Source organism: Campylobacter sp. CNRCH_2013_0855, from assembly GCF_025773025.1.
GTDB classification, from domain to species: Bacteria; Campylobacterota; Campylobacteria; order Campylobacterales; family Campylobacteraceae; genus Campylobacter_D; species Campylobacter_D jejuni_C.
The window spans coordinates 1-57,671 of record NZ_JAKMTE010000007.1; the positions used below are offsets into that span (position 1 = coordinate 1).

64 protein-coding genes, 1 tRNA gene, 1 other RNA gene and 1 pseudogene (1 of these 67 running past the window's edge) are annotated in these 57,671 nt (G+C 29.5%); 36 read left to right on the forward strand and 31 right to left on the reverse strand.

What is annotated here, in order from left to right; all coding sequences use genetic code 11:
• From L8X40_RS04970 to msrA, 12 genes are all read left to right on the forward strand, one after another.
• On the forward strand, window positions 1-505 hold a 505-nt coding region (locus L8X40_RS04970), incomplete at its 5' end, for a DUF2920 family protein (RefSeq protein WP_263667458.1).
• A 71-nt stretch (window positions 506-576) separates the two neighbouring features.
• Entirely contained in the window at window positions 577-1,893 is a 1,317-nt protein-coding gene (locus L8X40_RS04975) for an MATE family efflux transporter (RefSeq protein ID WP_263667459.1), read from the forward strand.
• The gene (locus tag L8X40_RS04980; protein WP_263667460.1) at window positions 1,869-2,534 is read left to right on the forward strand and encodes a M48 family metallopeptidase; all 666 of its coding nucleotides are present in this window, start codon (window positions 1,869-1,871) and stop codon (window positions 2,532-2,534) included. Before L8X40_RS04975 ends, L8X40_RS04980 begins: the two co-directional genes overlap by 25 nt.
• Window positions 2,535-2,607: 73 nt before the next feature.
• Complete coding sequence (pepE, locus tag L8X40_RS04985; protein WP_263667461.1) at window positions 2,608-3,429, forward strand: dipeptidase PepE; 822 nt, start codon at window positions 2,608-2,610, stop codon at window positions 3,427-3,429.
• A gap of 101 nt (window positions 3,430-3,530) precedes the next feature.
• Complete coding sequence (locus L8X40_RS04990) at window positions 3,531-5,045, forward strand: hypothetical protein (protein WP_263667462.1); 1,515 nt, start codon at window positions 3,531-3,533, stop codon at window positions 5,043-5,045.
• Complete coding sequence (gene hypF / locus L8X40_RS04995; protein WP_263667463.1) at window positions 5,026-7,224, forward strand: carbamoyltransferase HypF; 2,199 nt, start codon at window positions 5,026-5,028, stop codon at window positions 7,222-7,224. Before L8X40_RS04990 ends, hypF begins: the two co-directional genes overlap by 20 nt.
• A gap of 63 nt (window positions 7,225-7,287) precedes the next feature.
• The gene (hypB, locus tag L8X40_RS05000; protein ID WP_039628341.1) at window positions 7,288-8,022 is read left to right on the forward strand and encodes a hydrogenase nickel incorporation protein HypB; all 735 of its coding nucleotides are present in this window, start codon (window positions 7,288-7,290) and stop codon (window positions 8,020-8,022) included.
• On the forward strand, window positions 8,022-8,303 hold the full coding sequence (locus L8X40_RS05005; protein ID WP_039618343.1) for a HypC/HybG/HupF family hydrogenase formation chaperone: 282 nt from the start codon (window positions 8,022-8,024) through the stop codon (window positions 8,301-8,303). Before hypB ends, L8X40_RS05005 begins: the two co-directional genes overlap by 1 nt.
• On the forward strand, window positions 8,290-9,381 hold the full coding sequence (hypD, locus tag L8X40_RS05010; RefSeq protein WP_263667464.1) for a hydrogenase formation protein HypD: 1,092 nt from the start codon (window positions 8,290-8,292) through the stop codon (window positions 9,379-9,381). The genes L8X40_RS05005 and hypD overlap by 14 nt, the downstream gene beginning before the upstream one ends.
• 1 nt (window position 9,382) lies before the next feature.
• A complete protein-coding gene (gene hypE, locus L8X40_RS05015) occupies window positions 9,383-10,354 on the forward strand; it encodes a hydrogenase expression/formation protein HypE (RefSeq protein ID WP_263667465.1) in 972 nt (323 codons plus the stop codon).
• Window positions 10,354-10,719, forward strand: coding sequence for a hydrogenase maturation nickel metallochaperone HypA (locus L8X40_RS05020; RefSeq protein ID WP_263667466.1), 366 nt, complete (start codon window positions 10,354-10,356; stop codon window positions 10,717-10,719). Before hypE ends, L8X40_RS05020 begins: the two co-directional genes overlap by 1 nt.
• The gene (msrA, locus tag L8X40_RS05025) at window positions 10,709-11,215 is read left to right on the forward strand and encodes a peptide-methionine (S)-S-oxide reductase MsrA (RefSeq protein WP_263667467.1); all 507 of its coding nucleotides are present in this window, start codon (window positions 10,709-10,711) and stop codon (window positions 11,213-11,215) included. Before L8X40_RS05020 ends, msrA begins: the two co-directional genes overlap by 11 nt.
• Here msrA and L8X40_RS05030 read toward each other — a convergent pair.
• From L8X40_RS05030 to L8X40_RS05060, 7 genes are read right to left on the reverse strand one after another with little or no spacing between them, the layout of a single operon-like run.
• On the reverse strand, window positions 11,212-11,412 hold the full coding sequence (locus tag L8X40_RS05030; RefSeq protein WP_039668411.1) for a DUF2892 domain-containing protein: 201 nt from the start codon (window positions 11,410-11,412) through the stop codon (window positions 11,212-11,214). The genes msrA and L8X40_RS05030 overlap by 4 nt on opposite strands.
• Before the next feature lie 59 nt (window positions 11,413-11,471).
• Window positions 11,472-12,077 carry a Crp/Fnr family transcriptional regulator gene (locus L8X40_RS05035; protein WP_263667468.1) on the reverse strand — a complete coding sequence of 202 codons (606 nt, stop codon included), beginning with the start codon at window positions 12,075-12,077 and terminating at the stop codon, window positions 11,472-11,474.
• Window positions 12,078-12,116: 39 nt separating this feature from the next.
• Window positions 12,117-12,641 carry a thiol peroxidase gene (gene tpx / locus L8X40_RS05040; protein WP_012661493.1) on the reverse strand — a complete coding sequence of 175 codons (525 nt, stop codon included), beginning with the start codon at window positions 12,639-12,641 and terminating at the stop codon, window positions 12,117-12,119.
• A 60-nt stretch (window positions 12,642-12,701) separates the two neighbouring features.
• The gene (locus L8X40_RS05045; protein ID WP_087700578.1) at window positions 12,702-14,723 is read right to left on the reverse strand and encodes an ATP-dependent helicase; all 2,022 of its coding nucleotides are present in this window, start codon (window positions 14,721-14,723) and stop codon (window positions 12,702-12,704) included.
• 7 nt (window positions 14,724-14,730) lie between these two features.
• Window positions 14,731-15,972: an ArsS family sensor histidine kinase gene (locus L8X40_RS05050; protein WP_039618326.1), complete on the reverse strand. Its 1,242-nt coding sequence runs from the start codon at window positions 15,970-15,972 to the stop codon at window positions 14,731-14,733.
• Window positions 15,969-16,643 carry a response regulator transcription factor gene (locus L8X40_RS05055; RefSeq protein ID WP_039618324.1) on the reverse strand — a complete coding sequence of 225 codons (675 nt, stop codon included), beginning with the start codon at window positions 16,641-16,643 and terminating at the stop codon, window positions 15,969-15,971. Before L8X40_RS05055 ends, L8X40_RS05050 begins: the two co-directional genes overlap by 4 nt.
• A 12-nt stretch (window positions 16,644-16,655) precedes the next feature.
• Window positions 16,656-18,074, reverse strand: coding sequence for a DegQ family serine endoprotease (locus tag L8X40_RS05060; RefSeq protein WP_263667470.1), 1,419 nt, complete (start codon window positions 18,072-18,074; stop codon window positions 16,656-16,658).
• Window positions 18,075-18,225: 151 nt separating this feature from the next.
• On the opposite strand from L8X40_RS05060, the gene L8X40_RS05065 reads away from it, so the two are divergent.
• From L8X40_RS05065 to L8X40_RS05145, 17 genes are all read left to right on the forward strand, one after another.
• The gene (locus tag L8X40_RS05065; protein ID WP_214135968.1) at window positions 18,226-19,098 is read left to right on the forward strand and encodes a DnaJ C-terminal domain-containing protein; all 873 of its coding nucleotides are present in this window, start codon (window positions 18,226-18,228) and stop codon (window positions 19,096-19,098) included.
• 12 nt (window positions 19,099-19,110) lie between these two features.
• A complete protein-coding gene (locus L8X40_RS05070; protein ID WP_039618318.1) occupies window positions 19,111-19,485 on the forward strand; it encodes a heat shock protein transcriptional repressor HspR in 375 nt (124 codons plus the stop codon).
• A gap of 21 nt (window positions 19,486-19,506) precedes the next feature.
• Window positions 19,507-21,132 (forward strand): cation:proton antiporter, encoded by a 1,626-nt coding sequence (locus L8X40_RS05075; RefSeq protein WP_214100466.1) that lies wholly within the window; start codon window positions 19,507-19,509, stop codon window positions 21,130-21,132.
• Entirely contained in the window at window positions 21,129-21,461 is a 333-nt protein-coding gene (locus L8X40_RS05080; protein ID WP_012661485.1) for a hypothetical protein, read from the forward strand. Before L8X40_RS05075 ends, L8X40_RS05080 begins: the two co-directional genes overlap by 4 nt.
• The gene (locus L8X40_RS05085) at window positions 21,458-22,084 is read left to right on the forward strand and encodes an HAD family hydrolase (protein ID WP_214100465.1); all 627 of its coding nucleotides are present in this window, start codon (window positions 21,458-21,460) and stop codon (window positions 22,082-22,084) included. Before L8X40_RS05080 ends, L8X40_RS05085 begins: the two co-directional genes overlap by 4 nt.
• Before the next feature lie 2 nt (window positions 22,085-22,086).
• Window positions 22,087-22,350 (forward strand): DUF2018 family protein, encoded by a 264-nt coding sequence (locus tag L8X40_RS05090; protein WP_214100464.1) that lies wholly within the window; start codon window positions 22,087-22,089, stop codon window positions 22,348-22,350.
• A gap of 2 nt (window positions 22,351-22,352) precedes the next feature.
• Window positions 22,353-22,787: an exporting protein gene (locus L8X40_RS05095; RefSeq protein ID WP_087700603.1), complete on the forward strand. Its 435-nt coding sequence runs from the start codon at window positions 22,353-22,355 to the stop codon at window positions 22,785-22,787.
• Between the two features lie 47 nt (window positions 22,788-22,834).
• On the forward strand, window positions 22,835-23,728 hold the full coding sequence (locus L8X40_RS05100; protein WP_263667471.1) for a polyprenyl synthetase family protein: 894 nt from the start codon (window positions 22,835-22,837) through the stop codon (window positions 23,726-23,728).
• A complete protein-coding gene (hemA, locus tag L8X40_RS05105) occupies window positions 23,728-25,035 on the forward strand; it encodes a glutamyl-tRNA reductase (RefSeq protein WP_263667472.1) in 1,308 nt (435 codons plus the stop codon). Before L8X40_RS05100 ends, hemA begins: the two co-directional genes overlap by 1 nt.
• Window positions 25,022-26,722 (forward strand): proline--tRNA ligase, encoded by a 1,701-nt coding sequence (locus L8X40_RS05110; RefSeq protein WP_214135986.1) that lies wholly within the window; start codon window positions 25,022-25,024, stop codon window positions 26,720-26,722. The genes hemA and L8X40_RS05110 overlap by 14 nt, the downstream gene beginning before the upstream one ends.
• Window positions 26,719-27,117 carry an FxsA family protein gene (locus L8X40_RS05115; protein WP_087700588.1) on the forward strand — a complete coding sequence of 133 codons (399 nt, stop codon included), beginning with the start codon at window positions 26,719-26,721 and terminating at the stop codon, window positions 27,115-27,117. Before L8X40_RS05110 ends, L8X40_RS05115 begins: the two co-directional genes overlap by 4 nt.
• Complete coding sequence (gene hemC / locus L8X40_RS05120) at window positions 27,108-28,034, forward strand: hydroxymethylbilane synthase (protein WP_087700589.1); 927 nt, start codon at window positions 27,108-27,110, stop codon at window positions 28,032-28,034. Before L8X40_RS05115 ends, hemC begins: the two co-directional genes overlap by 10 nt.
• Window positions 28,035-29,828: a menaquinone biosynthesis decarboxylase gene (locus L8X40_RS05125; RefSeq protein ID WP_263667473.1), complete on the forward strand. Its 1,794-nt coding sequence runs from the start codon at window positions 28,035-28,037 to the stop codon at window positions 29,826-29,828.
• Between the two features lie 120 nt (window positions 29,829-29,948).
• Window positions 29,949-30,293 carry a FlaG family protein gene (locus L8X40_RS05130; protein WP_214100781.1) on the forward strand — a complete coding sequence of 115 codons (345 nt, stop codon included), beginning with the start codon at window positions 29,949-29,951 and terminating at the stop codon, window positions 30,291-30,293.
• Window positions 30,294-30,295: 2 nt separating this feature from the next.
• Complete coding sequence (fliD, locus tag L8X40_RS05135) at window positions 30,296-32,593, forward strand: flagellar filament capping protein FliD (protein WP_263667474.1); 2,298 nt, start codon at window positions 30,296-30,298, stop codon at window positions 32,591-32,593.
• A 17-nt stretch (window positions 32,594-32,610) separates the two neighbouring features.
• Entirely contained in the window at window positions 32,611-32,982 is a 372-nt protein-coding gene (fliS, locus tag L8X40_RS05140) for a flagellar export chaperone FliS (protein ID WP_039618295.1), read from the forward strand.
• Complete coding sequence (locus L8X40_RS05145) at window positions 32,979-33,194, forward strand: hypothetical protein (RefSeq protein ID WP_214100783.1); 216 nt, start codon at window positions 32,979-32,981, stop codon at window positions 33,192-33,194. Before fliS ends, L8X40_RS05145 begins: the two co-directional genes overlap by 4 nt.
• On the opposite strand, the gene rnpB is transcribed toward L8X40_RS05145, so the two are convergent.
• From rnpB to L8X40_RS05185, 8 genes are all read right to left on the reverse strand, one after another.
• Window positions 33,189-33,512: RNase P RNA component class A (rnpB, locus tag L8X40_RS05150), an RNA gene on the reverse strand. The genes L8X40_RS05145 and rnpB overlap by 6 nt on opposite strands.
• Window positions 33,513-33,538: 26 nt before the next feature.
• Window positions 33,539-34,078, reverse strand: a complete 540-nt coding sequence (locus L8X40_RS05155) for a hypothetical protein (protein WP_214100784.1) — start codon at window positions 34,076-34,078, stop codon at window positions 33,539-33,541.
• Window positions 34,041-35,051, reverse strand: a complete 1,011-nt coding sequence (locus tag L8X40_RS05160) for a hypothetical protein (RefSeq protein ID WP_263667475.1) — start codon at window positions 35,049-35,051, stop codon at window positions 34,041-34,043. The genes L8X40_RS05155 and L8X40_RS05160 overlap by 38 nt, the downstream gene beginning before the upstream one ends.
• Window positions 35,041-35,913: a GTPase Era gene (era, locus tag L8X40_RS05165; protein ID WP_214127150.1), complete on the reverse strand. Its 873-nt coding sequence runs from the start codon at window positions 35,911-35,913 to the stop codon at window positions 35,041-35,043. The genes L8X40_RS05160 and era overlap by 11 nt, the downstream gene beginning before the upstream one ends.
• Entirely contained in the window at window positions 35,910-37,229 is a 1,320-nt protein-coding gene (hslU, locus tag L8X40_RS05170) for an ATP-dependent protease ATPase subunit HslU (RefSeq protein WP_039641445.1), read from the reverse strand. Before hslU ends, era begins: the two co-directional genes overlap by 4 nt.
• A complete protein-coding gene (hslV, locus tag L8X40_RS05175) occupies window positions 37,226-37,768 on the reverse strand; it encodes an ATP-dependent protease subunit HslV (RefSeq protein WP_263667476.1) in 543 nt (180 codons plus the stop codon). The genes hslU and hslV overlap by 4 nt, the downstream gene beginning before the upstream one ends.
• A complete protein-coding gene (rplI, locus tag L8X40_RS05180; RefSeq protein WP_039618280.1) occupies window positions 37,768-38,211 on the reverse strand; it encodes a 50S ribosomal protein L9 in 444 nt (147 codons plus the stop codon). Before rplI ends, hslV begins: the two co-directional genes overlap by 1 nt.
• Window positions 38,212-38,223: 12 nt before the next feature.
• Window positions 38,224-39,444 carry an argininosuccinate synthase gene (locus tag L8X40_RS05185; RefSeq protein ID WP_039628318.1) on the reverse strand — a complete coding sequence of 407 codons (1,221 nt, stop codon included), beginning with the start codon at window positions 39,442-39,444 and terminating at the stop codon, window positions 38,224-38,226.
• A gap of 113 nt (window positions 39,445-39,557) precedes the next feature.
• Here L8X40_RS05185 and L8X40_RS05190 point away from each other — a divergent pair, with 113 nt between their 5' ends.
• The 5 genes from L8X40_RS05190 to L8X40_RS05210 are packed head-to-tail and all read left to right on the forward strand — an operon-like array spanning window position 39,558 to window position 42,799.
• A complete protein-coding gene (locus tag L8X40_RS05190) occupies window positions 39,558-39,806 on the forward strand; it encodes an RNA-binding S4 domain-containing protein (protein ID WP_039618276.1) in 249 nt (82 codons plus the stop codon).
• The gene (gene tsaE / locus L8X40_RS05195) at window positions 39,803-40,210 is read left to right on the forward strand and encodes a tRNA (adenosine(37)-N6)-threonylcarbamoyltransferase complex ATPase subunit type 1 TsaE (RefSeq protein WP_087700594.1); all 408 of its coding nucleotides are present in this window, start codon (window positions 39,803-39,805) and stop codon (window positions 40,208-40,210) included. The genes L8X40_RS05190 and tsaE overlap by 4 nt, the downstream gene beginning before the upstream one ends.
• Window positions 40,203-40,928, forward strand: coding sequence for an LPS export ABC transporter ATP-binding protein (gene lptB, locus L8X40_RS05200; RefSeq protein ID WP_039618272.1), 726 nt, complete (start codon window positions 40,203-40,205; stop codon window positions 40,926-40,928). Before tsaE ends, lptB begins: the two co-directional genes overlap by 8 nt.
• Complete coding sequence (locus tag L8X40_RS05205; protein WP_039641436.1) at window positions 40,928-42,175, forward strand: RNA polymerase factor sigma-54; 1,248 nt, start codon at window positions 40,928-40,930, stop codon at window positions 42,173-42,175. The genes lptB and L8X40_RS05205 overlap by 1 nt, the downstream gene beginning before the upstream one ends.
• Before the next feature lie 6 nt (window positions 42,176-42,181).
• A complete protein-coding gene (locus tag L8X40_RS05210; protein ID WP_039628315.1) occupies window positions 42,182-42,799 on the forward strand; it encodes a YggS family pyridoxal phosphate-dependent enzyme in 618 nt (205 codons plus the stop codon).
• Here the strand turns inward: L8X40_RS05210 and murG are convergent.
• From murG to L8X40_RS05255, 9 genes are all read right to left on the reverse strand, one after another.
• Window positions 42,792-43,823, reverse strand: a complete 1,032-nt coding sequence (gene murG, locus L8X40_RS05215; RefSeq protein WP_039628314.1) for an undecaprenyldiphospho-muramoylpentapeptide beta-N-acetylglucosaminyltransferase — start codon at window positions 43,821-43,823, stop codon at window positions 42,792-42,794. The genes L8X40_RS05210 and murG overlap by 8 nt on opposite strands.
• Window positions 43,820-44,425: a serine O-acetyltransferase gene (cysE, locus tag L8X40_RS05220; protein WP_214135977.1), complete on the reverse strand. Its 606-nt coding sequence runs from the start codon at window positions 44,423-44,425 to the stop codon at window positions 43,820-43,822. The genes murG and cysE overlap by 4 nt, the downstream gene beginning before the upstream one ends.
• Complete coding sequence (gene speA, locus L8X40_RS05225) at window positions 44,422-46,251, reverse strand: biosynthetic arginine decarboxylase (RefSeq protein ID WP_039628312.1); 1,830 nt, start codon at window positions 46,249-46,251, stop codon at window positions 44,422-44,424. The genes cysE and speA overlap by 4 nt, the downstream gene beginning before the upstream one ends.
• On the reverse strand, window positions 46,248-47,474 hold the full coding sequence (gene hisS, locus L8X40_RS05230) for a histidine--tRNA ligase (RefSeq protein ID WP_263667477.1): 1,227 nt from the start codon (window positions 47,472-47,474) through the stop codon (window positions 46,248-46,250). Before hisS ends, speA begins: the two co-directional genes overlap by 4 nt.
• Window positions 47,467-48,051, reverse strand: a complete 585-nt coding sequence (gene tmk, locus L8X40_RS05235; protein ID WP_039618258.1) for a dTMP kinase — start codon at window positions 48,049-48,051, stop codon at window positions 47,467-47,469. Before tmk ends, hisS begins: the two co-directional genes overlap by 8 nt.
• Window positions 48,042-48,521, reverse strand: a complete 480-nt coding sequence (gene coaD, locus L8X40_RS05240; RefSeq protein WP_039628309.1) for a pantetheine-phosphate adenylyltransferase — start codon at window positions 48,519-48,521, stop codon at window positions 48,042-48,044. Before coaD ends, tmk begins: the two co-directional genes overlap by 10 nt.
• The gene (locus L8X40_RS05245) at window positions 48,521-49,099 is read right to left on the reverse strand and encodes a UbiX family flavin prenyltransferase (RefSeq protein WP_263667478.1); all 579 of its coding nucleotides are present in this window, start codon (window positions 49,097-49,099) and stop codon (window positions 48,521-48,523) included. The genes coaD and L8X40_RS05245 overlap by 1 nt, the downstream gene beginning before the upstream one ends.
• Complete coding sequence (gene flgA / locus L8X40_RS05250) at window positions 49,096-49,764, reverse strand: flagellar basal body P-ring formation chaperone FlgA (protein WP_263667479.1); 669 nt, start codon at window positions 49,762-49,764, stop codon at window positions 49,096-49,098. Before flgA ends, L8X40_RS05245 begins: the two co-directional genes overlap by 4 nt.
• 71 nt (window positions 49,765-49,835) lie before the next feature.
• A tRNA-Gly gene (locus L8X40_RS05255) sits at window positions 49,836-49,910 on the reverse strand.
• Between the two features lie 107 nt (window positions 49,911-50,017).
• On the opposite strand from L8X40_RS05255, the gene L8X40_RS05260 reads away from it, so the two are divergent.
• A complete protein-coding gene (locus L8X40_RS05260; protein ID WP_087700600.1) occupies window positions 50,018-50,314 on the forward strand; it encodes a hypothetical protein in 297 nt (98 codons plus the stop codon).
• A 30-nt stretch (window positions 50,315-50,344) separates the two neighbouring features.
• On the opposite strand, the gene L8X40_RS05265 is transcribed toward L8X40_RS05260, so the two are convergent.
• The gene (locus tag L8X40_RS05265) at window positions 50,345-51,505 is read right to left on the reverse strand and encodes a molybdopterin molybdotransferase MoeA (RefSeq protein ID WP_087700601.1); all 1,161 of its coding nucleotides are present in this window, start codon (window positions 51,503-51,505) and stop codon (window positions 50,345-50,347) included.
• A complete protein-coding gene (gene murA / locus L8X40_RS05270; RefSeq protein WP_087700602.1) occupies window positions 51,502-52,758 on the reverse strand; it encodes a UDP-N-acetylglucosamine 1-carboxyvinyltransferase in 1,257 nt (418 codons plus the stop codon). The genes L8X40_RS05265 and murA overlap by 4 nt, the downstream gene beginning before the upstream one ends.
• Window positions 52,759-52,834: 76 nt before the next feature.
• Between murA and L8X40_RS05275 the strand changes: the two are divergent.
• Window positions 52,835-53,193, forward strand: a pseudogene (locus L8X40_RS05275) (EamA/RhaT family transporter); the annotation flags it as partial.
• Between the two features lie 69 nt (window positions 53,194-53,262).
• Here the strand turns inward: L8X40_RS05275 and L8X40_RS05280 are convergent.
• The 5 genes from L8X40_RS05280 to L8X40_RS05300 form a co-directional block, all read right to left on the reverse strand.
• A complete protein-coding gene (locus L8X40_RS05280; RefSeq protein ID WP_263667480.1) occupies window positions 53,263-55,278 on the reverse strand; it encodes an autotransporter outer membrane beta-barrel domain-containing protein in 2,016 nt (671 codons plus the stop codon).
• Window positions 55,279-55,550: 272 nt separating this feature from the next.
• Window positions 55,551-55,730 (reverse strand): hypothetical protein, encoded by a 180-nt coding sequence (locus L8X40_RS05285; RefSeq protein WP_263667481.1) that lies wholly within the window; start codon window positions 55,728-55,730, stop codon window positions 55,551-55,553.
• 77 nt (window positions 55,731-55,807) lie between these two features.
• Window positions 55,808-56,176, reverse strand: coding sequence for a hypothetical protein (locus tag L8X40_RS05290; protein WP_214136414.1), 369 nt, complete (start codon window positions 56,174-56,176; stop codon window positions 55,808-55,810).
• 47 nt (window positions 56,177-56,223) lie between these two features.
• Window positions 56,224-57,291: a tyrosine-type recombinase/integrase gene (locus L8X40_RS05295; RefSeq protein WP_263667482.1), complete on the reverse strand. Its 1,068-nt coding sequence runs from the start codon at window positions 57,289-57,291 to the stop codon at window positions 56,224-56,226.
• Window positions 57,288-57,671: the 3' portion of an aspartate/glutamate racemase family protein gene (locus L8X40_RS05300; protein WP_087699593.1), read on the reverse strand. Its footprint extends 303 nt past the window's final position; only the last 384 of its 687 coding nucleotides appear in the window; the start codon falls outside the window, past its right edge — the gene reads right to left on this strand; it ends in the stop codon at window positions 57,288-57,290. The genes L8X40_RS05295 and L8X40_RS05300 overlap by 4 nt, the downstream gene beginning before the upstream one ends.

A 57,671-nucleotide genomic window follows, 5' to 3' on the forward strand; every position in this document is an offset into this window, starting at 1 on the left:
AAATTATCCAGAGGCATATTATTCTTATGAAAATATCATGTATTACTATTTTGTAAAAACCTATTGGACACGCAAAGATCCAAACTCACCTTATTATTTTGCTGATGAAAATTATTTAATAAGAGCTTTAGCTAATCCTTCGCATTTAACACTTCAAAGTCAAAAGAATAAAAATATTATTTATGTTAGTTATCATTCACAGACAGACCAAAAAACTCCAGTTGATCATAAAATTTCTATGATGGAAATTTTAAAAGCTTTAAATTATGAAGTAGATTTTCATCTAATAGATGAAAAAGATATAGATGGTAAATTTATTAAAGATTTAACTCATGGGTGTGGAATTCCTGATAAGGCATTATTTAATAAAGAATTACCTATTATGCTTGAAAAATTAAAAGATAAAACATTTAGTATAAAAGAAGATAGTATATCTTATCCTTGTAAAAATAAAGTTTTTACCTTTAAAGATGAAAATGATAAATTTGTTTTAGAGATATTATAAAGCTTATAAAAAGTAATTTTTAAGTAAAATTACTTTTTACTTTCAAAAGATTATTATCAAAAAGAGTATTTATGGCAAGCAAACAACTTTCACTTAAACATCTTAGTATGCCTATATTGCTTGAAATGTTTTTAAGATATTTTTCTTTGATTATCAACACCGTGATGGTTTCGCAGTATTCTAACTTTTTAGTTGGAGCAATGGGTGCGGGTAATCAAGTAGCAGATTTATTTATCATTATTTTTAGTTTTTTAAGTGTGGGTTGTAGTGTAGTGATCGCTCAAGCTTTAGGAGCTAAGGATTACACTCTAGCAAGAAAGGCAATTCATCAAAGTTTATTTTTAAATGCCTTGCTTGGTTTTGTGTGTGGAAGTTTGATTTTATGGCATGGAGAGTTTTTACTCTATCTTTTGCAAATCCCAAATGAGCTTTTAAAAGATAGTGCGATTTACTTGCATATGCTTGGAATTTGTTTGTTTTTTGACGCTATGGGTATAGTTTTGGCTGCTATTATTAGGGTGTATAATATGGCTTATTGGGTTATGTTTACTACCTTATTGATGAATATTGTGATATTTATAGGAAATTTTTATGTATTGCATTTTACTAAGCTAGAACTTTTTGGGGTAGGGCTTAGTAATATACTTGGGCGTTTGGTAGCCTTTAGCATGCTTGTAGCAATACTTAGTTTTAAACTCAAAATTCATCTTAAAATCAAAGAGATGATAAGCCTTGAAAAAGTAGTACTTAAAAAGATTTTTAATATCGGTGGTTTTGCAGCAGGAGAGCATTTGATATGGTTTATACAATACACCATAGCTTTTGCTTTTGTAGCAAGTTTGGGTAAAGAAAATTTAAGCGTTCAAACGATTTATTTTCAAATTTCTTTGCTTATCATGCTAGTAGGACAAGCTATAAGCGTGGCAAATGAAATTATCATAGGTAAGTTAGTCGGTGCAAAATACTTAAATGTAGCCTATAAACATACTTGGATAGCTTTGTATTTTAGCGTGGTTGCAAGTGCTTTTGTAGCTTTGCTTAATTTTGTTTTGCAAGATTTTACCATGGGTGTAGTAAAGCTTGAAGAAAGCTTAAAAGAACTTATGATACCACTTTTTACTCTTTCTATTTTCTTAGAAATCTCAAGAACTTTCAATATAGTCATGGTAAATTCACTAAGAGCAAGCGGTGATGCGAGGTTTCCGTTTTTAAGTGGAGTGGTGTTTATGCTTGGGGTTTCTTTACCAGTTGGTTATGTGTTTTGTTTTTATGCTGGACTTGGAATTTTAGGAGTTTGGATAGGTTTTTGTGCAGATGAGTTTTTGCGTGGCATAGTCAATTCATATAGATGGAAAAGTAAAAAATGGCAAGGCAAAGCACTAGTATAAAAGGAATTTTAGAATTTAAAGAATTTCGTTTTGCTTTTGAAAAGAAAAGACTTAAATACTTAAGACTTAGGATAGATAGGGATTTAAATTTCAAGCTTAGCATACCGCTATATTATGAGCAAAGAGATGTTTTAAGATTTTTAGAAAAAAATGAAAGTTGGATTAGAGCCAAAGAAAAAGAACTTTCTTTAAAAAGAGTAGTTTTAGCAAGTGATGAGTTGTATTTTTTAGGTAAAAAATACAAGCTAGTTTTTAACGAAAATCATAAAAAAGTTCTCATAAAAAAAGATAAAATTTTTGCAAAAAATGAAAAAGATTTAGATCTTTTCTTAAGACGTAGCGCTAGAGTGATTTTTGAGTATTTTATAAAAAAATGGCAATTTGTCTGCAGGAGAAAAGTGCAAAGAATTTGCATTAAAGAAATGATCTCAAGATGGGGTTCTTGCAATCATCAAAAAGCATATATAAACTTAAATTTAAAACTCATGCAAAAACCTATAAAAGCTATAGAATATGTGATTTTACATGAACTTACACATTTAATCTACCCACATCATCAAAAAGAATTTTATGATTTTTTATATAAATTTATGCCTGATTATAAAGCAAGAGAAGTTTTTCTAAAAAGTCTTATTTTTTAACAAGAATTTATTTTAATTTAAAAAAATATTTATTAAAATAAATAGTTTTTAAATATCTTTTAAAGGAAAAACAATGAAAAGAAGAAATTTGTTAAAAGTAGGTGCTTTGGGTTTAGCTGCTATGCTTTTTAGCGGGGTGGCTTTAAATGCTAATGATGTGGTTAATTTTCCAAAAGATAAGCAAAAAGCTTTACTACTTTCAAGTTCAGGTTATAAAGACACTGGGTATTTAAACCATGCTTTACCTTGGCTTAAAGAATTTGTTGAAAAAAACAACTTAAAAGGTAAAAAAGTAGCATTTATACCTTATGCGGGTGTTAGAAAAACTTATGAGCAATATGAAGCACAAGTTGCTAAAGCTTTAGAAAGTTTAGAACTTCAAATAATTAGCGTACATAGAGGAAATGCTGTTGATATTGTTAAAAGTGCTGATGCGATTTTTGTAGGGGGCGGAAATACTTTTGAACTTGTAAATCAACTTTATAATAATAACCTAGTAGAACTCATTGCAAAAAGAGTAAGTGAGGGTGTGCCTTATGTTGGTTGGTCAGCAGGCTCAAACGTAGCAGGTGCAACTATGATGACAACTAATGATATGCCTATAGTTGAACCAAAATCATTCAACACTTTTAATATCTTCCCTCATCAAATCAACCCACATTTTATCTCAGGCAAACCAGTAGGACACAATGGTGAAAGCCGTGAAGAAAGACTTGAAGAGTTTTTGATTGTTAATCCTAAAGTAGTGGTTTATGCTTTACCTGAAGGTGTTGCATTGTCACTTGATGGTAAAAAAGCAAAAGTTTTAGGTATGGATAAAAATGCTCCACTTTTAAAACTTGAAAACAAAAAAGAAATTCAAAAAATCGCTATCGGTTCTGAATTTAACTACTAAAATAACAAGCTATCTATATTTTAGATAGCTTGTTTAAGCTTTCCTTAGAATTAAAATTGTTATATTTATGCTTTAGAAATTTTAATTTTAAGGTTTTAAACTTGCTTTTAGAAATTACTTTTGATTATAAATCTAAAAACGATATTTTTGAGTATTTGTTAGCTTATTATGCTAAAGATTATGTGTATAATTATGAGCAAAAAGATGAAAAAATCATCATTAAGATTAAAGGCGAAAAAGATGAAATTCAAGCCTTTTGTTCTAATTTAGAAAATATCAGCCATAGTGTTTTTTTAAACAAATTTGACTTAAAAGTTATAGAAGAAGATTTTACACCTATAAAAAAAGAAAAAACCTTCACTAAAAGAAGTTTTTTAACAAGACTTAATGCAAATGCTTATACCAATGGCGAGCTTTTAGAAAATGAATGGGGTATTTTTGTAGAAGAAGAGTTCAAAATAGAAGAAGATTTTATAAAAATCACTAAAGAAAATTTCTGCGATAATTTAAAAAAAGCCTTGGAAAAATTAAAAAACAAAGAAAAAATACATTTTAAAAGCTCAAAAGGAATATATGCTTTTGAAATTTTTAATGAAACATTAGATGATTTTTTAATACCTTGTGACCCAAAGCATATTAATGCGTTTTTTTCCTGTAATAACGAGCAGTTTAAAATCTTAGCAGGGGTTGAAAAGCCTCTAATGAAACTTAAATTTAATGCTATTTTTAGGCAAAATCATCAATTAAATCATGAGTATTTTAAAATAAAAATATACGATAATCTTTTCTTGTTTGCCTTGTGTTTTGAGCTTGAAAAAGAGGGAATTAAGTTTTTAAATTTTAAAAAGTTAGAACATTTTGAAGATGATTTTGAAATGGCTTTAATCGAAAATGAGCTAGTAGTTTGCAGGGGTTATGATTATATTTTACCTGAGTTTAAAAATTTGATTTTTCAAAAAGAAGATAAAAATTTTGCAAGAATTTCTTGTATATTGTCTGATTTTAAAGACAAAAAGCCTTTGCTTTTAGAACTTAGTAAAAAATATGATGATATTATTTTACTCGATAAAGAAATCAATCTTTTAAAACTAAATTTACCAAAAAGCTTTGATGAGTTTTATGAAACTATAAGTCAAGATGATGTTGCTAAGAGATTATTAGCTAATTATGAAAAAGAATTTACCCTAGTGCGAAAAGAACTAAACATGGCTAATAATTTTTTTAATCTTTTTGGCATGGTAGGGATGATTTTAGAGCTTGGTGAAGACGAGAAAAAAGCAGCATTAGCGCTTTTGGCCTTAGCAGATGAGAGTAAAATGGCAAAAGGCGTTAGGATAGATTTTAAGCTTAATGAGCAAAAAGAATTTGATTATACTAAGACCTTAAGAAGCGTGATGAGTTTTAAGCTTGCTGGAGTAGAAAATCAAATCATAGCCTTAGGTGTTGTTGAGAGCTTGGCGTATTTTTTAAGAGATTTATTTGATGATTTAAAAGCTAAAGAACAAGTTGATTGTGCCGTGCTTAGTGGGAGCTTGTTTGAACACAAAAGCCTTAGTAAAAATGTATTTAAACACATACCATTTTTTAAGTTAAGTGATGTCCCACTTTGGATATGAAATTCATATTAAAGGGCTAGTGCAAGGCGTTGGCTTTCGTCCTTTTGTTTTTAATATAGCTAAAGAGCTTAATTTAAAAGGTGAAGTTTATAATAATAGCTTAGGAGTTGTTATAATCCTTGAGTGTAGTAATGATGAATTAGAAATTTTTAAAGAAAAACTTTTTGCTAATTTACCGCCTTTAGCTAGGATAGATGATTTTAGCTTTTCTTATAAAAAACTTCAAAAAACTTATAATGAATTTAGTATAAGTACTTCACAAGATAGTGAAAAATTTAGCCCGATTTTAAGTGATTTTGCTCTTTGTGAGGATTGCTATAATGAATTTTACGATGAGAAAAATCCGCGATTTAAATATCCTTTCATCACTTGCACAAATTGCGGGCCAAGATTTTCTATTATAAAAAAACTCCCATATGATAGAGTTAATACGACTATGGATGAGTTTAAAATGTGTTCTTTTTGTCAAAGCGAGTATGAAGATCCTGCTAATCGTCGTTTTCATGCCCAACCACTCTCATGCCCAAAATGCAAAATTACTATTTTTTTAAAAGATAAAAATCAAAATATTTTAGCCAAAGATGAAAAAGCTTTTATCTTGCTTGCAAAGCTTTTAGAACAAGGTAAAATCATAGCTTTTAAAGGTATGGGTGGGTTTCATTTAATTTGTGATAGCACAAATGAAAATGCTATAAATGAACTTAGAATACGCAAAAATCGCCCTAAAAAGCCTTTTGCTATCATGGTAAAAGATCTTAAAATGGCTCAAGAATTAGCTTTTATTAATGAAGCTGAAGCAAAACTTTTAACTTCAAATTTAAAACCCATAGTTATTTTAAATAGCAAAAATATCCATAAAAGCTTAGCACCAGATACCAATAAAATAGGTATTATGTTAGCTTATATGGGAACGCATTTAATGCTTTTTGAGCACTTTAAAAAACCTATCATTGCAACTAGTGCTAATCTAAGCTCACAAAGCATTATTTATGAAGAAACAAAACTTTTAGAGCAACTTAGTGATGTATTTGATTTTTATCTTGATTATGATAGAGTAATACATAATTCAAGCGATGATAGTATTGCTCAAGTAATTGGCAAAGAGGTGATGTTTTTAAGGACTTCAAGAGGTCTTAATCCACTTTATATCAACACAGCAGGTATTTTTAATGTAAAAGAAAATATTCTTGCTCTAGGAAGTGAATTAAAAAATGAATTTGCATGTTTTTTTAAAAATCAAATTTTTATTTCTCCTTATATAGGTGATATGAAAAGTTTAGACATACAAGAGAGATTTTTTAAAGTTTTAACTTTTTTTCAAAACTCTTATAAACTAAATTTTGATCATATTTTAAGCGACAAACATCCACAATTTAACTATGTAAAAGAATTTAAAGATTATAAAAATTTTGGCGTGCAACACCACTATGCGCATTTGTGCGCTTGTTTATTTGAACACAAAATTTACAAAAATGATGTTTTAGCTTTTGTTTTTGATGGGACAGGTTATGGGGATGATGGAAAAATTTGGGGTGGGGAGATTTTTAGAGCGAATTTAAAAAGCTATGAAAGACTAAATCATTTTAAAAATTTCAAACTAATTAATGCAGATATTAAAAATATCGCAAATTTAGCTTTTGCTTTGATTTTTGATTTTAATTTAGAAAGCAAAGCTAGTGAGTTTTTAGCTAAATTTTCTCAAGTAAAATTAGACAACCTTAAAAAAATTCACTCTCAAAGCTCTTTATATACAAGTTCTCTTGGTAGGATTATTGATGCTTTTGGCGCGCTTGCTTTTGATATACAAAAGCTTGATTATGAAGCACAAATTGGACTTTTGATGGAAAAATATTATGATAAAAATCTTGATTATAGTTATAAATTTGATATCCAAGAAACAGAAATTTGCTTTAAAAATGCCTTTTTACAAGCTTTAGAAGATAAAGATAAGGTTAAAATTAGCACAGGTTTGCTTAATGGCATTGCAAATTTAATTATAGAATATTCAAAAGATTTTAAAGAAGAAGTGCTTTTGTGTGGCGGAGTATTTCAAAATAAAACCTTACTTGAAATTTTAGATCAAAAAAATTTTGCTTATAAAACTTCTTTGCAATTTCCTTGCAATGATAGTTCTATTGCACTTGGACAACTTGTACATTATTTATCTTTAAAAACTTAATAAAACTCATATTTTTTTAATACTTTTTTATATACAATAAAATAAAAAGATAAAGGAAAGATTATGTGTAAAGATTGCGGCTGTTCTATTAATGGACATGAACATCATCATGATCACCATCATGAAAATCCAGCTTTAAAAGATGAAAAAACTATTAATGTTATTAGTAAAATTTTATCAAAAAATGATCATCAAGCAGCTCATAATAGAGAGCATTTTAATGAGTATAATACTCTTTGTATTAATCTAATGAGTTCTCCAGGAAGCGGTAAAACAACGCTTTTAGAAGAAACTATAAAAACTTTAAAAGATGATTTAAAAATAGCTGTGGTTGAAGGGGATTTAGAAACTAATAATGATGCAAATCGCATTATCAAAGCAGGAGGCTTAGCTCATCAAATTACCACAGGACAAACTTGTCATTTAGATGCTTTTATGGTGCATGAAGCTTTACATCATTTTAAACTTAGTGAACTTGATATAGTATTTGTTGAAAATGTGGGAAATTTAGTATGTCCTGCAAGTTATGATTTAGGCGAGCATTTAAATGTAGTTTTACTTTCAGTAACAGAAGGTAGTGATAAGGTAGAAAAATATCCAGTGATGTTTAGAAAGGCTGATTTATTAGTCATTACTAAAGCTGATTTAGCTCAGCATTTTGACTTTGATTTTAAAGCAGCTTCCATGGCTGCTAAAAGGCTAAATCCTAAAATAGATATTATGATTTTAGATAGCAAAACAAAAACAGGATTTGATCTTTGGATAAATTATCTAAAAATGAAAAAGGAGCTTAACTAATGTGTCTTTCTATACCTTCTAAAATTTTAGAAATTGATGAGCTAAATTCAGCTATAGTAGAAACTTTAGGGGTTAAAAGAAGAGTGAGTTTAGACTTGATAAGCGAACCTTTAAAGGTAGGTGATTATGTGCTTATACATGTAGGTTTTGCTATGGAAAAAATTGACACTCAAGCTGCACAAGAGAGTTTAAAAATTTATACAGATATAGCAGAGAAAATGCAAAATGGACAAATCGATGAAAATGAAGGTGATATGGGGCTAAAAAATGGATTTAATTAATGATTTTAGAGATAAAGAAAGAATTTTAGCCCTAAAAGAACTTATTGCTTCTAAAATTACTAAGCCTATTAATATCATGGAAATTTGTGGTGGACATACGCATAGTATTATGAAATTTGGTTTGCCTGATTTATTACCCAAAGAAATTAATTTTGTGCATGGTCCAGGTTGTCCTGTGTGTGTTATGCCAAGAGAGCGTATTGATGTGGCTTTAAAGCTTGCAAGTATGCCAAATACTATCTTTTGTGTATTAGGCGATATGCTTAAAGTGCCAGGAAGCTATGAAAGCTTAATTGACCTTAGAGCTAAAGGAGCTGATATTAGAGCGCTTTATACACCTTTGGATGTGATAGATATAGCTTTAAAAAACCCTGAGAAAAATATCATCTTTTTTACCATAGGTTTTGAGACAACTACACCTATGAGTGGGGTGATTATAGAAAAAAGTATAGCCTTAAATTTAAAAAATTTATTTTTTCATATTAATCATGTATTAGTTCCACCCGCAGTAGAAGCTATCATGCAAGATGAAAATGTAAAAATTGATGCCTTTTTAGGACCTTCTCACGTAAGCGTTATCACAGGATCAAACATTTATGAACCTATTGCTAAAAAATACAAAACCCCTATAGCAGTGAGTGGTTTTGAGCCAGTTGATATAATGCTTAGTGTGTTAAATATAGTAGAGCAAATGAATGCAAATACTTTTGAAGTTTATAATGAATATCACAGAGTAGTTAGCAAAGAGGGAAATTTAAAAGCCAAAGCTTTAGTAGAAAAATACTTTAAGCCTTGTGATTTTGAATTTAGAGGTCTTGGAGTGATTGTAAATGGGGGGCTTTGTTTAAAAGATGAATATGCACACTTAGATGCTAGCAAAGTGTTTGATTGTAAAGTGCAAAGTAAAGATGAAAGCAAAGCTTGTATTTGTGGTCAAATTTTAAGAGGCTTAGCTAAGCCTTATGATTGCAAGGTATTTGCAAAAGCTTGTACTCCAAAAAATCCCATAGGTAGCTGTATGGTTTCTAGCGAAGGAGCTTGTGCGGCTTATTATAAATATTATCAAGATAAGGCATAAAATGAAGCAAATTACTTTAGCCCATGGTGGCGGTGGCGAAGAAATGAATGCTTTGGTAAATGAAATTTTTTCTATTTTTGAAAATGATGTTTTAAAAGAAGCAAATGACGCTGCTATTTTAGATGATTTGGCTTTTAGCACTGATTCTTTTGTGCTAAATCCTATCTTTTTAAAAGATATAAATATAGGAAAATTAGCAGTTTGTGGTAGCGTAAATGATGTATTAATGGTGGGAGCAAAACCGCTATATTTATCGCTAGCTTTGATTTTAGAAGAGGGTTTTGAGATAGAAAAGTTAAAAATTATACTAAAATCTATAAAAGAAGAATGCGATAAAGCGGGAGTAAAACTAGTTTGTGGAGATACTAAAGTTGTTCCTAAAAATAAAGGCGATGAAATATATATTAATACTTCATGTATAGGTAAAAATATACAAAAAATCAACACCAAAGACTTAAAAAGTGGTTGTAGTATATTAGTTTCAAGGGATATTGGAGCTCATGGTTGTGCGGTTTTGGTTGAAAGAAATAATTTAGAGGCAAATATCCAAAGTGATTGCAAAAGCTTAAAAGATGAAGTTTTAGCACTTTTAAATGCAGATATTTCTATAAAAGCAATGCGTGATGCTACGCGTGGTGGACTTAGTGCGGTTTTAAATGAATGGGCTAAATTAAGTAATTTAGAGTTTTTAATATATGAAGAAAAAATCCCAGTTTGTGATGAAGTTTTAGGGGTTTGTGAGCTTTTTGGATATGAGCCTTATGAGCTTGCAAATGAAGGAACTTTTATTGTTTGTGTAGATAAAAAAGATGAGCAAAAAGCATTAGAAATTTTAAAACAATTTAATGCTAATGCAGCCATTATAGGTGAAATCACAGCTAATGAAAAAGCAAGAGTGGTTTTAGAAAATGCTTATGGAGCAAAACGCATTTTAGAAGCTCCAAAAGGCGAACTTTTACCAAGAATTTGCTAATGCATGAGTTAAGTATTACAGAATCATTACTAGAGCTTTGCGAAGAATATGCTCAAGGAAAAGCTATTGAAGAAGTGCATGTTAAAATAGGGCGCTTAAGCGGGGTTGAACCTCCACTTTTACAAAGAAGCTTTGAAACTTTTAAAGAAAATAGTCCTTTGTGTAAAAATGCTAAATTTATTATGCATATCCAAGAAGTAGTAGTTGAGTGTCAAAAATGCCATTTTAGTGGAGTGCTTGAAAATAATATCTTTTGGTGCCCAAAATGCGAAGATAAAGATTTAAAAATCATAGACGGAGAAGAACTTTATCTTATGCAACTTGTTTTAAAAGAAAACGAGGATTTAGAAAATAATGACAAATAAAGAAATCATCTTAGGTGCGGGTTGTTTTTGGTGTACTCAAGCTGTGTTTGATGAAATTAAAGGTGTAGTTTATACAGAAGTAGGTTATAGCGGTGGTAAGCCAAATCCAAGTTATGAAAGCGTGATAAATGGCGATGGAAATATAGAAGTAGCTAAGATAGTTTATGATGAAAAACGAATTTCATTAGAAAAAATCTTAGAAATTTTTCTCAAAATGCATGATCCAACAAGCTTAGATAAACAAGGTGCTGATGAGGGGATGCAATATAGATCAGTTATTTTTTATCAAACTAATGAGGAGTTAAAAATTATTAGCAATTTTTTACAAAAAGTACAAAAACATTACGCTAAAGCTATAGTTACACAAGTTTTAAAATTAGAAAAATTTTATAAGGCTGAGGATTATCATCAAAAATATTTTAAAAATAATCCCAATCAAGCTTATTGTAGATTTGTCATTACACCAAAGCTAGAAAAACTAGTAAATCATTCCTAATTTTTCTTTTTAGAAATAGGGCAAACCCCAAGTGGACAAGCTTGTTTTCCACTAAGCACTCTTATAGGACAAACAGCAAAAATACCTGTTAATAAAGGAATTAAACCCAATAATCCCCACCAAGTTGAAAAATAAACCCCTAAAGAAAACACCACTATGGCTAAAGCTATTCTTAACACTCTTTCTAATTTACTCATAATTTCTCCTTTTTTTGTTGATATTATAAATAAATTTTAAAAGTATTTCTGTGATAAAGTTACAAAGAAATTAGTATTATTTTAGATCTTTCAAGTTTGATTTTACCTTCATTTTCTAATTCTTTTAAAATTCTTGAAACAGCTTCTCTAGCGCTTCCTAAGTGATTAGCTAAAGCTTCATGAGTAATTTTTAAAGTATTATTACTAGCATTTTCTTTTAAAAAATCACAAATTCTAGAAGATAAAGGCATAAATAAAGCTTGTTCTAAAACTCTGATTAAGGTATTAAAACGCTTGGTGATTAAACTTAAAACATAATTATTAATTTTTGGGTATTTATCTTTTAAAATTTGAAAAATCGATGAGGGGATGATGGCTATACTTGTATTTTGAGTACTTTGTATAAAAACATCATAAGATATGCCATCCATATTACACTCAGAGCAAATAATGCATTCATCATTTTCTTTAAGGTGAAAAAGTGTTATTTCTTTTGCATTTGGAGTTAGAATAAAAGCTCTGAGTTCACCTTTTAAAATTTTTATAAATCCTAAACATTTATCATTAACCTTAAAATCTTTTTCAATGTTTATTATTTGTAAGTGTTCTTGTATGAGTTTGAGATCTTGTTTTTCTATTTCAAAACGAGAAAGAAAATTTTCCATATTTTTAAGTTTTAAAAGCCTATAAAAGGCTTTTAAATTTTAGTGGCAACCACAACCACCACATCCACAACTTTGACCAAAGAAGCTTTCTAGAGCTTGCATATTTGGAAGTTCTGTTACTTCATTTACTAATTCTTTATAAGCAACCACACCATCTTTAACTACAAACACCGCTCTAGCTAAAATTCCCTCAAGTGGACCATCAGCCATTAAAACACCATATTTTTCACCAAATTCTTTAGAAACAAAATCACTTGCAACAGTTAAATTATCTATACCCTCAGTTGAGCAAAAACGACCCATAGCAAATGGTAAGTCCATACTAACTACGATTACTTCCACACCGCTTGCTGCTGCCTTTTTATTAAATTCTCTAGCTTCGGTTGCACATACTGGAGTATCAAGACTTGGCACGCTAATAATAATTTGAGTTTTACCTTTTGGAGCAATTTCAACACCTGAAAGATCTTTAGCTTTTAAAGTGATATTTGGAGCCATATCGCCAACTTGAATATTATTTCCTTTTAAATTTACTTTATTTCCTTTGAATAATACACTATTCATTTTTTCTCCTTGAATGATTTTTATTAATCATAATATAAAAAGATTAATAAAGTCTTATTTTTATTCTTCTTTACACATACCTGCTTCGATTAGAAAACACGAAGGTTGATAATTGCTTTTTTTAATCTTATCATATTTTGCATAGCTTAAGTATAAAGTATCCTTAGCTCTAGTTACTGCTACATAAAAAAGCCTTCTTTCTTCTTCTAAACTCCCACCCATACTCATGAGTTTTTGATTAGGAAATCTTCCTTGTGCAAGATCAATTACAAATACAAGTTCAAACTCAAGCCCCTTACTAGCGTGTATACTTAAAAGATTAACCCCACTACCACTACTCATTTCACTAGCACCAAGAGTAAGAAAATTATAGTATTTGTAATTATCACTATAATTTTTAGCAAGTTCTTTTAATACAAACATTTTTGCATTGATTTTTTCTAAAATTTCATTTTTTTTATTTAAATCAACATTAGAGTTTTTATTAGTCGCTCTTTTGGTTGCTAAAATATCACAAATTTCTTTAAAATAATCATTTTCTAAGATCAAATTTACAAGTTGAGTTGAAACCTTACACTCGCTTGCTTTTTTAATAAAAAGATAAATTTTTTCAAGATTTTTAGCACAAAACTCGTTAATTTTAGGAAGGCTTAAAATAGGATGGGTGTTAAATTCGCTTTCTAGATTAAACCTTGAAGGCGAGGCTAGCTCCTCAATATCATCAAAAAGTCCTAGTTGATAACTTTGTTTTTTGTATTTTTTTAAACTCACACTACTATCAGGATTTAAAAAGCCTTTAATCAAACTAGAATGCCCTAATTTCAACAAAGCGTCAAAAATATCTTTTGCTAAAACCCCACCAACTCCTTTGGTGTATTCAAGTAAATGTATAAAAGCCATGATATCTTTTGGATTAAGCACGATTGCAAGCATAGAGCAAAAGTTTTTAACTTCCAAGCTTTCAAAAAAGCTTCCCCCACCTTTTCTTTTGCTTGCTATACCAAGTTCTCTTAAGGCAACTTCTACTCCATCTGCACTAGAATTGTTTCTAAAAATAACAGCAATTTCATCAAGATTAACACCGCTTTGTAGGATTATTTTTGCTATGGTAGAGTATTGATCAAATAATTCATTAAAAGTTAGCAAACTTGGAGCTTTAAAATCTCCTTCCCTAGTTACAATTAATTCTTTAGGATATAATCTTTCATTGTTTAAAATAACCTTATTAGCTAGCGCAAGTATATTTTTACTAGAACGATAATTTTTATTTAAAGTAAAAATATTTGCATCGATAAATCTATCTTTAAAACTTCCTATAATAGAAATATCAGCCCCATTAAAAGCATAGATACTTTGATCATAATCCCCCACACAAAATAAACTTTTACTTTTAAAAGCATCAATTAATGAGCCTTGTAAAGTATTAGTATCTTGATACTCATCTACTAAAATCTCATCAAATTCAAAATGATGTGAAGCTAAAACATGTTTTAATTTGATTAATAAATCATTAAAATCCACATAGTTAAAACGTGCTTTTTCTTCTTCATATTCTTTTAAAATATCTTCATAAATTTCAGCATAAACAGCTTGTTCATCATAGTTTTGACAAAACCAATTATAAAATTCATCTAAATTTGCATTAGTATTTTGAAATAAAGAATATACATCATACAAATAACTTGGCATATAAGGTTTAGTATCACTTAGATGATGAAAAGTGCGTTTTTCAAAAATAGAACGTAAAAGAATTTTAAGCTCACTTGCAGGTTTTAAAATAATATCATGATTTAATTCTTTAAGCAGAGAATAAGCAGTGCTATGAAAGGTTCCTGCTGTGATTTTTGAAGTAATGCTTTTATCAAAATATTTACCAAGTCTTTCTATCATTTCCTTACTAGCTTTGTTTGTAAAGGTTAAAAGCATAATTTTTTCAGGCTTTATACCATTTTGAAGTAAAAAGGCTATTCTTGCAACTATAGTTGAAGTTTTACCTGTACCTGCACTTGCTATGATAAGATTGTGTCCAAAAGGAGCACTAGCGGCTTTGTATTGTTCTTCATTTAAACGCGATAAGGGCATGAGCTTCCTAGTTTAAAATTATATTTTGTATATCATTAAAATAAAAATGATTGATACCGTCTTTATATTCATAATAAAGCGTAAGTTTATGAGAGTCTAAAATAGTCTTAACAATGTATAATCCAAGTCCAAAACTATCTTTGTTTTTCTTTCCTTGCGTAAAGGCTTGAGTGTAGTATTTTAAGTCTTTATCTAAGGCTTTTCCTTTGTTTTTAAAGCAAAGATAATCTTTAGTTATTTCTATGGTAACGCAATTTTCATCAGAGTATTTTGTCGCATTATCTATCATATTTTTCATCGCAGTAGTAAAGAGTTTAAAATCCACATTGACACTAAAACTTTCTTTGATGCTAATTTTTACCTTTTCATCATCACTCATAGCTATATCTTTAGCTTCATCTAAAAGATCTAAGATATTGTATTTTTTTAAATTAATCAAACCAGCACCTGAGGTAATTTGTTCAATCGCTGCAAATTCATTAATCAAAATTTCCAAACGATTAAAAGCGCCTACTAATCTTTCTTTATATTTACTATCTTCAAGCATTTCTAAAGTAATTAAACCTTTAGTGATAGGAGTTTTTAACTCATGCATAATATTTCTTAAGAAAAACTGCCTTGAAGTGTTTAGTTTTTGAATTCTTAAAATAGATTCATAAAAGGCTGTTGCTACTTGAGAAATTTCATCATTACCTTTACTGACATTTTGAATTTCATTGAGTTTATTTTCGCCAAATTTATCTATTTGTCTTTTTAAAGCTCTAAGTGGTTTTAATTTTCTAATGATAAAAATATATAAAATCAATAAAACCATTACTACTATGCTAGCAATAAGCTTAATCACAAAATAACGATAACCTTGATATTCTAAATCTTTGTACAAATAAAGTTTTCCATCAAAGATGATTTTTAAGTACACATTATCTTCTAAAGTAATAATTTCAACTACACCCGTGCTAGTTTGAGCACGTGCTATAGTTTCAGCCTTGTAGATAATTTTTCTTATAGAAGATGGCGCGGTTAGTTCTATCATTTTGTAATTTTTTGTTTGCTCATAAAATTCTTTTTCACTAATTACACGATTAAAATACAACAATCTTGCATTAGCTATAAAAGAATATTTCGCATTAAGCTCATTAGTGTAATTTTGTTGATCATATTTTATAAGCCATAAAAATGCCAAAATCACACTAACACTAGCAAGTAAGAAAACAAAGGTTATAGTATAAAAAATCGATGATTTGTTCATTGAGTTAATTTATATCCTATGCCTCTGATTGAGTGAATATATTTTGGAGTTTTAGGATCATCTCCGATTTTTTGTCTGATTCTACTAATGATTACATCTATGCTTTTATTGCTAGAGTCTTCACTAATAGAGCTACAATTATACACAAGTTCTTCACGGCTTACCACTCCACCTTCTTTTTTAATCAAATAACTTAAAATATCAAATTCAGCATTAGTAAAGCTAATTTCTTGATCTTTCATGGTAATAGTGTGTTTATATTTATCATATACAAGATCTTTTTTAACTTGAGTTTGAGCGGTTTTGGTGTTTGAAATTCTTCTTAAATGACTTTTAATTCTTGCTTGAAGTTCTTGAGGATTATATGGTTTTGGTAAATAATCATCAGCACCCAAATCAAGCGCAGCAACCTTATCGCTAATATCATGTCTTGCACTTGAAATGATAATAGGTGTATCATATTTTTTACGAATTTCCTCGCATACTTCAAGTCCATCAAGTCCAGGCAAGCTTAAATCCAAAATGATTAAATCATAAGGATTTAAAGCAAGTCTTGAAAGACCTATATAAGGCTCATGAGCAATATCTACTTTCATATCAAATTGCTCTAAATATTCAGCTATAATCTCTGCTAATTCTAAATCATCTTCTATCATTAAAATATTTGTCATTTTTTTCCTTTCTTAAAAAAGTAAAGCTCTAACCATACCGCCTCTATTAATCCAAATTTTAACATATTCTTTGTCTTTATTTAATTCTAAAGCCTTAGATAATTCTTTAAAATTTGAAACTTCGTATTGATTAATACCTATGATAATATCACCTTGCTCAAAACCTATTTTTTCTGCTTTTGATTTTGGAGTAACTTCGGTAATTAAAATACCGCTAATATTTTCAGGTATGCGGTATTGTTGTTTATTTTTAGAATCAAGTTCTACTAATTTTAAACCATCAATATAACCTTTTTCATATTGTAGCGATTTTTCATCTGTTTTTAGCATAAATTTAGCTGTTTTGACTTTATTATCTCTTTCATAAGTTACTTCTATAGCTTGTTTTGGATCAATACTTCCTATATAATTTTTTAAATCCATAGGGCTTTTAATCACAGTTTTATCTACTTTTATAATCAAATCACCTCTTTTTAATCCTGCATTATAAGCTGCTGAGTCTTTTTGAACTTCTGTTATTAAAGCTCCTTCTTGATTAGTATAAGCTTTTTTAATATCTTGAGTTAAAGCTCCTATGACTACGCCTAAATATCCTCTTTCAATTTTTCCATGTTCAATGAGTTTTTGTGCAATAGATTTTGCCATATTAGAAGGGATTGCAAAGCCTATGCCATTATTTCCACCACTTCTTGAAAGTATGGCTGAATTTATCCCAACTAAAGCCCCTCTACTATCTACCAAAGCCCCGCCTGAATTTCCAGGATTAATTGAAGCATCAGTTTGAATAAAATTTTCATACTGATTTAAACCTATATTATTTTTATTTAAAGCTGATATAATCCCGCTTGTAACACTACTTCCAACGCCAAAAGGATTACCTAGAGCAAATACTACATCACCTTCTAATAATTTATCTGAATCAGCAAAAACCACAGCAGGTAAATTTTTTGCTTCTATTTTTATCACTGCCAAATCTGTTTTAGGATCAGCGCCAATTAATTTGGCTTTATATTCAGTGCTTGAATCAGGTAAATTTACAGTGATTTTTTCTGCACCTTCTATAACGTGATTATTTGTTATAATATAACCATCGCTTGAGATAATCACGCCTGAACCAAGTGAACTTACTACTTCTTTTTTATTCTTTTTACTTTTTGGAGCTTGTGGGAAATCAAAACCAAAAAATTGTTTAAAATAAGGATCATTGAAAAAATCATCAATCCCAAAGGAATTGCTTTGAACGGTTTTAGAAGTTGAAATATTAACTACTGAATTTTTAACTTTTTGTATGGAATCATGATAAGAAAGTATAGTGTTTTGGTTATCGGTTGGTAAAGATCTTTTTACATTATCATCTGTTTGTTTAAAATCAATACTAGCACTAAAAATAGTAGTTGCTAATGCCAAAGAAAGAATCATAGTTTTTTTCATGTATTATCCTTTGTAAAATCATTTTATACAAGTATAAAATTTTATTTTTACACAATTGTAAACAAAACCTTTAGTATTAAAACTTATAAAAGTTGATTGACTAAGACTAAAGTTTATGGTATAATCTTATAAAAAATTAAGGAATAATAAAATGAATAATAGTTTATATGAAACACTAGGTGTTTCGCAAAATGCTAGCGCAGATGAAATAAAAAAAGCTTATAGAAAATTAGCAAGACAATATCACCCAGATATCAATAAAGAAGCAGGTGCTGAGGAAAAATTTAAAGAAATCAACGCAGCTTATGAAATTTTAAGTGATGAGAAAAAAAGAGCTCAATATGATAGATATGGCGATTCTATGTTTGGTGGGCAAAGTTTCCATGATTTTTCAAAAAATGCAGGTGGAGCTGATATTAACGATATTTTGAATAATATTTTTGGCGGAGGCTTTGGAGGCTTTGGCAGAGGTTTTAGCTCTAGTAATAATTTTAGAAGCGGTTTTGGAGGCTTTGGCGGGTTTGAAGAGGATTTAGACTTACAAGCAAATGTTAAAATTCCTTTTGAAAAAGGAATTTTAGGTGGCGAGCATACTATAAACATCAATAATGAACAAGTTAAAATCAAAATTCCACACGGCATAAAAGATGGTGAAAAATTACGTATAAGAGGCAAAGGAAAAAGCTTTCAAGGACAAAAAGGAGATTTGATTTTAAAAGTAGAGCTTGAAAAAAGTGATGAATACGAAAGAGAAGATGATGATTTATACAAAAAAGTTGAAATTAGCTTAAAAACAGCACTCTTTGGAGATAAAATCAGCGTACATACCCCAAGAAAAGAAGTTAAAATCACTATACCGCCAAATTCTAAAAACAATCAAAAAATCAGACTTAAAGGCTATGGAGTACAAAATAGAAAAACAGACCTTTATGGGGATATGTATTTAATTTTAAATGTAAAAATACCTGATATTAATAGTCTTGATCCTGAATTTGTAAAAATTTTAGAAGAAAAATTACCTTAAAAGGAGTATGCAATGGAGCATAGTTATGATGAACCGGTGTATCTTATAAGTGTTGTTGCAAAGGTTTTAAGCATACACCCACAAACTCTAAGACAATACGAAAAAGAAGGTTTGGTTGAGCCAAGCAGAACCGATGGCAAAATGAGACTATATTCTCAAAAAGATATAGATAGAATCAAAATGATTTTACGCTTAACAAGAGATCTTGGAGTTAATTTGGCTGGTGTTGATGTGATTTTAAAGCTAAAAACAAAAATTGATGAGTTTGAAAATACCATTGAGGAACTAAGATTAGAACTTGATAGAAGAGATAATCCTTCAAAATCAAGAGCAGTAGTTAAGCACAGAAGTAATTTTGATTTAATTTTTTTAGAAAAAATGAAATAATAGAATAAAAAAGGCTAATTAGTGGAAGAGTTTTTAAATGTCTTTTTAGTTGCAGTTGCTTTTGCTGTAATTTTAAATGTAATTTTAAAAAAATTTGGTATTCCAACTATTATAGGCTATATAGCTACAGGTTTATTTGTGCGTGAATTTTATGGTTTTAGTACTAATGAAATTATTATCCATGTAGCTGAGTTTGGCATAGTTTTTTTAATGTTTACCATAGGGCTTGAATTTTCATTTAAACATCTTTTAGCAATGAAAAAAGAAGTGTTTTTAAATGGAAGTTTGCAAATGCTAACTTGCGGTTTGGTTTGTACTTTACTTGTAACTTATATTTTAGGTATAGCAAACCATATAGCAATGATAGCAGGTTTTGCTCTAGCCTTATCCTCCACCGCTATAGTTTTAAAAATACTTAATGATAGTGGCGATATCAACGAAGAATATGGCAGAAAAGCTTTAGGAATTTTGCTTTTTCAAGATATTGCTGTGATACCACTGCTACTAATGATTGATATATTTAGTTCTCAAAATGCTGATATTTCAAAGCTTTTACTTACAACCTTAGTCAGTGCTGTGATTTTGCTTGTTTTGCTTTATTTTATAGGTAAATACCTTTTTACTTATGTTTTAAAATTTATCATTAAGACTAATGCAAATGAAATTTTCATTGCTACTATACTTTTTACTGTAATAGGAGCAAGCTTTTTAGCACATTCTTTTGGTTTTTCATATTCACTCGGAGCTTTTATAGCTGGAGCTTTGATAGCAGAAACTAAATATAAACATAAAATAGAAGCAGACTTGGTTCCTTTTAGGGATTTACTTTTAGGGTTTTTCTTTATCAGTGTTGGCTTACAAATTGATTTTCATATAGTTTTTGAAAATTGGTTTTTGATTTTTGTTTTTGTAAGCTTGGTATTGTTAATAAAATTTGTAGTAATTTATGGTCTTTTAATCCTTTATACAAGAAAAAGAGTAGCGTTAAAAACTGCTTTGAGTATTTCTCAAATTGGAGAATTTGCGCTAGCAGTATTTTCGCTAATGCAAGTAAATTCACTTATAGATGAAAAAACAGCACAAATTTTCATTATAGTTTCCATCATCACTATGGTTGCAACACCTTTTATTTTAAATAATCTTAGAAAAATAGCCAACGCAGCCGAAGGTGAGCAAAACGATATGGCTAAATTTTATCTATGTGATCAAAAAATGAAAGATCATTTTATCATTTTTGGCTATGCAAGATTAGGTCAAGAAGTGGTGCAAAAGATTAAAAAAACAGGTATTCCATATCTAGTTTTAGAAAGTGATTTAAATTTGGTTGAGCTTGGGCGTAGCAGAAATGAGAATGTTTTTTTTGCTAGTGTAGCGCAAGTAGAAACATTAAAAGTAGCTAATATAGAAGAATGCTCAGTTGCTATTATAACTATAAGCAATGAAGCTAAACTTGATATGCTCTATCAAGTGCTTTCTAGTTTTAACAAACCTATACAAACGGTTTTAAAAACAAGTGGTACAGGTGCTAAAATCATTTTCCCACACACTGATAAACATTTACACATTGTAGATGCTGAAGCTTCAATAGCTAGAAATTTAGTACAAGAAGCATTACAATGTAGAATTAATACAAGTGCAGCAGAATGAAAAATGATGAAAAAGCTTTGAGAGTTAAATACGTAAGAGCTTTAGAAAAATTTACCAACTCTGCTGTAAGTGCTTTAAAAAGGGAAGATTTTGATTTAACTCTTTTTAGGGAAAGAATGCAAAAAAATGCTAAAATCTTTGAAAAAGTTCAAGCGGTATTTTTGGATTCTACTTATACTAAGGCTTTGGAGATTTTTGTAAATGAGTGTTTAGATGAAAGTTTAGACCAAAAAACTTTAGCTTCAAAAGCCAATGCCTTATATAAGCTAAAAAATAATCAAAGTTATAAAAAAGACAAACATAAAATTAAATTTAAGGATGAATATTGATAAATGTAATTTTTGATATGGATGGCACGCTTATAGATAGTGCTAATGCTATAGTATGTGCAGTAAATGAGATAAGAGCGGATTTAAATTTAGAACCTTTAAAAAGAGAGTTTATTTTAGATACTATCAACACTCCTGGGCAAAATTATGCTAAGATTTTTTATGGGGTTGATACTTACTCACATACTAGCTTTAAAGAAGGTTATGAGAAGTATTTTATCAAGCATTATGATCAAAGCGTGGTGCTTTTTGATGGTGTGCTTGAGGTTTTGGAATTTTGTAAAAAAAATGATTGTTATTTAGCTATAGCTACTAATGCACCTCAAGAAAGCTTAGTACCTATTTTAAAAAAACAAAACATTCTTTCATATTTTGATAAAATATTAGGTGTTAGTTATGGTATAGAAGCTAAGCCTGATCCTATGATGTTAAGATTAATCACAGATGAAGCAAAATATGAAAAAAGTATTTTCATAGGCGATAGCTTAAAAGACAGACTTTGTGCTAAAAATGCTAAGATGGATTATATACATATTTCTTGGCAAAAAGAAATTAAAGACTTGGATGAAGCTAACGATAAAACTACTTTAATAGAAAAAATTCAAACTTACATAAAAGGTTAAAAATGGATATATTTGATGAAATGTTTGCAAAAAGTCCTAAAGAAAAATTTATCGAAACAATAAAATATGCAAATTTAGGTGCATTAGAAAATGTTTTAGAAAAATTACTAGCCGATCATATCACTATGATAGAGCTTTTAGAAAAAAATAATTTAAATGAAAGCGATGTAGCACAATTTCAAATGGAAAATTCACTCTTAATAGATGAGAGAAAAAATGATTTTTATATAGGCTTAAGTGCTGAAATTTTAGGACATGAGGGTTGATTTTGCGTTTATTTTTATCTTTATTTTTGATACTTAATTTTTTAAGGGCTGAAGTATTTTTTGATTATACTTATAAATTTACCTTAAATAAAGATGAAAAAGCAAGTGTAAAAATAAAAGAAATTGATTATCCTGATGAGATTTATTATTTTGACTTTTCATGGACTTTATTTGATCAAACTAATATCATTGTTCATTCAAGATATAAAAAATACCCTAGACAATTTGTGATGTCTTTAAGAAGAAATTTAAACTGGGTAGATCAAACCTTAGTACCTGATTATAAAAATCCTCATATAGATAGAGCAAGATTAATACTTGAATTTAGTGATTTTAAAAAAGGCGAAGCTATTTTTACTGTGTATATTGAAGATAGAGATAAAAGATTAGAAGTAGAATTTTTAGACCCTAGAAAAGCTAGTCTTAACCAAAACTAAAGTAAAATTTAATAAAATACAATTATAAGAAAACTAAGGAAAGCATAGTGCAAAAGATCGATCAATATATGCATGAATTTTTATCTGAATTAAATTATAAGCCTATTTTAACCATGAGTTCAAAACTTCAAGGTGGTAAAAAATTACGCTCAAAACTACTTTTAAAAATAGCTGGGGAAAGCGATATTAGCTATAAAATCTGTGCCATTATAGAGTTAATTCATGCTGCAAGTTTATTGCACGATGATGTGATTGATGAGGCAAAATTAAGAAGAGGTGTAAAGTCTATCAATGCACAATTTGGAGCTAAAAATGCTATCATGCTTGGAGATATTTTATACTCAAAAGCCTTTTATGAACTTTCTTTGATTGATTTAAAATTAGCAAAAATCATTTCTAATGCTGTTGTTATGCTTTCTGTTGGTGAATTAATGGATGTAAATTTAAGTGAAACTTTCAATAGTGATAAAAACGCTTATTTACAAATGATATACAATAAAACAGCCGTTTTAATCGAAGCTAGTGCAAGGTGTGGGGCTATACTTGCTGATTTAAATGAAGATGATTTTGCAGAATATGGTAAAAATTTAGGTTTAGCTTTTCAAATTGTAGATGATATTTTAGATATCAAAGGTGATGAACAAACCTTAGGCAAACCCGCTATGAATGATTTTAAAGAAGGTAAAACTACTCTTGCTTATATGTATTTATATGAAAAATTAAATCCACAAGATCAAGAAATGCTTAAGTCTTATTACAAGAAAGATTTAAGTATAGATGAGATTGCTTGGATTAAAAATAAAATGCAAGAATATGGAATTTTTAATCAAGTTGGCCAAGAATTAAACACTTATGCAAATAATGCTTTAAAAACCATAGAAAAATATAATATAAAAGATTTAGAAGATATTATTAAAAGTATGATAGAAAGGGAATTTTAATGCATTATTATTGCATCAGTTTTACACACAAAAATACAGATATTGCTACTAGAGAAAAACTTTCCTTTTCTAATGAAGATAAAAAAAGAGAATTACTAAAGCTAATCCATGCTAATAATAAAATTTTAGAAAGCTTAGTACTTAGTACTTGTAATAGGGTTGAAATTTTTCTTTTTATTGGAGATGTTGAAAGCATTAATGAGTATATTTTAAAAACACTTAGTTTACTTTGTGGGGTTGATAGGGAAAATTTAAGCATTAAGGCTGATTTTTACGAAGATAGCGGAGCTATTCATCATTTATTTTCTGTAGCAAGTTCGCTTGATAGTTTAGTTATTGGTGAAACACAAATTGCTGGACAATTAAAAGATGCTTATAAATTTGCCCTGCAAGAACAAAGATGTGGTGTGCATTTAACTAGAGCGGTACATTATGCTTTTAAATGTGCGGCAAATGTTAGAAATCAAACTGAAATTTCTAAAAATCCTATCTCAGTTGCTTCAGTAGCAGTAGCAAAAGCTAAAGAACTTGTAAATTTAGAAAATAAAACTGCAGTTGTAGTAGGTGCAGGGGAAATGAGCGAGCTAGCCTGTAAGCATTTATTAAATGCTAAGGCTAAAGTATTGATATTAAATAGAGACATACAAAATGCCCAAAAGCTTTGTGAGGATTTAGGTGAAAATGCAAGTTGTGAAAGTATTGCAAATTTAAAAGAAGCATTAAATCAATATGAGATATTTTTTAGTGCCACAAATGCTCCACATGCTATTATAACTAATGATTTATTAGAAGAAAAAGATTATAAAAGATATTTTTTTGATATAGCAGTACCTAGGGATATTGATATAAAAGCAAATGAAAAAAATATAGTCTACGCTGTTGATGATTTAGAAGAAGTCGTAAGAAAAAATTTAACTCTAAGAGAACACCAAGCACAAGTTGCTTATTCTATAGTAGGCACTATGACAAATGAGTTTTTCCAGCATCTAAGCAAACTAGCAACCTTACCTTTAGTGAAACAACTACGCTTGCAAGCTGATGAAATCGCTAAAGAACAACTACAAAAGGCTATAGATAAAGGATATTTAAAACACTCAAACCATGAAGAAGCAAGAAAGCTTATAAGACAAGTAATGAATGCATTTTTACATCATCCTAGTGTAAATTTAAAAAAACTAAGCGGAACTATGCAAAATGATTCAGTCGTTAATGCTATGCGTTATGTGTTTGATTTAAAAAATGAAAACATGGAAGGTTTAAACCTTTATAAATGTGAATTTAATTTGGAGAATAATCATGAAATTTAGTAAATTTTATGCCATAAGTACAAAAGAAAATCCAAAAGACGCTACTTTACCAAGTCATATATTTTTAGTTAAAGGTGCCTTTGTAGAACAAATTGGAAGTGGTCTGTATAATTTTTTACCTTTAGGAAAAAGAGTTTTAGATAAGATTAAAAATATCATCAAAGAAGAAATGGATAAAGCAGGGGCTTTAGAAGTAAATTTAAGTTTTAATACTCCAGCAGAACTTTGGAAAGAAAGCGGGAGATTTAATGTTTTTGGTAAAGAGCTTTTACGCTTTAAAGATAGAAAAGAAAATGATTTTGTCTTAGGGCCAACTCATGAAGAAGCTATGGTGGCTTTAGTAAGAAATAAAATAAACTCTTACAAGCAACTTCCATTGCATTTATATCAAATAGGACTTAAATTTAGAGATGAGGCTAGACCTAGATTTGGACTTTTAAGATGTAGAGAATTTTTAATGAAAGATGGTTATAGTTTTCATGCTAATGAAGCTGATTTAGACAAAGAATTTAATCTTATGCATGAAACTTATAGTAAAATTCTTACAAGATTAGGGCTTGAATTTAGAGCTGTTGAAGCTGATAGTGGGGCTATTGGTGGAAGCGGTTCAAAAGAATTTATGGTTTTGGCTAAAAATGGTGAGGATGATATATTATTATGTGAGCATTGTGATTATGCTGCAAATATTGAAGCAGCAAAAAGAGCTAAAAAAAGTTGTGAAGATGAAAGGCCAGAGGCTGATTTTGCCACGCAATTTCACACTCCAAATGTAAAAACTATAGAAGAATTAGCGGAATTTTTTAAAATTAACCCTTACTATACTATCAAAGCTATTGCTAAAAAAGCTATTTATGAAAATGAAGAAAAAATTGTAGTATTTTTTATACGCGGTGATGATGAACTGCAAGAAGTTAAAGCGCTAAATGCAGCAAATGCACTAGAATTAGTTGATGTAAGTGAAGAAGAATTAGAAAAAGTAGGTTTAGTGCCAGGATTTATCGGCTTTATAGGATTAAATGGAGTTGATTTTTATATTAATCATGAGCTTGAAAATGAAACAAATATGATTATTGGAGCAAATAAAAAAGATTATCATTTAGTTGGAATTAATGTTGTAAATTTAAATAAAGAACGCTTTAAAGATCTTGCGGCAGTTAAAGAGCATGATCTTTGTCCAAAATGCCAACACAAGCTTAAGCAAAGCAAAGGTATTGAAGTAGGGCATATTTTTAAACTTGGAAATAAATACTCAAAAGCAATGAATGCAAGCTATTTAGATGAAAATGGTAAAGCTCAATTTTTCACTATGGGTTGTTATGGTATGGGAGTGAGCCGTTTGGTTGCAGTTGCCATAGAAGCAAGCCATGATGAAAAAGGTTGTATTTGGAATAAAACTTTAGCTCCTTTTGTTTTAGATATCATCGTTTCTAATATAAAAGATACAAAAGCCATGGAATTTGCTGAGCAAATTTATACTCATTTTAAAGATAAAGAAATTTTATTTGATGATAGAAATGAGCGTTTTGGTGTAAAGATTAATGATTTTGAATTAATGGGCTTTCCTTATGCTTTAGTTATAGGCAAAGGCTTAGAAAATGATGAAGTAGAATTAATCCATAGAAATACCTTAGAAAAACAAGTTTTAAAAACCCAAGAAGTAATTTCATACTTAGAGAAAATTCTATGATAGCAAGAATAAATATAAGCGCATTTTTGATTTTAGAATTAATTGCTAGTATTTTATTTATAACCTTTTTTGGTTTTTTAAATTTTTTTATGATAGTTTTTGCAAGTATGTTTTTAGGGGCAATGTTTTTAGCAAAGACTTGGACAAATCTCATCACTATGCAAAATACCAACACGAATTTATTTGGTATGATTAAATTATTTTCCTTAACTATAGTAGGAATTTTACTTTTAATACCAGGAATTTTAAGTACATTTTTAGGAATTTTGCTTTTATTTTTTATGATGGTGCTAAAACTTTTTACAAAACAAAAAAGAAAATACCATCATCAAACAAATAATGAAGAAGAAATCATCGATGTAGAAATCATACAGGAGCATAAAAAATGCAATTAATCATCGCAACAAGAAAAAGCCAACTTGCATTATGGCAAAGTGAGTATATAAAAAATAAATTATCGCAAACGCATTCTGAATTAGAAATTTCTTTAGAGGGTTTTAAAACAAAAGGTGATGTTTTACTTGATTCGCCTTTGGCTAAAATAGGTGGAAAAGGACTTTTCACAAAAGAACTTGAAGAAAGTATGTTAAGAGGCGATTCACATTTAGCTGTGCATAGCTTAAAAGATGTGCCTAGTTTTTTCCCAAAAGGTTTAGTTTTAGCTGCTATTTCAAAAAGAGAAGTGGTAAATGATGCTTTTTTAAGTGAGTATTATGAGAGCTTAAATGCTCTCCCAAAAGGTGCAAAAGTAGGTACAACAAGTCTTAGAAGAAGAATGCAACTTTTAGCGTTAAGGCCTGATTTAAACATCATTTCTCTAAGAGGTAATATCAACTCACGCTTAGAAAAACTTAAAGCCAAGGAATTTGATGCTATTATTTTAGCTCTAGCTGGCATTAAACGCTTAGGTTTAGATAAAGAAATAAAATACATTAGGGCTTTTGAACTTGATGAGATGATACCCGCAGCTTCCCAAGGAGCTTTAGGTATAGAAAGCATTGATGATAAACAAATTTTAAAATACCTTGAATGCTTAAATGATGAAAATGCCTTTATAGAAACCCATATAGAAAGAGATTTTATAAAAACTCTAGAAGGTGGTTGCCAAGTACCTATAGGAATTAATGCAAAAATCATTGATGAAAAAATAGAAATTCACGCCATAGTAGGCTTACCTGATGCAAGTAAAATTCTCAAAGAAAAAAGAGTAATTGATAAGCAAGATTACGCAAAAGCGGGCGAGCTTTTAGCTAAAGAAATGATAGCAAAAGGTGCAAAAGAAATTTTAAAAGAAGCAGAGAGTATGATATAAATGCAAAAATTCATAGAGCTTTTAGAAAAAAATAATTTATTAAAAACCATTCATGAGCCTGTTGATGTTGATCTTGAAATGGCACATTTAGCTTATATAGAAGTTAAAAAAGAAGATTCTAAAGCCTTACTTTTTACTAATGCGGTAAAAAATGGTAAAAAATACGATTATCCTGTCCTTTTAAATACTTTTTGTAATGAAAAAGCTTTAAATTTAGCATTTGAAAAAGACCATGAAGATGTGGCTAAAGAAATTAGTTCTTTGCTTAAAATGCATATACCACAAAGCTTTGGTGCAAAATTAAATTTTTTCAAGACCTTGCTTGATTTAAAAAATATCCCACCAAAACGCATTAAAAAAGATGGAGAATTCAACTATAAAAGCTTAAATTCATTATATGATATGCCTATTTTAAAAACTTGGGAAAAAGACGCTGCGCCTTTTATTACCATGGGGCAAGTTTATACTCAAAGCATAGATGGAAAACAAAATAATCTTGGAATGTATCGTTTGCAAGTAGTTAATGAAAAAACCTTACTTATGCATTGGCAAATTCATAAAGATGCAAGTCATTTTTTCCATGAGTATAAAAAAGCAAATCAAAAAATGCCAGTAAGTATAGCCATAGGTGGAGATCCTTTATATATTTGGTGTGCTCAAGCGCCTTTACCAAAAGGAATTTTCGAACTTTTACTTTATGGTTTTATCAAGAAAAAACCTGCCATTTTGGCAAAATGCAAAAGTAATCATCTTTATGTGCCTTATGATAGTGATTTTGTGATTGAAGGTTTTGTAGATCCAAATGAATTTGCACCCGAGGGGCCTTTTGGAGATCATACAGGCTTTTATACTCCTGTTGAACTTTGTCCTGTCTTAAAAGTAGAAAAAATCTTTGCTAAAAAAAATGCGATTTATCAAGCTACGGTTGTAGGAAAACCACCTTTAGAAGATAAATACATGGGGCTTGGCACAGAAAGAGTTTTCTTACCTTTACTTCAAACAAATGCTCCTGATTTGATAGATTATAACATGCCTGAAAATGGAGTTTTTCATAATTTAATCTTAGCCAAAATAGAAGCAAAATATCCAGCTCATGCAAAACAAGTCATGCATACTTTTTGGGGTGTAGGACAAATGAGTTTTGTAAAACATGCTATTTTTGTTGATGAAAATGCACCTTGCTTGCAAGATTATGACAAACTCATACCTTATATACTTAATCGTTTTGATGAAGAAAAATTGCTTATTAGTGAAGGAATTTGCGATCAGCTTGATCATGCTTCAAGCACTTATTGCTATGGTGGTAAAGCAGGACTTGATGCGTGTGGTGATGAGAAAAAAGTTGAACTTGAAATTTTAAGCGATAAAGCTTTACTTTCACTTTTTAAAGAAAAAGATCAAAGTATTTTAAAATTAAAGCAATTTTACACCCAAACCTTTACTCCAATTTGTGTGATTTTGATTAATAAAAAAGAAAAAATTGCTCAAATTTTTGAAAAACTACAAACTTATAAAAAGCATTTTAGAATTTTAGTTTTCTTAGACACAGATGCTATTTTGGAAAATCCTTATATGCTAGTTTGGCGCGTGGTAAATAATATTGATGCAAAAAGAGATATATTTATCAAAAATGATTGTGTTGCGATTGATGCGACAAATAAAGGATTATTAGAAGATTATTATAAAGAATGGCCTTTAATGACAAATTGTTCTAAAGAAGTTATAGAGAGACTTATTGCAAGAAATTTACTTCCAAATGATGAAAAATTATTCAAAAAGTTTGAAATTTTTTAATTTTAAACTTTTTGAGAACACTTTTTGCTTGTAAGAAAATATAGATTTTTAATCTAAATATTAAGTTTTTTAAAATTATGTCGATAGAGTATTTTAAAGTCTTTTAAAAAGGAGTTTAAAATGGACATTAGTAACAATATTCAAAGAGATGCAAATGTAGCTCATTTTAGTACAAAAAGCGTTGAAAAAGCACCTCAAGAGAATAAACAACAAGTTAATTTAAACGATCAAGATGAGAATTTAAATGAAAAACTAAAAAACGCGACAGAAAAGCTTAATAGTCAAATGGAAACACTAGGAACAAATGTGCGTTTTGCATTTAATGATAAAATTAATGAAATGTATATAAATGTAACCGAAAAAGATACAGGAAAACTTATACGTAAAATTCCTAGTGAAGAAGCAATGAAATTAATAGAACATTTTAAAGGTGTTATTGGTACTATTTTTGATAAGGAGAGTTAATCATGGCGGTAGGTAGTTTAGGAAGTTTAGGGATAGGTTCAGGAGTTTTAACAAGCGATACGCTTAATAAACTTAAAGAAGCAGAAATGCATGCAAATTTGAAATTTTATAATTCGCAACTTGAAACCAACAGTTCAAGACAGAAAGATTTAGCAGAGCTTGAAGCTAAACTACTTGCATTTCAAACAGCTGTAAATAGTTTAGGAGATGCTTCACAGTTTAATCAAAAAAAAGTATCTCCTAGTGTAAGTGGAGATAGTGCTGCTGCTAGTTTAACCGTAGGATCTTTATCCAGTCTTACAAACATGAAAGTTATTGTGGATCAACTTGCTCAAAAAGATGTATATCAAAGTAATGGTTTTAAAGATAAAACTTCATCGGTACTACAAAATTTAGGTCTACAAGGCACAAAATCTTTCACAATCACACAAGATGGAAAAGAATATAAAATAGAAATTGATCAAAGCACTACCGTAGCTCAACTTGCTGAAAAAATCAACTCTGCTACAGGCGGCAAAGTAGAAGCTAAAATAGTCAATACTGGAGATAAAGAAAACCCGTATCGCTTGGTAGTACAAAGTAAAGATACTGGAACGCAAAACAATATCTCTTTTTCAGGAGATGAAGATCTCTTAAAAGGTATGGGATGGGAACTTGATAAAAATAGTATTAGCGCTGGTGGTTTATTTGGTTTTAGAGAAAATGGAAATAATGATAAAACTCAAATTAGCGGAACGCTTTCTTCTAAACCAAATGGAAGCGATAAATTATTAAATTCAGGAGATGGCAAAACCTCTTTAACTTTTGTAGTTAAAAATGGTGATACTTATGATAGATATACTATAGATATCGATGAAAGTACTACTTATGATAGCTTAGCTGAACAAATTAGTAAAAAAACTAATGGTAAGGTTAATTTAGAACTAACAAATACAAGAGCAACTTTCAAAACAACCAATGGGGCTGAACTTGGTATTTTTGATGGAGGTTATGCTGTAGATGAAGATGGTAATATTGATAAAGCAAATTATACTAGAGATGAGAAAGCTACAAAATTATTAAGTGAAAAATTTGGAATCACTTTAGATACTAGCACCCCACAAGGATATAATGTTTCCAAAGATAATGAAAACCATATCCAAAAAGGTATGGATGCTATCTTTAGTGTAGATGGTGTTCAAATGACTAGACCAACCAACATTATCACAGATATAAGTCCAGATACCACCTTAGAGCTTAAACAAAAAGGTGAAATAAGCTTTAATGTGACTCAAGATACAGCTGCCATAGCTGAATCTTTAGAAAGTTTGGCAACTGCTTATAATGATTTAATGCTAAATCTTACAGCAGCTACAAAATATGATCCTGATGCAGGAACAAAAGGAAATTTTGTAGGTGTTAATGCAATCTCAAATATAAAATCTCAAATTAATAATATTTTACTTCAAACTATCACAGTTGATGGAACAATTACAGTTGGAGATAGTGAAACTTCAGAAGGGACAAAAATATCATCTAAAGTTAGTTTATCTTTGGCTGATTATGGACTTACTATATCTAATGGAACCATGACTTTTGATTCTTCTAAATTTAACACCAAATTTAATGAAGATCCGGAAATGGCTGAAAGGTTTTTCGTAGGAAGTAATGGTTTTGAAGATATAAACTTAAGTGGAGAAAAAGTTGGAGGGTTTGCAAAAGACAATCCAGATGGCATTGATTTTACTGATTCAGAATTTAAAATTATTTACAATGAAGAAACCATAGATTTAACCAAAACAAAAAATGGCGATCCTTTTATACTAAAAGGAAGTACAGATGAAGAAATGGCTCAGAATTTAGTTGATCATATTAATAGCTTTGGCCTAGAAGGCTTAGAAGCTAGTTTTGAAATTATCAACCAAGGAAGTCCTGATCAAAAAATTCAATTTAAAATCAAAGGAACTTCAGGAAGTGATTTAGAAATTCAAGGTAAAGAAGACTTTTTAAAACAATTTGGCTTAAGTCCTAAAACTATGTATTCAAATTGGAAAGAAGAAACTGGAACTTTTGGGATATTAAAAAACACTATGAGGGAAATGATGAGTTCGGAAGGTTCTTTTGGTGGGTATAAAGCTTCCTTAACAAAAGAATCAAAGAATTTAAATGAAACCATAGAAAATACAAAAAACTCCATTGATGCAAAATATGACACAATGTGGTCAACATGGGCAGCATATGATAGTATTATTTCTAAATTAAATAATCAAGCAAGCGTTATTGCTAATATGATTAATGCAGCAAATAATCAAAATTCTTAAAATAAGAAAGGATTTAAATGGTAAATAGTGCAGTTTATAATGCATATTCACAAAGTCAAGCAGGCGTAGAATCTCAAGAAAAACTTATAGAGATGTTATACGGAGGGATTCTACGCTTTGCTAGTAGAATAAAAATAGCCATACAAAATGAAAATATAGAAGAAAGAGTGTATTATGTAAAAAGAGCTAGTGCTATTTTTGTTGAGCTTATTAATTGTCTTGACTATGAAAAAGGTGGAGATGTGGCACATTATCTAAGTGGTTTATACACTAGAGAATTACAACTTCTTTCTTTAGCAAATATAGAAAACAATGAAGCTAGAGTAGATGAAGTAATAAATGTAGTAAAAGGCTTATTAGAAGCTTGGAGGGAAGTACATCAAAAATGAGTGAAAAAAAATGGATAGATGAGTTTAAACTAGCTGTATATACTGAAGATATTGAAAAAATAATTAAACTCATCGAAAAACCTGATTTTAAAGATTGTCCTAATGAGGCTTTAGCACTTACTAATGAAGCAATAGCTTTTATGAAAAAAAAACAAGATAAAATAGCTATTAACTTGCAAAAACTCAAAAAAGCTTCTGCTTATATGAAGTAAAACATGGCGATAAGCCGAGTTCTGTCAAGAGCGATCATTTATCTAGACTTGTTTTTGCAAACAAGTTCAAGCGAAGGGTTATATTATAAGACTAAAACCACCCCTTCTTGCTGCAGATTGGGTTTACATAGCTAGCTTTGTTACCAAAGCTACTGGTAGGCTCTTACTCTACCGTTTCACCTTTTCCATATAAAATATGGTAGTTTTCTTTCTGTTGCACTTTCCCTTAGGTTGCCCTAGCCATCCATTAGATGGAATCCTTGTCTTATTGCAGCTCGGACTTTCCTCTTCAAAAGAAGCGATCGCTTGCCATGTTTAGATAAATTCTACCAAAAAAATCATTTTTATACTAGAGTAAAGATAAGATTTAATGTAATTTTTAATTCATTTTCATATTTTGCAAGCTCTAAATTTTTAACTTTTATATAAGGATCTAGTTCTTGTAAAAATTGCATTAAAAAATAAAAATCACTAATAAAACTCAATTTTAATTCATAATAAGCAAAATATTCATCTTGACTTTTATAACTTTGAATTTGCAAAGACCTTGCTTTAGTAAGATTTTTTTCAATATCTTTTAAAATGCTTTGATAATCTTTATCTAAACTCAAGAATGACGGCTCATTATAAGATATATTTTCATCTTTTTTTAAATCAGAAATCATTTCTTGTTTTTGCTCGTATTTTACTTGTAAAATATATAGCTCATCTTTTGACAACCTCATTTGCTTTTCAAAATAATCAAAAACACTCATATAAATCATGAAAAAACCAAAAACAAAAGCAACCATCAAAGCTAATGCAAATTCACGCTCAGATAACTTAGCAAAGATATTTTCTAAATTTTTATAAAGATTTTTCAAAAACAAGAGTGATTTTTCCATGATTAATTTCTTTATTTTTTAAAACAAAATGATGTTTTTTAAAATCTTCATAAAATTCATAGTCATTTTTAAGCTCTATAATAAAATCATTATTTTTAACATGTAAAGCCTCTATATAGGCTTGATGAGAATTTAAAACTCTTAAAAAATCATAAAAATCTTTATAACAAAGTGCATTCGCATAAAATTTTTGTAACAAATCAACCTTTAACTCATTTTCTTCTTGTAGTTTTTTAAACTCTTGATTTTGCTTTTGATTTATTTTTACCTGTTCTAAAATATCATCTTGCTTTTTTATTAAATTTTCATATTTTGTTTTCTCATTTTCATAAAATGATCTTTGTGTATATAAATACAAGGGATAAACTAAAGCTAATAAAACTCCATAAATAAAAGCCAATAAAATCTTAAAACTAAAAGATTTCAAATGATTTATTTTTTCTTTGTTGGTAAAATTAATCTTGACTTGATCGCATTTTTTTAACAATTTTTGATAAAAAATATTACTATTAAATTTATCAAAACTGCTAAGATTTTGAGTATCATCTATGCTTATAATGTGCTTATAGGTATTTTTTAATTTTTCTTCATATATTTTATCATAAACATTTAAAGGTATAACTTTACAATTTTGAAAATCACACCCCAAATACTCCACTAAAACTATGTATTTTTCCTTAAACAATAATACAAGATTTTCACCATTTGTATTATTTTTAAAATACACTTCAAAAAGTAAGGGTTCTGGGATTATATAATCAATATCTAGAATATCTTCATACTTGCACAAAAACACATGAGTAAAAGATTTATCTTGAAAATACTTTAGCTTATAAGAAAAATCATCTTTAAGACCAAGCTCTTCAAAGCTCTTTTTTAAAATTTCATCTTCACTAATAGGATTTACAAAATTAATATATAAAAGCTTTTCATAAGCAAGAAAATCTTTTAGAATAGTTTTCTTACTCATCATAAAGGATTTTCTTAAGGTTTTGCTCGTTTTTGTGCCAATTTTTCTCAAGTTGAACGAATAATTTTAGCATTACCTTTTTTTGTGCTAATTTTTCTATTTTAACCCTAGCTTCTTTACCTATACGCTTAATTGTAGTACCATCTTTACCCAGTATCATTCCTTTGTGAGAATTACTATCTGTAATGATAATGGCATTGATATAATAAATTTGCTCTAGTTCTTTAATTTTTTCTATTTTTACTTCAGTGCTATAAGGAATTTCATCACTTAAATTTTCATATATAGCTTCTAAGATAAAATCTCTATAAATGTCCTTTTCATTTGTTGTAGTAATAAACTCAGGATCAAAATAATACGGATGTTCAGGCAAATACTTAATCATCTCATCTAAAAGAATTTTTTTATAAAATTTTTGCTTTGCAGAATAGGGGATAATAGCACTAAAATGTGAGCTAAACTGAGAATACTCGCTTAATTTTTTAAGCAAAACTTCTTTTTTTACTAAATCAACCTTATTGATTAATACAATATGCGGTACTTTAGGGTTTAAACTTAAAAAATTTTCATAATCTTTAATATCATCATAAATACTAGCTACAAATAAAATCACATCACAATCAGCAATGCTTTTAATCGCTAAATCAATCATAAGCTGATTCATAGCCTTAGAGCTTGCATGCAAACCTGGTGTATCTATAAAAATAAGTTGATGATTTTCATGCATTATAATCGCATTAATCTTTCTTCTTGTGGCATTTTGCTTATGAGAAACCATAGCCACTTTTTCTTCTAATAAAGAATTAAGGATAGAACTTTTTCCCGCATTAGTTCTACCCACTATGCTTATAAAGCCACTTTTCACAAGATATACCTAGCTAAATCTTTATTTTCTATGATATCTCCAAGTTTAACTTGTACTTTAAAATCATCTACTTTATATACTTTACCTGCGTATTCATCTGCTTCAAAACTAATATCTTCTAAAAGTTTTTCCACTACTGTATGCAAGCGTCTTGCGCCAATATCTTGCATTTCTTCATTAGCCTTGCTTGCTATTTTTGCTATTTCTCTAATAGCCTCATCTTCAAAAACAAGTTCTACATTTTCAGTTTTTAAAAGCTCAATGTATTGTGTTAGTAATGAATTTTTAGGTCTTGTTAAAATAGCATATAAAGCATCCTCATCTAATGAATCAAGCTCAACTCTTAATGGAAAACGCCCTTGAAGTTCAGGGATTAAATCACTTGGTTTGCTTAGATGAAAAGCACCTGCTGCAATAAATAAAATATGATCAGTTTTTAAAGGACCAAATTTAGTTTGTATAGTGCTACCTTCAACTATAGGAAGCAAATCTCTTTGCACTCCTTCTTTGCTTGGATCTTGGCGGTTTGAATTGGAGCTTGAAACTGCTACTTTATCTATCTCATCGATAAAAATAATACCTTCATTTTCAGCTCTTCTTAAAGCCTCGCCTTTAATACTTTCCATATCAAGAATTTTCTCACTTGCTTCTTGAGCTAGAGCTATTCTTGCATCTTTTACCTTCATTTCTTTTTTAACTTTTTTATTACCCACACCAATAACTTTTACTATATCTTGCATAGCACCCATTTCAGGTGGTAAATTTGGATTAGTATCAAATACACTTTGTGAAATTTCAACTTCTATTGTGCTATCATCTAAATCACCAGCTTTTAATTTCACGCGCATTTTTTCTAAAGAATTTTGATACTCTTCTTGTTTTTCTTCACTAACACCCTTTGGTAAAGGCGGTAAAAGTTTTTCTAAAATCTTATTTTCTATAAATTCATTAATCTTTTCTTTGTTTTTTTCTTTTTCTTCATTTTTTACTAAATTTAAAGCAGCATTAGCTAAATCTCTAACCATGCTTTCTACATCACGCCCAACAAAACCAACTTCAGTATATTTACTTGCTTCAACTTTTACAAAAGGAAGTCCCATCATCTTAGCAAGGCGTCTTGCAATCTCTGTTTTACCAACCCCAGTTGATCCTATCATTAAAATATTTTTTGGCATGATATCATCTTGAAGTTCAGGGCTAAGCTGCATTCTTCTATAACGATTTCTTAAAGCAATTGCTATGATTTTTTTGGCATTTTTTTGCCCAATTACATAATCATCTAAAAATTTTACAATCTCTTTTGGAGTTAAATTCATTTATCATCCTCAATTACATAAGTTTTAATATTTGTATTAGTATAAATGCAAATTTCACCAGCTATTTGCAAACTTTCTTTGACTAATTCTTCTTCATCTAAACTTGAGTGTTTAGCTAAAGCTCTTGCTGCAGAAAGTGCATAATTACCCCCACTACCAATAGCAGCTATAGCACCATCTTCAGGCTCAACTACATCTCCAGTTCCTGAAAGTAAAAATATATGATCTCTATCTAATACTAGCATCATTGCTTCAAGTTTTCTTAGGTATTTATCCTTACGCCATTCTTTTGAAAAATCTATCGCAGCTTTTAACAAATCACCCTTAGAACTAGAAAGTAATTTCTCAAATATATCAAAAAGATTAAAAGCATCAGCAGTGCTTCCTGCAAAACCTGCTAATACTTTTCCATTGTTTAATTTTCTAATTTTAACTGCATTATTTTTTAAAACAGTATTTCCAAAACTTACTTGTCCATCTCCACCAATTACAGACTTATTTTTGCCTTTATAAGCTAAAATTGTAGTTGCGTGAAACATTATTCTCCTTTAACTTCTAGCTTAAATACAGCATGAATTGCATGGCCTAATTTTGCTGAAATTTCATGCACGCCAAGTTCTTTTATAGTATCACATTCTAAGCTTTTTTTATCAAGCTCTATACCTTTTTGATCCTTTAGTGCATGAGCGATTTCATCTTTAGTAACCCCGCCAAACAAACTTCCATTAGCTCCCACAGGCTTAGCTATGCAAATAGTAATTTTAGATAATTCTTCTTTCAATTTTTCCAAATTTGCAAGCTCAAATCTTAAATTTTCAGCCTTTTTCTTTTGCTCTGCTTCATATTGTTTTAAAACCTCATGCGTAGCAGCTTTAGCAAAGCCTTTAGCAATTAAAAAATTTTGTCCATATCCATCTTTTACTTCTTTTACTTCTCCTGCTTTTCCTAAGCTTTTTACATCTTTAATCAATAATACTTTCATTGTTTTCCTTTTTTAAAATTTTCTTCCATTTTTACCTGCGATGATAAATCTCAAAGCATTTAATCTTATAAAGCCTGCTGCATCTTTTTGATCATACACAGCATCTTCTTCAAAAGTACAATAAGCCTCACTAAATAAACTATCATTTGCACTTTCTCTGCCTATTACCATTACATTGCCTTTGTACAATTCAAGTTTAACTTTACCATTTACATATTTTTGTGACTCATCAATTAAGGCTTGAAGCATTAATCTTTCAGGCGAGAACCAATAGCCATTGTAAATTAAACTTGCATATTTTGGCATTAATTCATCTTTTAAATGTGCTGCTTCTCTATCAAGAGTGATACTTTCTATAGCACGGTGTGCTTTTAAAAGTATACTTCCACCCGGAGTTTCATAACAACCTCTACTTTTCATACCCACATAGCGATTTTCAACAATATCAAGACGACCTATACCATGTTTTGCGCCAAGTTCATTTAGCTTTGCTAAAAGCTGCGCAGGAGACATTTTTTCTCCATTAATAGCACATAAATCGCCTTTACTAAACTCAAGCTCTATCACTTCACTTTCATTTGGAGTTTCTTTTAAATCTTTCACCCAGCGCCACATATCTGCTTCGGGTTTAGCCGCAGGATCTTCAAGCACCAAACCCTCATAAGAAATATGCAATAAATTTGCATCCATAGAATAAGGTGATTTACCTGGTTTTTTAGCTATATCAATACCATGTTTTTGCGCATAAGCTAAGAGTTTTTCACGGCTATTTAAATCCCATTCTCTCCAAGGAGCAATGATGGCTAAATTTGGATTTAGCGCCAAAGCACCTAATTCAAAACGCACTTGATCATTTCCTTTACCAGTTGCTCCATGACTAATAGCATCTGCTTTTGTTTTATTTGCTATTTCTACTAAAGCTTTTGCTATCAAAGGTCTTGCTATACTTGTACCTAGTAAATATTCTCCCTCATAAATAGCATTTGCTCTAAACATAGGAAATACATAATCTTTTACAAATTCATCTTTTAAATCTTGAATAAAAATATTTTCTTCTTTTACACCCAAAGAAAGTGCTTTTTTTCTAGCAGGCTCAAGCTCTTCACCTTGTCCAATATCTGCTGTGAAAGTTACCACTTCACATTTATACTCATCTTGTAACCATTTTAAAATTATACTTGTATCAAGTCCACCAGAATATGCTAAAACCACTTTTTTGATATCTTTTTTCATTGTCTTTCCTCTTTGTAAAAATAATTTTAAAATTTAACGAATTTAGCTTAATATAATGTAAAATATTTAGACATTTTATAACATTTTCTTGTATTTTTTGATAAAATATTTTTATGAGAATAGATAAGTTTTTAAATGTAGTTAATATTACTAAGCGTCGTGCTATTTCAGAGGATATGTGTAAAAGTGGCGTAGTAAGTATAAACAATCAAGTAGTTAAAGCTAGTAAAGAAGTAAAAATTGGCGATGAAATAAGCATTAAATTTATAGAATATACTAATATCTATAAAGTCTTAGACATACCAACAACCAAAAGCATACCAAAAGCTATGCAAGAAAAATATGTGGTAAAAATTCAATGAAAGAAATGATTTTAAGTCAAAATGAGCTTTATAAGCTTTGTGAAATTTTGCCTAAAAATGGAGTTATTTTGCTTCAAGGGGATTTAGCAAGTGGTAAAACTACTTTGGTGCAAAACTATGCTCAATTTCTTGGAATAGAAAAAACACTTAATTCTCCTACATTTTCTATCATGCAAGAATATGATTTTCAACAAGGTAAAATGTATCATTATGATATTTATCAAGAAGGTTTTAATGGACTTTTAAAAAATGGTTTGATTGAAAATTTTTTTGAAGAGGGTTTGCATTTGGTAGAGTGGGGTGATGAAAAATTAAAAAAATATTTAGATAAATATCAAATTTTTAATATAATTTTACAAATCATTCCTTATGAAAGTAAAAGAAAGTATATAGTACATGAGTAAGCTAGAAGCTAGAAATTTAGAAAAAATCATTAAAAAAACTAAAATCATACACGATGTTTCACTAGAAGTACAAAGCGGGGAAGTAGTAGGACTTTTAGGGCCTAATGGGGCAGGAAAAACTACAAGTTTTTATATGATATGTGGGCTTATTTTACCAACAAGCGGACAGGTGTTTTTAGACTCACAAGATATCACAAAAGAACCACTTAATAAAAGAGCAAAGCTTGGCATTGGGTATTTACCTCAAGAAAGTAGTGTTTTTAAAGACTTAAGCGTAGAAGAAAATTTACTTTTAGCCGCCCAAGTAATATATAAGGATAAAAATTTATTAGAACAAAAGATAGAACAAATGCTAGAATTACTTAGCATAGAGCCTATTAGGCACAGAAAAGGTATGAGTTTAAGTGGGGGTGAAAGAAGGCGTTGTGAAATCGCAAGATCGCTTATGTGTGATCCTAAATTTTTACTTTTAGATGAACCATTTGCTGGGGTTGATCCTATCGCAGTGAGTGAAATTCAAAGCTTGATTAATGATTTAAAGGCTATGAACATAGGTGTTTTAATCACCGATCATAATGTAAGAGAAACTCTAGCAATTTGCGATAGAGCTTATGTGATTAGAAGCGGAAGGTTGCTAGCTAGTGGCAATGCTAATGAAATTGCACATAATGAAGATGTTAAAAAATACTATCTTGGAAGTGAGTTTAGACTTGAATAATGCTTAAACAAAAAACCTCTATAACGCAAAAAGCAAAACTATCACAAACCTTAAGATCTTGGCTTCCTATATTGCAAGCTAATATTGAAGATCTAAAAGAAAGCTTAGATGAATTTGCTAAAGAAAATCCTTTTATAGAGATCAAAGAAAACTCAAGTATTACAAACAATCAAAACAAGTATTATCAAGAATATTTTAGTAAAAATACCACCACGCAAATGATTGATGCAAAAAGCTTAGAAGTAAAAAATGTGTATGAACTTTTAAGCGAGCAAATCATACCACCATTTTTTCCTACTAAAAAATCCCAAACTATTGCTGAAAAAATCATAGAATGTTTAAACCATGAAGGTTATTTTGAATATGATGAGGAAATTTTAGGTGAATTTGATCCTTTAGAAGTGGAAAAAATCAGGCAAAGATTTAAATACCTTGATCCCGTTGGAGTAGGGGCAAAAGACAATCAAGAAGCTTTTATTTTTGCATTAGAGCATTTTGACTTAGATGATGAGCTTTATGAGTTTTGCAAAATGTTGATTTTAAATTTAGAAAATGCAAAAGATTTTATCAAAGATCCTTTGTATAAAAAGGCTATAGCGATAATTAAAAAAATCTCTATTCCGCCTTTTTTAGAATATTTTGAAGAGAGTATGGAAATCATTCCTGATATATTTATTTATCAAGAAAATGGTGAAATTAAAATTAAAATTAATGATGATTATTACCCTGAAATTGCTTTTGAAGCAGATGGTTTAGATCATGAGTTTTTAAGTGCTTATTTAAAAGATGCTAAAAATTTAATCGATGCATTAGCTATGCGTAAAGCTACCCTTTATAAACTAGGGCTTATGATTATAGAATATCAATATGATTTTTTCATGGGCGGGGATATCAAACCTATGCAGCTTAAAGACTTAGCGCAAGATCTTGAAAGAAATGCTTCTACCATCTCAAGAGCAATTGCAAATAAATACTTAAGTTGTGACAGAGGCTTAATACCCTTAAAGTCTTTCTTTACTACTGCAGTGGATGATGGTGAAACTTCTAATGCAACTATTAAAGATTTTCTTAGTAATTTAATAAAAAAAGAAAATCCTAAAAAGCCTTTGAGTGATTTGAAAATTCTTGAACTTACTCAAAAAGAATTCCCAAGTGTACAACTAGGGCGTAGAACTATCACAAAATATCGTATGCAACTTGGCATAGGAAGCTCAAGTGAGCGTAAAAAATTATATGAATTGATGTAGGAAAAGATGAATTTAGAAAGTATTTTTGAAAAAACCATAAAACAAAATGTGCGTTTAGTAGCAGCTAGCAAGTATGTTCAAGATGAACAAATTCGAGAGCTTTTTAAGCAAGGTGTTGTAGAGTTTGGAGAAAATCAAGTCCAAGCTTTAGCTTTAAAAAAAGAAAAACTTCAAGACTTAGAAATCAAATGGCATTTTATAGGCAATCTTCAAAGTAATAAAATCAATCTTTTAATCAAACAAAACCCATTGCTTTGGCAATCTTGCAATGGTTTAAAAAGCGCCAAAGCTGTAGATAAAAGACTTAATTATAAATTAGATACTTTATTAGAAATAAATACTGCCAATGAAAGTTCTAAAAGTGGCATAGAGCAAAATAAGGCCATAGAAGAGTATTTGCAAATACAAGAAGAGTGTAAAAAATTAAATCTAGTAGGCATTATGTGTATAGGCTCTATGGATGAGGAAAAAGTTCAAGAAAGTTTTGAACAAACTTTTAAAATCTATGAAATTTTACAAAAACACGGGGCAAAAATTTGCTCTATGGGTATGAGTGGGGATTTTGAACTAGCTATAAAATGTGGCTCAAATATGGTGCGTTTGGGGAGTATTTTATTTAAATAAACCCCATTTGTTTTGCCTTTTCTATCATAAAATCTGCACCATTTTCACTTTTTAATTCTTGTAAGTCTAAAGATTTTTCTTCTAATGAGAAATTTTCCACTAAGTTTAAAAATTTATGTTTTTCTTCTTGGGTTAAAATTTCACATAAATTACGCTCTTTTAAATACAAAGCATTAAAATACTGATGATTTTTAGCTGCATAGGGATAAGGTATGAAAATACAAGGAAGTAAATTTGCACTAAGCTCAAAAAGACTACTTGCACCTGATCTTGATATGGCTAAATCTGCTTTAGAAATTTTATCTATAATGTTTTTATCAAAGTCAAAAAGATCTGCATTGACATTTAAATCCTCATAAGCTTTTTTACATCTTTCATAATCATTCTTACCACATTGATGAATGATATTTATGCCTTTTTCTTTAAAATATAAAGCATTTTCTAAAGCAAGATCGTTTATAAATTTAGCCCCTTGAGAGCCGCCAAGAAAAATAATATTTTTTAATTCTTTTCTCACTCTTGCTTTTTGAGAAAAAATTTCATTAATAGGATAAGGACAAAAGAAAGTATTTGCTTTGTTAATTTGATCATCAAAAGCAGTAAAAAAAGCTTTAGAAAAAGGCTTTAAAAGTGAATTTAAACTTCCCATTTTTGAATTTTGCTCATGGATTAAAAGCGGGATATTTGCCATTAAAGCACCAAAAGCACCTGGAGCACTGCTATATCCACCCACACTAAAAACTGCTTTAATATTATGTTCTTTTAAAATTTGTTTTGTTTTTCTTGCAAGTTTTATAATATGCAAAAACGATTGAACCTTAGCTAAGCCTTTTTTATTAACAACGCCTTGAGAGCTTAGAAAATATTTTTTATAAAAGCCATTTTCATTTTCAAACCAAAGTCTATCTTGGCCATTTTCACTTCCTATATAAATGCATTCTATACCTTGTTTTCTTGCACTTTGCAATAAACATCTAGCTATAGCTAAATGCCCTCCTGTACCTCCACCTGTAATTGCTATCATTTATCCTCTTTATTTAGCTTTTCTTCTAAAATAGCAAGCCTTGCTTCTAATTTAGCGATTTTTTCTTTATAATCAATCTTGCCATGTTCTTTAATATAAGCAGGTATGCCAATAGCTGTTAAATTTGCCTCAACATCTTTTAATACAACTGCATTTGAGCCTATTTTTGCATTTTTACCTATGGTAATATTGCCTAAAATTTTAGCACCAGAGCCTATTACTACGCCATCTTCTATAGTGGGATGTCTTTTGGTATTTTTATCCAAACTCGTTCCACCCAAAGTAACACCTTGATAAATCAAAACATCATTACCTATAATAGAAGTCTCGCCAATCACAACCCCACTTGCATGATCTATAAATATCCTTCTACCCAAATGCGCCCCAGGGTGTAAATCAACTCCGGTAAAAAACTGCGAAATTCCACTAATCATTCTTGCTATTTTTTTAAAACCTTTTTGGTAAAAAAAATGTGCAAAACGATAATTTACCACAGCCCAAACACCAGGATAGTTAAAAACTAATTCCACCCAAGATCTATATGCAGGATCTTTTTGTTTTGGCATAGAAAAATCTTCTTTGATTAGTTTAAAAATACTCATTTAGAACCTATGCTTTTTAAATATCCATTATCATTTAAGAATAAATAAATTTCACCCAAAATATGCTTTTTTTGATTTTCATTAACAAGTTTTGAAGCATAAATTTTTTCATTAATATTATCCATAATTGCATGAATATCATAGTCAAGATCTTCTAAGGTATCTAAAATAGATTGAGCCTCTAGTACGCTTTCTACTTCAAAACCCTTTTCATTGATACTTATACAAGCTTCGGTTGGATGTGTAAAAAGGTTATGCTTCATACCAAGGACTTCTTGATAAGCTCCCACTAGGAAAAATCCCAAAAAATAATCTTCAGCTTCTACATCAATATCATGCAAAAACAAAGGATTATCTTTAGAATAAGAAATTTCTCCATCACTATCGCAAGTTATATCCCATATGCTTGCGCTTCTTGTAGGTTTTTTATTAAGTCTATCAAGTGGCATGATAGGGAAATTTTGCTCTAAACCCCAAAAATCAGGTAAAGACTGAAATACTGAAAAATTCACTAAATATTTTTCTTGTACTTCATTTTGTAAACTTGATAAATCAGCTTGATCACCCACTAAAGAAATAGCTTTTCTCATAATCAAATGCACTAAAATTTCACTATTAGAGCGATCTTGCAAATCTACATAACCCAAATCAAACAAGGTTAAAATACTCTCCATATGATCAATACTATCATGTAAATACTCAAGCGCATTAGAGGCTTTAATGTTTTTATACAAATCATAAAGTTCATCAATAAGTTTTGGATTTTTATCTTTTAACAAAAGCTTGCTTTCTGTGTATTCTTGAGAAAAAAGCTCTAAAACAGGCGCTACTAAAACAGCATGATTAGCCGCTACAAAACGCCCACTTTCTATAAAAATATCAGGCTCTAAGTCTTTTTTTTGTTCTGCTATGCTTTTTAAAATAAACACAACATCGTTTGCATACTCACTTAAGGTGTAATTTCTGCTTGTTTCGTTTTTAAACTGAGAGTATTCTACTGCTAAACCCCCGCCAAGATTAATAGCTTTTAAATTTTTTGCACCCATTTTTCTAAGCTCAGTGTAGATATTACCCGCTTCATTTAAAGCTTTTTTCAAAGGATGAATTTCAGTAATTTGTGAGCCTAAATGAAAATGTATCATAGTAAATTGATCTAAAAGCTTATTAGCTTTTAAAAGATTTACTGCTTCAATAAGCTCAGTGGATGTTAAACCAAATTTTGAATTTATACCACCACTTTTTGCCCAAATTCCTACTCCAGCTGAATGCAAGCGCACCCTTAAGCCTATATTTGGCTTTGGTTTAAAACGATTTTTAGCAATTTCAATCATTGCTTCAAGCTCATTAAGCCCTTCCATAGTTAAAGTAATATTATGACCCATTTCACACGCTATAAAGCCCATATTTATGAGTTCTTTATCTTTAAAGCCATTAACTGTTATAGGAGCGCCTTCATTATTATAAGCCATAGCTAGTAAAAGCTCGGCCTTGCTTCCTGCTTCTAAACCATAGTTATATTCTTTACCTAGATTAACTAAATTTTTTACAAAACCTGGGTATTGATTGACTTTTAAAGGATACACAGCATTAAAAGAACCTTTATAGTTAAATTCTTTTTTTGCTTTGGCAAATTTATTATAAATTTGCTCAATTTGCTTATGGATTAAATGGGGAAAACGAAGCAATAATGGCCCCTTATAACCATCATCACGCAAAGTATTTACTATATCTATAATAGCAGGTTTTTTACCATGATTTACACATACTTTACCATTTTCGATAATAAAATTATTCGCACCCCAAATATTAATACCATAATCAATCATAACTCATTCTCCAAATTTGCTAATTTTATATTTTTATTTTCTTTACTATCTAAATTTTTATAAAAAATCTCTTCTTTTTGCATTTCATCTTCACCTATACATAAAAAGATTTTAGCATTAGTATTATCTGCTTGATTTAAATGCTTTGCAAGTTTTTTTGCTTCATAACTTAAATACACTTTATGTTTTTTTCTTAAAGTATTTGCTAATTTAAAAATAGTATCTATAAAAGCTTCATCCATAGCACAAAGATAAATTCCTTCTCTAGCTTTTACGCTTTGTTTTTGCTCTAAAATAGCCATAATCCTTTCTATACCCATAGCAAAACCCACACCATAGCCACTTTTACCATCTAAGTATTCAATCAATCTATCATATCTTCCACCACCTGCCACAGCAGCCTTTGCACCGATTTCATCACTAACAAACTCAAATGCACTTTTAGAATAATAATCAAGCCCGCGCACTAATTTCTCATCACACTCAAACTCAACATCATTTTCTTTTAAAAGTTTTTGTAATTTTTCATAATCTTTTTTACAACATGAGCATAAATTTTCACTTAGTTTTGGCGCATTTTCGATTAAACTTTGACAATGATCATTTTTACAATCAAGCACTCTAATAGGGTTTAAGTCTTTTCTTCTTAAACAATCTTCACAAAAACCTTCTTTAGAATTTAAAAAAGCTATGAGTTTTTCTTTATATATACCCATACATTCTTTGCAGCCTAAAGAATTAATTTTCAAACTTGTATGAATTTCTAAGCGTTTAAAAATTTCATTTAGCATTAAAATAATACTCGCATCCTCATATACACTTGCTATACCAAAGCTTTCTACACCAAATTGATGAAATTCACGCAATCTTCCTTTTTGCGGCCTTTCATAGCGAAACATAGAGCCATGATAAAACCATCTTTTAACACTTTGAGCCTTATCCATTTTAGCTTCTATGTATGATCTTACCACTCCAGCTGTCCCTTCAGGCCTCAAACACACATCATTGCCTGCTTTATCAACAAATTCATACATTTCTTTACCAACTATATCTGAGCTTTCCCCAACACTTCTTTTAAAAAGCTTAGTAAGTTCTAAATGCGGACAATTAATAAAAGTAAAACCATAGTTTTTAGCCACTTCTTCACAAGTTTTAACTACTCTTTCATAAAGAATAGCTTGATCATCTTGTAAATCTTTCATTCCTTTTAAAGCATTAATCATCTATAAATTCCTTAATCTTTTCATGTAAATTTTCAATACTCAAAGAAGCATCTAATTTTAAAATTTTTATATCTATTTTAGTTTTTAAAAACTCTAAAGTTTCTTCTAAAGCTTTTTGTATATTTAAAAAATATTCAATCCCTCTTTTTTCAATACTATCTAAATCTTTTTTAGAAAGTCTTTGCTCAATAAGCTCTTTAGAACCATGCAAAAACACAACCTTTTGTGGAAAAACTCCACCTGTGGCAAAAGAATTTAACTCAAATAAAATATTTTGATCAAAATCACATCTTGCATAAGCCATATTAGAAATAAAACTACGATCTGAAATGATAAGTTTGTTTTTATTATGCGCTAAATGCATGTCGATTAAATTTGCTCTATCTGCCAAAAAAAGCAAAAGCTCAGCCTTTTTAGAAAATTGCATTTTACTTTCTAATAAAATTTTTCTCAAATGCACCCCAAGCTCACTTCCACCTGGTTCTTTGGTAAAAAATGCATTATGAAAATATTTTTTTAAAAGCTCTATTTGCGTGCTTTTGCCTACACAATCAACCCCTTCAAAAGCTATATACAATCTCTCTCCTTTAATAAAGGTATAATTTCTTTTGGCACAAGCTTACTCACATCGCCATTATGCATACAAATTGATCTTACTATGGAGCTTGAAATAAAAGAATTTTTTAAATTTGGCATAAGATATATAGTTTCAAAATCTTCCCAAAGCATGTGATTTGCATAACCAAGTTGTAATTCATACTCAAAATCACTCACCGCTCTTAAGCCTCTTATAATGATATTTATTTGCAAATTTTTAGCAAGATCTACTAGTAAGTTATCAAAAGTTGTAATTTTAACATTTTTTAAGTCTTTTGTAGCAATTTTTACCATTTTTTCTCTATGCTCTAAGCTAAACATAGGCTTTTTACTCTCACTTTTAGCTATGGCAACAACTACTTCTTCAAACATCTTGCTAGCTCGAACGATCACATCTAAATGTCCATTAGTGATAGGATCAAATGTCCCTGGGTATATACAACTAGCCATTATTGCCACCTTTGATATAAATTATGCTCAATATTTGCTAGATCAAGCCATTTTCCTATGATAAATTCATATAACTTTTCTAAATTATCAACCTTAGCATAACTTGCTATTACAGGAGGAGCAATGATAACTCCATAGCTAGAAAGTTTAGCCATTTGTTCTAAATTTAAAGTAGAATAGGGCATTTCCCTTACCCCAAGTACGAGTTTTTTGCGTTCTTTTAAAGCCACTCCTGCAGCTCTTGTAAGTAAAGTATCATTTATACCACAAGCAATTTTTGCCAAAGTATTAATCGAGCAAGGCGTGATAAAAGTCGTTTCTATACCAAAAGATCCACTTGCAACGCATTGACTAATGTCTTCATTATCTAAAAAATTTACATGCTCAAGTTCAAATTTATCTTTTATATATTGTAAAAAATCTATATTTTCTAAAAGAGAATTTTCTTTTGCAAAGCTTATTTTTGCATTTTTACTCACAATGGCATAAATTTGTCCTTTTTCTTTTAAATGTTTTAATAATAAAAAACCAAGTTCACAAGAACTAGCCCCGCTAATACCTACTAAAATTTTTCTCATTTTAGCTCCACATAATTTTTACTAATAACTTTACCATGCACGACTTTTCCATCTTTGTTTTTAAGGCGAATTCTTTGGTTTAAATTCCCGCTTTGCAAGGCTTTTAATTCTATTATCATGCTTAAATCCCCATCTTTGATAACCCCATAAACAGAATCATTTCTTTGTATAAGGGTTTTGGTTTTAAACATATTATATTTTAAAATCATATTTTCTCTTATATTGCTTTTGGCTATTAAATTTGCGATTTCATCTTTTTTTAATACACCTTGAGGAGCTTTATCAAAAGGAATTTTTAAAATTTTAAAACTAGCAGGACTTAAATTTTCATTACGTGCAATAGGGCGCGTGGTTTGCAAAACTTCTAATTTTGCCTTTAAAAAATACTTAAAAAATATATTTTTTTTATATTGCTCTGGAGTTTTAAATTCAGCCTTTACAAAACCATCTGCTCTATCAAAATTATGATTACCCAGCTTTAAAAAAATGTATTGATTAAAATCAGCAGGCAAACTTGATTGAGTATTAAGATCTAAAGAAATGATTTCTAGTTGCGGATAATTTGTCTTAAATTCTTTAATCAAAGCTAATTTTACTTCATCAAAATTCGAAGCAAAACTAAAAGTATAGAAAAATAAAACTAGAATGATTTGCTTAAAAAACAATACAGCAACCTTTTATAAAAATATATTAATCGTATAATACATTAAAAAAGTTTGATTTTAGTTAAAAGAAGTGGAGCGGGAAACGAGATTCGAACTCGCGACCCCAACCTTGGCAAGGTTGTGCTCTACCCCTGAGCTATTCCCGCATTTTGAAAGTAGAGTGTGATTTTATCAAAACTTTATTTTATTGTCAAGTTTTTAAAATTAAGGAATGTTTTTTGCTTGTGATTATTAAATTTTAAAAGGAGCGCTCATGCAAGTAAATGATAAAAATAGTCCGCTAGCCCTAAATAATATGACAAAAATCAAAGAAAAAAACACATCTTCAGATGAATTTCAAGCTACGCTTAATGCACTTAAAGACAAAGAAGAAAAAGAGTATAAAAAAGATAGCAACAATGCTTTTAGTAATACAGATTTAAATATAGGTTCGATTTCTAAAGATTATAGCGTATATGCTTGGGAGAAATTACGCCAAAGCAAATACCAAAAAAATGAAGAAAATATCTTAAATAATCTTTTTAAAACCTTAGATAAAGCAAGAAATTAATCATTCAAAATAGGGTAGTGTAATACCCTATTAAATTTTTAAAACTTTAACTTCTTGATCTTTTGCTAATTTTGTGTCATCTATTTGCGTGATTAAAATATGCGTGTTTTCACATAAAGGTTTTAGCATACCTGAGCCAAATTTAGCTTCACTTGGTTTAAAATATCCATCGACTAATTTTCCAAAAGCAAAATCATTTCTTTGACCTTTGAAATTTAAATCTTTAGTCAATCTTGCTTTATCAAATTCCAAAAGTTCTTTACCATAAAGTAAATTGAGTATATTTTTTGCAAAAATATGCGTTGAAACTAAAGAGGCTAAAGGATTTCCTGGTAGGGCTAGAAAAAGCGTATCGCTTTTGCTAAAAAGTTTTACATGCTTGCAAAGTTTAGCATTTACTTTTTCAAAAATAGGGCTAAAATCACACTCAAGCAAAGCTTGTTTGATAAAATCAGCCTCACCCACGCTAGCCCCACCACTGCTTATAAGCATATCAAATTCTTTATTTTTTAAAAGCTTTTTATATGCATTTAAATCATCTTTTATAAGTCCTAAATACTCAACATCAGCATAATCTTGCAAAATAGCATAAATTCCAAAAGCATTTGCATTATATATGCTGTATTCATCAGCATTTTCCCAAGGTTCTACAAGCTCATCTCCACTTGAAAAAATCCCAACACGCAATTTTTTAACGACATTTAACTCATAAATTCCTTGAGCAGCAAGCATAGCTATCATACCTGAAGTGATTTTTTGTCCCTTTTTAAACAAAAGCTCTCCAAGCTTTGCTTCCTCGCCTTTAAAGCGGATGGCATTGTTTTCTTTAGCGTTTTTGGCATTGAGCTTTTCATCTTCAAGCAAAGCTTCTTCAAACATTAAAATAGTATTTGCATTTTGAGGAATTTTAGCTCCTGTCATAATTTTATAACATTCATTTTTTTCTAAAATATAATCATTTTTATCGCCTGCTAAAATGCTTCCTTTTATTTTTAGCAATTCATTCTTATGTGCATAATTTAACGCATAACCATCTAGGGCAGAATTATCAAAAGCGGGTAGGTTTTTTTTCACAAAAACATCTTCATATAAAATACACCCCAAAGCTTGCGTCAAATTTGCTTTTTGAAATTCATTTTTTGCTTTGATTTGTTCTTTTAAAAAATTTAAAGTTGCAAAAATATCTCTCATTCTTCAAGCCTTCTTATACTTGCGCCTAGTTTTTTAAATTTTTCTTCTAAATTTTCATACCCTCTATCAAGATGATAAATTCTATGAATTTTACTAGTTCCTTTAGCTGCTAAAGCTGCTAAAATCAAAGCAGAAGACGCACGCAAATCAGTAGCCATAACATCAGCTCCCAAAAGCTCTTTAGTGCCATTTATAGTAGCAATATGCCCGTTTAATCTTATATCAGCTCCCATTCTTAAAAGCTCACTTACATGCATAAAACGATTTTCAAATAATCTCTCATCAATAATACTTGTACCATTTGCTTTTAAAGCTAAAGCCATAAATTGTGCTTGCATATCCGTTGGAAAGCCTGGATATTCGCTAGTTAAAATTTCAACCGGTTTGATTTCTTTAGCAGGATTTATACTAATACTATCTTCATTAATATCAAAGCTAAAACCCATTTGCTCTAGCTTTGCCAAAACTGCGCTAAGATGGCTTGCATTGACTTTTTTTAGAGTGATTTTTGAGTTAGTGATAGCTCCTGCACACAAATAAGTTCCTGCTTCAATGCGATCAGGAATGATTTCAAAAGGTTTAAATTCTAAAAGTTCTCCACTTGTGCCATAAATTTCAAGCTCAGAAGATCCTATGCCTTGTATATCAAGCCCAGCCCTAGCTAAAACCTCACAAAGTTGCACCACTTCAGGCTCTTTAGCAACATTTAAAAGTCTAGTTTTACCATGAGCTAGGGCTGCTGCCATAATGATATTTTCACTGCCTGTAACAGTGATTTTATCAAACATCACATCAGCACCCTTAAGCTTTCCGCTAGCTACCACATAACCTTGCTTGATCTCAATATTAGCCCCCATTTTTTCTAAAGCTAAAAGGTGTAAATCAATAGGGCGTTGGCCTATAGCACAACCTCCTGGTAAAGAAACTTCGCAATTTCCAAATCTAGCTAGTAAAGGCCCTAAGGTAAGTATAGAAGCACGCATTTTACGCACGATGTCGTATTTTGCTATGGTTTTATTTAAATGTTTTGTATTTATTTTTGCAAAATTGTCTTTAAAAGTATAATTTGCTCCTAAATTTTCAAGCAAAGAAAGTAGGGTGCAAATATCTGCTACATTTGGTAAATTTGAAATTTGCACTTCATTTTTAGCTAAAATACTTGAAGCTATCAAAGGAAGTGCAGCGTTTTTTGCACCGCTTATTATCACTTCTCCATTTAACTTTTCAACACCATCAATCTCTAAATAAGTCATTAATTTTCCTTAAAATATATACATAATGATATAATAATATTTTACTACAAATATTATATAAATTAATAAGATTAAAGGTGTTATTTGGGCTTTTTTTGGAGCTCTTGGAGTAGCGTTTATTCTTTGAGCGCTAGGCTTATTATAGCAAAATATGGCTTATTTTTAATCATGGGCTTGGCTAGTTTATTTGCTTCTTTTTTGCTTTTTGTATTATTACAAGGAAATATCCCAAAACATGATTTTTCTTTAAATTCCTTTTAGCTATGAGCGCGATTGTGTTTATAGGTACAATAGGGGCTTTTAGCTAGCATGATAGCTTGTATAAAACCTGTGACTGCTGCTTTTGTGAGTTTTTTATTTTTAGGGACTATTTATGGCGTGATTGATCTTTTTGCTTTGATTATTCTTAGTGTATTTTTAAACGCTAAAAAATAACGTATTACAAAACCAACCCTAATCATTTGTTTTGTGATTAGGTTGTTATCAGAGAATTCTGTACTAAAACTACCATAAATATCTGTAACTTAGAACACCACTATGAGAAGTTAATCTATCTGAGTATAAACCATTATAAGATAAAGATATATTAGATTTTGGAGTAATAATATAAGAAAAATCTAATTGTGTAAAATAATACATTCTATCAAGATAGTATTTATCCTTATAATTAGTTTCATCTATCTCAAAATCAGCATAATAATAATCTTTTATATTTACTTTAACTCCTAAAGAAGCATTAGTAGAAAATTTATCATTAATCATATATATACCCTTTAATTCTTGACTAAGAGCATATAAATCAATATGATTTGAATGATAGTTTTCATTACCTAAGGTAAAACTACCATGTTCAAGTCTATCATAGTCTATATTTATTCTAGCTTGTATGGTAAAATTATCATTAAAATAATAATCAAGTCCTAAACCTACAGAAGCACCTAAAGAAAAACTTCCATATTTATCTTCTTGTTTAATATCTAAAATTCTATCTATCTTAGAATCCACATAAGAAGCTCTAATTTGAGTTTTTATATATAAATCACTCTTATCAAATTTCTTTAGATTTTTATAATAATTTAATCCAGCAAAAAAAGCTTGATCTTTTATACTTAAATGATTAAAATCATTATCTAAATCTTGAGTTTCTAAACCAGCATAAGCACCTATGATAGAATCATCATGTAAGTTTTTATTAAAACCAAATAAAGCTCCATATCCATTACCATCTAATTTACCATTATTATTAGCTAAATTATAATTATCATTTACAAAATAAGTCTTAGCATAAAAACGATTATCTTCTTGCATTTTAGCTATCTCATCAGAAATAACATCATTAATAAAATGTATTCTTCTTATATTACTCATATTAGAAGCTTGATTAGCTACATAAGATTTAGAATTTTGTTTTTGAACATTGATAGAAAAAGCATCATTATAATCTTGCATAGAGCTTGAGTTTTTATAAGCTATTTCATAGATATTATTAGTCATTGAAGCTAGATAATCTACACTTCCTAAACCATCTCCATTATTTACTTTATCTCCTGCTGAAGTTAAAGTGCCACTACCATCATTAGCTAAGATTAAATCATTAGTATTATAATAAGTATTTAGTTTAAAACCTTTTCCTATCATATCATCTACATTAAGTCTTATACTACCTTTTTTGAAGTTTATATTTTTTAAAAAATTTATATCATTTTTATCATAAGAGATAATAACGTGAGATTGTTTATTTAAACTATCAAAATTATCAAAATCTTTATCTTTTATACCAAAATCATTAGATGAGAAAGCATTAGCATCTTGAGCTATGAAAAGATTATAATCTGTGATATTTAATTTATTATTATAATCTTTATCTAAACTAATATGAGCTCCACTTTTTCCTTTAAATTTGATCGAACCAGTATTAGAAAAAGTAGTATCAATAGGTATATCACCGCTAAATAAACCTATACCAATTTTACCTGATATAGTACCTATGTTAGTGATAGCATCTACTGCACCTAAAATTACTGCACTAGCATTGTCTGAAGATATAGTGCCAGAATTAGTAAAGGTTGTAGCTCTAGAAATATAAACAGCACCACCTTTTGTACTATTTTTTACTATGATTTTACCGCTATTGTGGAAATTATTTATGCCGTATTCGTTAAAATCATTATCTTCTAAATGAGAAAATTCAATAGCATAATCATTATCTTCTTTAGCTAAATCTACTTCAATTAAGCCTTCATTATTAAAAGTTTCAATTTTAACTTTATCCCAGTTTTCCAAAATTGTTTGATTTGATTTAATAATCCCTGTTTTTGTATTATGAAATATATCTAATTCACCTTCTAACATTGTGATTAAAGATCTAAAACTTCCACTTACTCCATAATAATTTATAATTCCACTATTTTTAAATTCACTCAGTTTACTACCTTGCATACCACTAACATATAAATTTGAATTAGTATTTATAGTTCCATTATTGATAATATGTTTTACATCACCAATATTATTAAACAATATATATTCATCAAGGCTATTAATCGTTCCATTATTTGTTATAGTTTCTATATACCCTTGATTATGGATAATACCTTGACTGGTTGTAAAAACTATATCTTTTTCTACGATAATAGAATTGATTGTTTTATCGTTGTTGATAAAATAATAATTCCCTTTAGTGTTATTATTAAAATCTGAATTTATGCTTATTTTATCTATAGTGCCTTGATTTGTTATAAAAGTAGAGTTAGAAGAAATATTAACAACAAAATTATCGTTTGACTATATTACTAAAGAGCCATCTCCCCCCCCCCATTATTAAAAATTAAACTATCATTATTTACATTTTCAAAAATAATACAATTTATTTGTCCACTGCAATAACTTAAAGCGTTTCCATTATTTTGCCATCCAGTATTTGCATATAATACATTAGCCAAAATCAATGAAGATAACAACCTACAATTCATTTAAACTCCTTAATTTTTTAAACTTTGATAATACAATAAAAAGCAAAAAATACCCCTTAAATTATAGATACAAAAATTTATTTAACGGCTTGCATTGCTTGAGATAACATTTGAGTTATTCTTGCATAAATGCTTTGCATTTGCGAATTTAAACTTTGAATTTGAGAATTGATCATTTGAGCTTTTTGTGGATCTTGGCTTGACTGTAATTTTGCATTTAATTCTGTTATTTTAGCTTGTATTTTAGAAAGTTCTTTATACAGTTTACTTAACTCATCTTCTGATTTTTCTCCATTTTGACTTTCTTTAACACTTTTTTCAAGCTCTTTTATACCTTGAGTAAATTTAAACTCTATAAAATTCTTGCTCTCTTTACTTTCTTTTTCTTCTTTTTGAGTGTTTAAAACATAAGGATTGATTTTACTAGCATAATTATTTATTTGCATGATATATCCTTTCTTTTAAAGGATATATCGGATTTTTTTATAAAAAATTAATTTCTATCGTGAAGTTTTTTTGCTACTTCTGCGGCCAATTTTAGCTTTTCATTATCAAAGTGTGTATAAATTCTTGAAGTATTTAAGCTTGCATGGCCTAGTGCTTCTTGGACTAAAACTAAATCTTTTTGCTTTTTATAAAGTAGGGTAGCAAAAGTATGTCTTAGCATATGGGCTCCATTTTTTTGCTTGCGAATTCCTGCTTTAAATAAAATTTGTTCTACTATGCGCGAAACATAAGCTTGGGTTAGGGCCTTGCCATTGCGATTGACAAATAAAAGTCCATCACAAGAAAGATAATTTACTCTTACATCTTTTAAAAGATGTTCTATAAGCTCTTTTTTAATCATCACAACGCGGTATTTATTGCCTTTAGCTCTAATGCGTATAATATAAAGATCATTTTCTTCACTAATATCTTTTAATTTTATATTAATAGCCTCGCTAACCCTAATTCCTGTAAAAATGATGATTTTAATAATCAAGCGATTGCGTATAGTGTTGTTTTTAAAATCTGTATTATCAATAGCATCTAAAAATTTACTCACTTCATCTTCGCTCATATATTCAGGTAATTTAACTCCTTTAGAGCCACTTATACCTGCCCAATTTTTAAGATTAATATCAAAAATATGTGCTTTTTGATCTTCTTCGTTTTGTTTATCTAAAAATGCAAAAAAATTAATCACAGCTATACGATAATTTTTCTTACTCGCATCAGATAAAGAAGCACTAATACTTGCTAAAATTTCCACTAAAAGCTCTTCATCAATTTGTTTTAGCGAATAAAGCTTGTAAAATAACAAATATTCATAAAGTTTTTTCAAAGGATTAAAATACGTATTTACACCGCTAAGCCCTGCATTTCTTGCTTTTTTTACATAAGCATCAAGCTCTTGTATATTTTTAACACCCTTACTTAGAGCTAAATTTACTACAGCCAAAGTTTGAGGGTCTTTTAATTCTTTATTTGATAAAGAATTTAGTTTAAATTTCACATATCTACAAAGCCAAAACAAAAATGACTTTTCAAAATTTTCTTCACAATCTAGAGGATATTTCATCGCTCATTCTCCAAGGCTTTCAAAGTAGCCATTTTAGCATGAATATATGCACTATCAAATAGCTTTTTAGAGCTTTCTTTTACAATCAATCCAAGTTCAGTACAACCCAATATAACTCCTTGAACTTGCGGAAATTGAGCAATCACATCATCTAAATATTTTTTTGAGTCTTTATTTATAATACCCTTACAAAGCTCATTAAAAATGATATCATTAAGTTTTAAAATATCATCATTTTTGGGAATAAAAACTTCAATCTTTGAGTTAATTAAAAGTTGTTTATAAAAATCTTCTTGCATAGTGTATTTTGTCCCTAATAACAATACTTTATCGATGTTTTGCTCTTGAAGTTCTAAAAGCATAGCTTTAGCTATATGTAA

Coding starts and splice junctions, on each gene's coding strand:
- tpx (WP_012661493.1), bottom strand. CDS start 12,641: ATGAATAGTGTATTATTCAAAGGAAATAAAGTAAATTTAAAAGGAAAT.
- L8X40_RS04975 (WP_263667459.1), top strand. CDS start 577: ATGGCAAGCAAACAACTTTCACTTAAACATCTTAGTATGCCTATATTG.
- cysE (WP_214135977.1), bottom strand. CDS start 44,425: ATGAGTATTTTTAAACTAATCAAAGAAGATTTTTCTATGCCAAAACAA.
- L8X40_RS05130 (WP_214100781.1), top strand. CDS start 29,949: ATGGACATTAGTAACAATATTCAAAGAGATGCAAATGTAGCTCATTTT.
- L8X40_RS05190 (WP_039618276.1), top strand. CDS start 39,558: ATGAGAATAGATAAGTTTTTAAATGTAGTTAATATTACTAAGCGTCGT.
- L8X40_RS05295 (WP_263667482.1), bottom strand. CDS start 57,291: ATGAAATATCCTCTAGATTGTGAAGAAAATTTTGAAAAGTCATTTTTG.
- pepE (WP_263667461.1), top strand. CDS start 2,608: ATGAAAAGAAGAAATTTGTTAAAAGTAGGTGCTTTGGGTTTAGCTGCT.
- L8X40_RS05070 (WP_039618318.1), top strand. CDS start 19,111: ATGGAGCATAGTTATGATGAACCGGTGTATCTTATAAGTGTTGTTGCA.
- hypB (WP_039628341.1), top strand. CDS start 7,288: ATGTGTAAAGATTGCGGCTGTTCTATTAATGGACATGAACATCATCAT.
- fliD (WP_263667474.1), top strand. CDS start 30,296: ATGGCGGTAGGTAGTTTAGGAAGTTTAGGGATAGGTTCAGGAGTTTTA.
- L8X40_RS05160 (WP_263667475.1), bottom strand. CDS start 35,051: ATGATGAGTAAGAAAACTATTCTAAAAGATTTTCTTGCTTATGAAAAG.
- L8X40_RS05065 (WP_214135968.1), top strand. CDS start 18,226: ATGAATAATAGTTTATATGAAACACTAGGTGTTTCGCAAAATGCTAGC.
- L8X40_RS05050 (WP_039618326.1), bottom strand. CDS start 15,972: ATGAACAAATCATCGATTTTTTATACTATAACCTTTGTTTTCTTACTT.
- hemA (WP_263667472.1), top strand. CDS start 23,728: ATGCATTATTATTGCATCAGTTTTACACACAAAAATACAGATATTGCT.
- L8X40_RS05155 (WP_214100784.1), bottom strand. CDS start 34,078: ATGGAAAAATCACTCTTGTTTTTGAAAAATCTTTATAAAAATTTAGAA.
- L8X40_RS05020 (WP_263667466.1), top strand. CDS start 10,354: ATGCATGAGTTAAGTATTACAGAATCATTACTAGAGCTTTGCGAAGAA.
- L8X40_RS05285 (WP_263667481.1), bottom strand. CDS start 55,730: ATGAATTGTAGGTTGTTATCTTCATTGATTTTGGCTAATGTATTATAT.
- L8X40_RS05260 (WP_087700600.1), top strand. CDS start 50,018: ATGCAAGTAAATGATAAAAATAGTCCGCTAGCCCTAAATAATATGACA.
- murA (WP_087700602.1), bottom strand. CDS start 52,758: ATGACTTATTTAGAGATTGATGGTGTTGAAAAGTTAAATGGAGAAGTG.
- L8X40_RS05005 (WP_039618343.1), top strand. CDS start 8,022: ATGTGTCTTTCTATACCTTCTAAAATTTTAGAAATTGATGAGCTAAAT.
- L8X40_RS05145 (WP_214100783.1), top strand. CDS start 32,979: ATGAGTGAAAAAAAATGGATAGATGAGTTTAAACTAGCTGTATATACT.
- L8X40_RS05290 (WP_214136414.1), bottom strand. CDS start 56,176: ATGCAAATAAATAATTATGCTAGTAAAATCAATCCTTATGTTTTAAAC.
- L8X40_RS05055 (WP_039618324.1), bottom strand. CDS start 16,643: ATGACAAATATTTTAATGATAGAAGATGATTTAGAATTAGCAGAGATT.
- hypF (WP_263667463.1), top strand. CDS start 5,026: ATGTCCCACTTTGGATATGAAATTCATATTAAAGGGCTAGTGCAAGGC.
- L8X40_RS05080 (WP_012661485.1), top strand. CDS start 21,129: ATGAAAAATGATGAAAAAGCTTTGAGAGTTAAATACGTAAGAGCTTTA.
- L8X40_RS05245 (WP_263667478.1), bottom strand. CDS start 49,099: ATGAGAAAAATTTTAGTAGGTATTAGCGGGGCTAGTTCTTGTGAACTT.
- coaD (WP_039628309.1), bottom strand. CDS start 48,521: ATGGCTAGTTGTATATACCCAGGGACATTTGATCCTATCACTAATGGA.
- hslV (WP_263667476.1), bottom strand. CDS start 37,768: ATGTTTCACGCAACTACAATTTTAGCTTATAAAGGCAAAAATAAGTCT.
- hypE (WP_263667465.1), top strand. CDS start 9,383: ATGAAGCAAATTACTTTAGCCCATGGTGGCGGTGGCGAAGAAATGAAT.
- L8X40_RS05210 (WP_039628315.1), top strand. CDS start 42,182: ATGAATTTAGAAAGTATTTTTGAAAAAACCATAAAACAAAATGTGCGT.
- hslU (WP_039641445.1), bottom strand. CDS start 37,229: ATGAATTTAACTCCAAAAGAGATTGTAAAATTTTTAGATGATTATGTA.
- msrA (WP_263667467.1), top strand. CDS start 10,709: ATGACAAATAAAGAAATCATCTTAGGTGCGGGTTGTTTTTGGTGTACT.
- tsaE (WP_087700594.1), top strand. CDS start 39,803: ATGAAAGAAATGATTTTAAGTCAAAATGAGCTTTATAAGCTTTGTGAA.
- L8X40_RS05045 (WP_087700578.1), bottom strand. CDS start 14,723: ATGCCCTTATCGCGTTTAAATGAAGAACAATACAAAGCCGCTAGTGCT.
- speA (WP_039628312.1), bottom strand. CDS start 46,251: ATGATTGATTATGGTATTAATATTTGGGGTGCGAATAATTTTATTATC.
- L8X40_RS05185 (WP_039628318.1), bottom strand. CDS start 39,444: ATGAAAAAAGATATCAAAAAAGTGGTTTTAGCATATTCTGGTGGACTT.
- L8X40_RS05265 (WP_087700601.1), bottom strand. CDS start 51,505: ATGAGAGATATTTTTGCAACTTTAAATTTTTTAAAAGAACAAATCAAA.
- rplI (WP_039618280.1), bottom strand. CDS start 38,211: ATGAAAGTATTATTGATTAAAGATGTAAAAAGCTTAGGAAAAGCAGGA.
- hypD (WP_263667464.1), top strand. CDS start 8,290: ATGGATTTAATTAATGATTTTAGAGATAAAGAAAGAATTTTAGCCCTA.
- L8X40_RS05115 (WP_087700588.1), top strand. CDS start 26,719: ATGATAGCAAGAATAAATATAAGCGCATTTTTGATTTTAGAATTAATT.
- L8X40_RS05205 (WP_039641436.1), top strand. CDS start 40,928: ATGCTTAAACAAAAAACCTCTATAACGCAAAAAGCAAAACTATCACAA.
- hisS (WP_263667477.1), bottom strand. CDS start 47,474: ATGATTAATGCTTTAAAAGGAATGAAAGATTTACAAGATGATCAAGCT.
- L8X40_RS04980 (WP_263667460.1), top strand. CDS start 1,869: ATGGCAAGGCAAAGCACTAGTATAAAAGGAATTTTAGAATTTAAAGAA.
- L8X40_RS05035 (WP_263667468.1), bottom strand. CDS start 12,077: ATGGAAAATTTTCTTTCTCGTTTTGAAATAGAAAAACAAGATCTCAAA.
- L8X40_RS05060 (WP_263667470.1), bottom strand. CDS start 18,074: ATGAAAAAAACTATGATTCTTTCTTTGGCATTAGCAACTACTATTTTT.
- L8X40_RS05090 (WP_214100464.1), top strand. CDS start 22,087: ATGGATATATTTGATGAAATGTTTGCAAAAAGTCCTAAAGAAAAATTT.
- lptB (WP_039618272.1), top strand. CDS start 40,203: ATGAGTAAGCTAGAAGCTAGAAATTTAGAAAAAATCATTAAAAAAACT.
- fliS (WP_039618295.1), top strand. CDS start 32,611: ATGGTAAATAGTGCAGTTTATAATGCATATTCACAAAGTCAAGCAGGC.
- murG (WP_039628314.1), bottom strand. CDS start 43,823: ATGATAGCAATTACAGGTGGAGGTACAGGAGGGCATTTAGCTATAGCT.
- L8X40_RS05030 (WP_039668411.1), bottom strand. CDS start 11,412: ATGAGTAAATTAGAAAGAGTGTTAAGAATAGCTTTAGCCATAGTGGTG.
- L8X40_RS05125 (WP_263667473.1), top strand. CDS start 28,035: ATGCAAAAATTCATAGAGCTTTTAGAAAAAAATAATTTATTAAAAACC.
- hemC (WP_087700589.1), top strand. CDS start 27,108: ATGCAATTAATCATCGCAACAAGAAAAAGCCAACTTGCATTATGGCAA.